This window comes from Ruegeria sp. ABM4_193, assembly GCF_056158705.1.
The window spans coordinates 642,501-698,730 of sequence record NZ_JBSWTT010000001.1; the positions used below are offsets into that span (position 1 = coordinate 642,501).

A 56,230-nucleotide genomic window follows, 5' to 3' on the forward strand; every position below is an offset into this window, starting at 1 on the left:
AGCTCAGCTGGGAGAGCGCCTGATTTGCATTCAGGAGGTCAGGAGTTCGATCCTCCTAGGCTCCACCATTTACCCGATCAGATCGTTAAGCACCGTTTTGGTTCTTAACCGTCCGATTGGACGTCGCTTCTTCGGAAGCCTTGACATCGTATAGAGAGAAATCAATCAACACTGTTTGATCGCGCCGAGTGAGGCGTTGATCTCAGTTGGTCCTCTTCGGAGGAGGTTCGATTTGGGATGTTTCCTCGTCCCTCTTTGGATATCCCGGCTGAAACGAACAGAGTTGTCCAAGTCAAGTACACTAACCCGCATAACTTAACGGTTATGCATTGTCTTCTATCCTCTGCGTGGGGCCGACCGACATCGGCAGCGCGGGTTCCAGGATGGAAGGCGGGAAAGTATGCTTTTGGTTCAGGAAAAGGGGTTGGTTGTTCCAGCTTCCGACCCATGGATTTGCTTTGCAAATCCAGTCTTTCTTTTTCTGGATCAAATCAAGCGCGAGAAGGGCGTTTGGTGAATGCCTTGGCAGCAAGAGGCGATGAAAGACGTGATACTCTGCGATAAGCCATGGGGAGCTGAGAATAAGCTTTGATCCATGGATTTCTGAATGGGGCAACCCACCTGAAAGCTTCATATTGTTATCTTTGATACTCAATATGGGGTTTAAACAGGTACTTAAGACCTGAATACATAGGGTTTTAAGAGCAAACCCGGGGAACTGAAACATCTAAGTACCCGGAGGAAAGGAAATCAATTGATACTCCCCTAGTAGCGGCGAGCGAACGGGGACCAGCCGAGCCAGATAAGTGACTAGAACATGTTGGGAAGCATGGCCATAGCGGGTGACAGCCCCGTATAGGAAGCTTTGACGGACGTATTAAGTAGGGCGGAACACGTGAAATTCTGTCTGAAGATCGGAGGACCACCTTCGAAGGCTAAGTACTCCTTGCTGACCGATAGCGAACCAGTACCGTGAGGGAAAGGTGAAAAGCACCCCGACGAGGGGAGTGAAACAGTACCTGAAACCGAACGCCTACAATCAGTCGGAGGATCCTCGAGATCTGACGGCGTACCTTTTGTATAATGGGTCATCGACTTGGTCTCACGAGCAAGCTTAAGCCGTTAGGTGTAGGCGTAGCGAAAGCGAGTCTTAATAGGGCGCATGAGTTCGTGGGATCAGACCCGAAACCGAGTGATCTAGGCATGGCCAGGTTGAAGGTAAGGTAACACTTACTGGAGGACCGAACCCACATCCGTTGAAAAGGATCGGGATGAGCTGTGCCTAGGGGTGAAAGGCCAATCAAACTCGGAGATAGCTGGTTCTCTGCGAAATCTATTTAGGTAGAGCGTCATCCGAATACCCCGGGGGGTAGAGCACTGGATGGGTAATGGGGCCCCACAGGCTTACTGATCCTAACCAAACTCCGAATACCCGGGAGTACTAGATGGCAGACACACTGCGGATGCTAACGTCCGTAGTGGAGAGGGAAACAACCCTGACCTACAGCTAAGGCCCCCAATTCATGGCTAAGTGGGAAAGCAGGTGGGACGACCAAAACAACCAGGAGGTTGGCTTAGAAGCAGCCATCCTTTAAAGATAGCGTAACAGCTCACTGGTCTAAATAAGTTGTCCTGCGGCGAAGATGTAACGGGGCTCAAGCCATGAGCCGAAGCTTAGGATGCCGTAAGGCATGGTAGCAGAGCGTAGTGTGACATAGAACTCATCCTGTATTGCCGCCGGTTATGTGGTGCGCGTAAGCGCGCTCAAGTAGCCGAATAGGCGGTAGCGCAGGATAGAGTTCTTTCGATGAAGCCGGCGCGTGAGCGATCCGGTGGAGAGATCACTAGTGAGAATGATGACATGAGTAGCGACAAAGAGTGTGAGAGACACTCTCGCCGAAAGTCCAAGGGTTCCTGCTTAAAGCTAATCTGAGCAGGGTAAGCCGGCCCCTAAGCCGAGGCCGAAAGGCGTAGGCGATGGGAACTAGGTTAATATTCCTAGGCCAGGAGGATGTGACGGATTGCAGGTGTAGTTCAACCTTATCGGATTGGTTGGGCTGCTGAGCAGTTCCTGGAAATAGCCCTCCATCAGACCGTACCCTAAACCGACACAGGTGGACTGGTAGAGCATACCAAGGCGCTTGAGAGAACGATGTTGAAGGAACTCGGCAAAATACCTCCGTAAGTTCGCGAGAAGGAGGCCCGGTTCCTAGGCAACTAGGGGCTGGGGGCACAAACCAGGGGGTGGCGACTGTTTATTAAAAACACAGGGCTCTGCGAAGTCGCAAGACGACGTATAGGGTCTGACGCCTGCCCGGTGCCTGAAGGTTAAAAGGAGAGGTGAGAGCCTTGAATTGAAGCCCAGGTAAACGGCGGCCGTAACTATAACGGTCCTAAGGTAGCGAAATTCCTTGTCGGGTAAGTTCCGACCTGCACGAATGGCGTAACGACTTCCCCGCTGTCTCCAACATCGACTCAGCGAAATTGAATTGCCTGTCAAGATGCAGGCTTCCCGCGGTTAGACGGAAAGACCCCGTGCACCTTTACTACAGCTTCGCACTGGCATCAGGATTGTGATGTGCAGGATAGGTGGTAGGCTTTGAAGCGGAAACGCAAGTATCCGTGGAGCCTCCCTTGAGATACCACCCTTCGCACTCTTGATGTCTAACCGCGGTCCGTTATCCGGATCCGGGACCCTGCGTGGCGGGTAGTTTGACTGGGGCGGTCGCCTCCTAAAGCGTAACGGAGGCGCGCGAAGGTTGGCTCAGAGCGGTCGGAAATCGCTCGTTGAGTGCAATGGCAGAAGCCAGCCTGACTGCAAGACTGACAAGTCGAGCAGAGTCGAAAGACGGCCATAGTGATCCGGTGGTCCCGAGTGGAAGGGCCATCGCTCAACGGATAAAAGGTACGCCGGGGATAACAGGCTGATACTGCCCAAGAGTCCATATCGACGGCAGTGTTTGGCACCTCGATGTCGGCTCATCTCATCCTGGGGCTGGAGCAGGTCCCAAGGGTACGGCTGTTCGCCGTTTAAAGAGGTACGTGAGCTGGGTTTAGAACGTCGTGAGACAGTTCGGTCCCTATCTGCCGTGGGTGTAGGAGACTTGAGAGGAGTTGCCCCTAGTACGAGAGGACCGGGGTGAACGATCCACTGGTGGACCAGTTGTCGTGCCAACGGCAGTGCTGGGTAGCTATGATCGGACAGGATAACCGCTGAAGGCATCTAAGCGGGAAGCCCCCCTCAAAACAAGGTCTCCCTGAGGGCCGTGGAAGACCACCACGTCAATAGGCCGGAGATGTAAGCGCAGTAATGCGTTCAGTTGACCGGTACTAATCGCCCGATAGGCTTGATTTGATCCAGTAACAGAAAGACAAGACCAACCGCCTCAAGGAGAGACGGTAGGCGATCAAACAAGACCAAAAGCATACACCAAACTTGACAAAGGACAGCGCGTGCCAACGCAAACGGCACTGTTGATTGAAAACACAACCGGGCAGGACCGCGCATCCGCTTCGCGAATACGCTGCCTCCTGCTCGTCGCTTTTTTGCTTCGCAAAAACAGCGACGTGGGCTTTTCCTCGGTTTGGTGGTCATAGCGCAAGTGAAACACCCGGTCCCATACCGAACCCGGAAGTTAAGCACTGCCGCGCCAATGGTACTTGGGCTTAAGCCCCGGGAGAGTAGGTCACCGCCAAACCTAGTAAAAGCCCAACAATCTCTCTAATACGATGAAAATAATACCTGGCCTCAAGTAGCCGAATAGGCGATAGGCCCACCAAAGCGTCGCGGGGTGGAGCAGTCCGGTAGCTCGTCAGGCTCATAACCTGAAGGTCAGAGGTTCAAATCCTCTCCCCGCAACCAAAATCCAAACAGCCCGTTCGATCTACAAACAGTCCACTGGACTGTTTGCTTAACGATCAAACCTCGTCAGGCTCATAACCTGAAGGTCAGAGGTTCAAATCCTACTCCCGCAACCAGCGTCGGAAAATCACAACACACACCCCTCGATCTACAAAAAGTCCAACAGACTGTGGGCTTAACGATCAAACTTCCGCAGGATCAAAACCAAAAGGTCAGAGGTTCAAATAGCGGAAACGTCAACTTTGACATATTTGACCGTCTAGTGATCGCTTTATCAAGATAATCCGAATTGCGTTAGCGCTCCGAAAGTTCGTCGATCCACAGCTTAAATGACCGTTTTTCCCTTTGGTGGTACTTTTGAACGTTTGACCATCGCATCTTCTTTTTCTTGCGTTCAGCGGCGGTCGGTTTCCGTTGCGGTTATTCCAATAGCCAATCTCACAAAGCGCTTGAATCGCGCATTTTTTCCTGCTCGCCTGGCGTGGGGGTGTGGTTGAAGCAATAGGCTGTCAGGCATGCTTCCTCTCCGCCCAGTTCGGCTATGCGCGCTTTCTGGTCCGCGAAGCACAATGTGTTGACGGTTTCCGGGTCGCAAATCTTTCTCAAACGATGTTCGCCTTCCGCTAATGCAGCTATTGTTTGCGGGTCATCTGCTTGTAGAGCCACAAGATCCCGAAGTTCATTGGGATCGTTTGTAAGGTCGAAAAGTTGCGGATCATGACCGACATAGTGAACGTATTTCCAACGCTGCCACCGTATCATGAATGTCCCGGTGGTTGACCCACCATCATGGTATTCGCTCAGGATCGTGCGGTCGGGATTGTCTTCTTCAAGGGCCAGTTCGCGCAGAGAAATACCTGGCAAATCTCGGCTTGTTTCGTCATGGGATACACCTGTGACGTCTACCGCAGTCGCGGCCAGGTCCACCAGTGAAGCTCCAGTGGTCACCTTGTGCCTTTTAGGAACGCCGGGCCCTGCGAGGATCATGGGCACACCGGCGGATTGTTCGTACATCACCTGTTTTGTCCAAAATCCCTGATCACCCATCATGTCCCCATGGTCCGAGACATAAACCACAACTGTGTCGTCTGCCTGACCACTTTTTTCCAGAGCGCTCAGAATGCGGCCGACGCAATCATCCATGAAACTCGTCAGGCCATAGTAGGCGGCTTTCGCTTCACGCATTTTTTGCTCATCAAAGTACTTCTCGTAATCGAAGAACTCAGCGACATTACGCAATTCGGTGTGCTCTGGCCGGAAGCGATCCTCATAGCCGACCGGCAAGTCGATTTGTGCCGGGTCATACATGGTAAAATACTCTTCCGGGCACGTGAGCGGGTAATGGGGGCTGACCAGTGACACGAACGCGGCCCAGGGTTGATCCGAGCCTGTTTGTTTCTGCAGCCACGCTTCGGCAGCTTTCGTGATCTCTCGGTCGTAGTCGGTATAAGTGCTGTTTCCAACACCAACGTCGGCGCCCAATTCGGCCGCCGCATCATAAGGTTGAGGGGTTTCGCGAAGGAGGCCGATGGGCCATCCGACGCCGCCCACGACGTGCATTGGCAGGATTTCTTCAGAGAAACCGTTGTCGTCCTCGGTCGACCGAAAGTGAAGCTTGCCGATGGATACAGTTTGAATTCCCTGATCGCGTAAATGACGCATCCAGCTTCGGATGCGTCCATCATAGGGCGATGCGCTGTCCCAGTGTCGGGTCTTGTGAACGTGATCACCGGTTGCAATTGCGGCGCGGGTTGGCACACACATGGGCGATGGCGTGTAGGCATTGGTAAAAAGCGTACCTCGAGCAGCCAATGCGTCCAGGTTTGGCGTTTTAACGATTGGGTGCCCCATGCATCCCATCGCGTCCTTGCGATGCTCGTCAGAGATGATGATCAGAACGTTTGATCTTTCGCGACGCTGTGTTTTGTCTGCCTCGTTGGGTTGATTGCTCATGGGGCTGCCTCTTCCTGCGACGTGTCACACCGGACGGTCGTTCAAAACGTCAATTCGGTCAAGGTTATCCCACTGCCGTTGGCAATGGTGTGGACGAGGGCGGCTCTGAGCGCTCTCAAAGAATGAACAGCGGAGTTTGCCAATGTTTCTGCGGTACTGGCCATTTCTCATATCTCGGCGCAATTGCTACACTGATGACCCAAGCCCACATAGTCGATATGGGCTTGGATTGTACGCTGGAACCCCGGAGTGGTTTAGGTCCGCTATTCCTGTTCTCCAACAAACTCGGCCAGTTGGGTATTGAATGCCTCCGCCCGTTCGATGTTGACCAAATGACCGGTTGCTGGAAAGCGATGCCATCTGACATCGGAAAGGATGTCGTACAGAAAAGCATTTGTTTCGCCGACCAGATAGTAGTCGTCATCACCGGTCACGAGCATAACGGGTTTGTCGAAAGCTTTTAGCCGGGCCACGTCGTCAAACAATGAGCGCCGGTTCCAATGCAGTGTGGACAGCACATGCACCGCCCCTTCGGAGGACTGATCGCGCAGGTTTGCGGCATATGTTGACCATCCTTCGGGGTCATCTTTCTGAAAACTCTGATAGGCGGGGTCATCCTCCAGTACAGCAACGGCTCCATCACCGCCCCGGTCTTCGCGCAGCTGGATTTCGTGCCCGACCCAGGTTTTCCGATAGTTTTCACGTTCGTCCGCGTCCCGGGGCCCCGAGCTGTTGCCTACCAGCGTCACGCTCAATACGCGATCGGGATGGTTCAGCGAAAAGTCCAGACTGGTAAAGCTGCCCATTGACGTTCCGACAAGATGCGCGGCTTTTATGTTAAGATGATCGAGCAGGGCCAACAGATCGCCGGTCGATTGCTCTTGCCCATATTGGGAACGGTTCGAAGGGATATCAGACGGAAGAAACCCGCGCGCCGAATAGGTGACGCAGCAAAATGACCGCGACAGTTCTGATGTCTGTCTATACCAGCTACGATAGTCGCCACCGAATTCGTGAACAAACACAACCGGGTCGCCTGTCCCGGTCGCCTCGTAATAAAGCGTTGTGCCGTCTGGCGTTTGAAGCACGGGCATTCGAATAGTCCTGTCTTGGTCCGAGGGTCTTAAGTTCAGCGTGTCAAAGCCGCGATGGCTGCTTCGTCATATCCCAGTTCTGACAGAACTTCGCTTGTATGTTGTCCCAGGCGGGGTGCGGGGTTTTCCTGAAGGCCGCGATCAGCAATGGGGTTGCGCGCAAATCGCATATCTTTCCCTTCAGAGCTTACAGTGGAAAAGGCGGCGTATTCTTCTGCGATAGGATTGTCTGCAATCGTTTGGATGTTCTCGACCACCGAGCACGGAATGCTGTTGTCGATCAAAATCTGTATCCAATGAGATGCAGTGTGCTGTTTCAGATGCGCGCCCAAGACCTGATCCAAGGCGTCGCGATTGGCCAGCCGGGCCTCATCCCCCTGAAAACGCGGGTCGTCCAGCAGGTCAAGATATCCGATGGCCTCGCAAAACCGGGGCCAGTCCTTGTCGCTCCCCAATCCTATGACGATATCCCGATCCGCTGTCGGATATGGCTCAAAAGGGGTCATCGACGGGTGGCGTGAGCCAATGGGTTTTGGAACGATTCCGGCATTGAGATAGCGGGCAAACGCGTTTTCCAGGCAAACCCACTGACAGGCCAGCATGGACACATCCAGATGGCTGGTGTCTTGAACCCCCTTTGCGTCGCGCTCGTACAGACGTTGCAGAATGCCGATGGTGGTGAACAACGCAGCCGAGATGTCGCCTATGGAAAAGCCGACGCGGGTGGGGTCGCCGTCCAACTCTCCGTTTATGCTCATCATGCCACTCATTGCTTGGACCACGATGTCATAGGCCGGGCGGTGCGAAAGGCTTCCGGTTTGCCCAAAGCCGCTGATCGAGGCCGAGATCAGGCGCGGGTTGATCCGTTTCAGATCGGCATCGCTGCATCCCAACCGGTCGCGCACACCGGGCCGCATGTTCTCGACAAACACATCTGCCGTGGACAGCAGCTTGTGTAGGGCTTCTTTGCCCTGTTCTGTCTTCAGGTCCAGAACGACCGAGCGCTTGTTGCGGTTCAGGGACGCAAAATAGAGGCTGATGTCATTCTCGAATGGCGGAGTTGTGCGGGCAAGGTCGCCAGCCGGGTTTTCCACCTTGATAACGTCCGCGCCCAGGCTGGCCATCAACCACGTGCAGAACGGCCCGGACAAGACGGATGTCATGTCAACTATTCGGATGCCTTTCATCATGAACTCCTTCCGAGCATGGATTTCAGGGCCTTCAGATGCCCGTCGGCAGAGGCTATGGCCGGGGCGCACAATGCTTGGCAGGTGTCTACCAAAACCTCTTGCGTCACCATTCGATCGACCAGACCCCACATGGCTGCATCCTCTGCGCTGACGGCGTCGCCCCCCAACAGGATCGCTGCGCTCCGACCCGGGCCAATTAGGGCGTGTAGCCTGTTTACATCGTATTGACCGGGCAAAACATTGTTCTTGAGCACCGGGTAGGAAAACCGTGCTTCGGTCACACTAACCCGGATGTCGCACGCAAGGGCCAGTGTCATACCCCCGCCGATGCAAGGCCCGTTAATGGCAGCCAGGGTCAGCGCCGGGATAGCTCTGAGCGCTTGGGCCATTTCGCCCCAGGGGTCTGGACCGTTCACGTCAGTAGAAAGTGTGTTGAGATCCGCGCCAGCGCAGAAAACGCGCCCGCCCGCGCCGGTAATGATCACGGCACGCAGCTCTGTGTCACGACTGGCTTCAAGAAAAATGTCACGCAGAGACACCAGCATCTGAGGTGTCAGTGAGTTGGCCTTTGCGGGCCTGTTGATTGCAACAGTCAGACAGGCACCGTCGCGTTGGGCCAGGATCAGGTCATTTTCACTCATGACCGGAACTCCGGCACGCTTCGATCCAGCATACGCATCAGTGCTGGCCACTGGACGCCCCCATGCGGCCCGTTTTGCGGCGCGCCCCAGTCGTGCAAAGCATCCATCGCCTCGTCGGTGATCGTGATCGGTTTGTCCGTCGCACTCAGAATATCGACCTGAATTTTGCAGGCCATCTCAAGGTAGTAGTGATAAATGAAGGCTTCCGCCGCCGTGCGTCCGACCACCAATAGCCCGTGGTTCTGTAACAACATGGCAAAGTTGTTGCCAAGGTCGCGCGCCAACAGGGCACCTTCGTCCTCAACCGCTGTAGAGTCCTGATAGGGGTGGCTCGACAGCGTACCTAAAACAAACCCTGCATGTTGGGACAAAGCCAACAACCCATTGGGCATGGTCGAAACGGCAACGCCAGCGCGCGTGTGGCTGTGGATCACGTAATTCACGTCAGGCCGGGCCGACAGAATCCCCGAGTGGATGATGTGCCCGGCCAGATTGACGATCTTCCCGCTGCCCGGCCCGTCATCCACGGCCCGCCCGTCGAACGACATACGGGTCAGGTTCGAAGCCGTGATTTCGTCGAACATCAAATCATGCGAGTTCAGCAGGTAATGGTCAGGGTCTTCTGGCAGACGCGCCGAGATATGGGTCGATGTCAGGTCGGTCCAGCCATAGTGATGAGCAAGGCGGTAAAGCGCGGCCAAGTCCTGACGGATCACGTCACTCATCACGTCTCTCCCAACGCTTCGCGGTACAAATTGTGGAAATGGCGCAGCCCGACCTCACTCATCGCGCCGCAGCCGTCACCGATAACGTAGGGCCCCGGCTCGAACGCGCGGCTTTGCATGCCTTTCTGGATTTTCGACACAACCACTTCGTCTTCGGCCCCGGTTGTTTCCTTGTGCTTGTGCATCAATGCGATCACATCCTCGTCCGCGATGTTGCCGCTCGAGAACCATCGATAGCGATAGATCGTCTTGTTCCAGGCCACAGGCAAAAACTGACGGATCGTAAAATACCCTCCGGGGTAACAGCACATCGATACATTGGGAAAGATCCAATAAGCGCCATAATCATCAGCGCGTGGGCTGGCGTTCAGATCGTAGTCATACTGCTTTTCGTTCTTCGTCTGTGCCTTGCCATCATGCCAGATTGTCTTGCCATGCGGGACTGTTGTGTACCCGTCCATCTCAAGCACGCCATGGGTCAGAGAGCTCGCGTGTACGGTCGGGCAATGGTAGCATTCGTTGTAGTTTTCGACCGTAAGCTTCCAGTTGCTATCGTGCGTGATCTCGGTTTCGCAAACGAATTTCAACTTTGTAGGGTCTGGGTGAAAGCTGAGGATGTTGTCGCGATAATCCCCAAGATCGGGACCCATCGGGCTGGCGTTTTCGTCCAGATTGACAAAGATAAATCCGCAGAACTCCTCGACCTGAATGGTACGCAGATTGATCTGGTCACAGGTCAATCCATCACTTTCAACCGAGCCGGGGGCGCGGCGCAGTCGGCCGTTGATTTCATACGTCCACGCATGATAGGGGCAGACCAACACCCTCTTGCCCTTGCCTGTCCCTTCGACCAGTGGGTGACCACGGTGGCGACAGATATTGTAGTACGCTTTGATACCACCATCCTGCGCGCGAATGACAAAGATGTCCTCATCCACAATGGTAAAGGTCTTGAAATCGCCCGGATCGGCAATTTCGGACACATGGCATACGCATTGCCAGCTTCGGAAGAAGATTTTTTCCTTATCAACCTCGAACCAGTCCGGCTGAGTGTAATATTTGGCCTGCAAAGGCAAATCTCGTGGCATCTGAGGTCTCTCCTGGCTGGCTTGCCCAAGTGGCGCCGCATCGCGGGGATGTTGTTCAGCGTTAGCCTGCATTGCACTGACCCCTTTGCACAGATATAGATTCTTTACACCTAGGATAACTTGAAGTTGGTCTTATGAAGCAAAGCGGCAGTGACGTTCCACCGCTCGGGGCGGTTCGTGTCTTTTGGATTGCCGCGCGGTATGGAAACTTCAAACGCGCAGCGACAGAGCTGGGCGTGACGCCCACAGCCGTGAGTTCGCAGATCAAATCGCTCGAGGCTCATTTGGGCTGTCCCCTGTTCGAACGCCACGCGCAGTCGGTTGTCTTGAACGAAGCAGGGCAGAAGTTTTCCGAAGCCTGCGAGGCGGTATTTGCGCGGCTTGACCGTGCTGTGCAGGACGTACGCCAGACCGCGAATAGATCGTCTATAACGGTTGGCGTCGGCGCGCTGATCGGGTCGCAATGGTTGTCCCGCCGCCTGTTCAGCTTTTGGCAACGTTTCCCCGAAACAGGTCTGCATCTTCAGTATTCCCCCGGCGGGGTGGAGTTTTCGGACGGTCAGACCGACATGATGCTGGCATGGGGGGACGGAGATTGGCCGGGATTGACCTCGGAACCGCTGCTGCGATTTCCAACGTCGCCCGTCATCAGCCCAACTCTGATCGCCGAGAGTGCGCGCCCTTTGAAGCCTGCGGATCTGCTGCGCCTACCTCTGTTGCATTGGAAGGATCAAGTCGACTGGCTGGAGTGGTTCGATGCACACGGGGTGGAAACCGGCGACCACCTTCCCGGCGTTATTATCGACGATTCGAGTGTTCTGCTTCGGGCGGTGTTGTCGGGTCAGGGTGTATCCCTTGGGTTATTGCCGTTGATTGAAGTCGAATTGCAATCTGGGCAGTTGATCCGACCGTTCGACAACGATTTTGCGCCTTCAAGATCCTACCATCTGGTTTACCCGTCTGACGCGATAAATCAGCCGCAACTTCGGGCTTTTCGGGATTGGGTTTTGCAGGAAGCTGAGCGGGGCGGCTTCTAACAGGGGCAGCAAAAGAATTGCAGCGCCTCAGGTCAGCTTGCTGGCAAGAATAAATGCGCTGCACGCATCTGCCAGGGCTTTGAACCGAGGTCTTTCCTTGACGTACAAATAGACCTGTCGCCTGTCGGGTAGATCGGACAACTTGCGAAAGGCCATGCTTTCAGGAATAATGCGAGCAACGGTTTGGGGAAGGATGGTGATCCACTTTCCAGTTGCCACCATTGCTATCAGGGACTGGGTGTTGTGAATCGTAACTTTGGTCCCTTCCAGCGCTTCAACATATTCCTGTGCCTCAATGAGATCACACAGGGCATTTCGAACAAATGTGGGTGTTACCACCTCATCCACGGTCGGCGGATCGGCCATTTTATTCAGCGGATGGTCAGCCGTACAGACCAGACCGAATTGATCTTCGAAAAAGGGATAGGCTTTGACGCCCTTGACTGGATGAAAGCCAGACGCAATTCCAATGTCGGCTTTCCCGTCTGCAAGCGCGTCCAGAACCTGTCGCGTATCAGCATCCCGAAGCTCAACTTTGACGCCAGGAAAACATTGCGTCATGTATTCAAGCACGGACGGGAAAATCAACGCGGCGACCGAGGGGACGGACGCTATTCGGATCAACCCATTGGCAGCGTGGGCAGCAGCTTCGATGGATTGTACTGTCTCATCAAACTGGCGCACCTGTTTGAGGGATAATTCAAACACCTGTTCACCCAAAGCGGACAGATGGTTTTTACGTTCGCCGACAAACAGCTTTTTCCCCAGGTGATCTTCAAATTGCTTAAGGGTCATCGAGACAGCGGATTGGGTACGTCCCAGCCGGTCGGCAGCCTCAGACAGATTGCCGGTTTGTGCGACAACGCAAAAGCAACGCAGCATTTCAATCTTGATTGTCAAATTTCAGTTTTCCTGAAGTTTGGTAAATTTATTTGAATTTGACTGATATGACCCCAAAAGTCCATTCTCGGGCAAACTTCCTTGAACTTGAGGCCCGTCGTGACCAACCTGAATCTCATCGCTGGCGAATGGCTTGCCGGTGAAAGTGAAATCGAAAACCGCAATCCGTCAGATCTGAGCGACCTGATCGGCCATTTCGCACAAGCCAGTGCGGATCAGCTTGAGGCGACACTGGATCAGGCGCGTGTCGCGCAAGCCGAATGGGCCGCTTATGGGCTGGAACGCAAGCAGGCCGTGTTGATGAACATTGGCAACGAGCTGATGGCCCGCGCCGAAGAGCTGGGCACTTTGCTCAGCCGCGAAGAAGGCAAACCCTTTGCGGAAGGGAAGGGCGAGGTCTATCGCGCCGGTCAGTTCTTTACCTATTATGCAGCCGAGTGTCTGCGTCAGATCGGCGAGAACGCGGATTCCGTGCGTCCTGATATCGAGATTGACGTGCGCCGCGAGGCGGTTGGCGTTGTCGCCGTTATCAGCCCGTGGAACTTCCCGACCGCGACGGCTTCGTGGAAGATCGCGCCGGCGCTCTGCTATGGAAATGCGGTAGTCTGGAAACCCGCTAACATCACGCCTGCCTCTGCCGTGGCCCTGGCCGAGATCATCAACCGTCAGGATATTCCCAAGGGCCTGTTTAGTCTTGTCATGGGCTCGGGTCGGTCCATTGGGCAACGGCTGGTGGAAAGCCCGAAAGTCAACGCCATCTCGTTCACCGGATCGGTGCCGGTGGGCAAGGGCATTGCAGCAGCGGCCATCCAGAACCTGACCAAGGTGCAGATGGAGATGGGTTCGAAAAATGCGCTGGCCGTGATGGACGACGCCGACCTCGACCTTGCCGTTTCCTTGGCATTGGGCGGCGCGTTTGGGGGAACCGGTCAGAAATGTACCGCCTCCTCGCGGCTGGTGGTTCATGCCGCTGTGCATGATACGTTTGTCGAGAAACTGGTATCGGGTGCTCAGGCGATGAAAGTCGGTCACGCGCTGGAAGAGGGGACTCAGATGGGCCCTGTCGTCAGCGCGCAGCAACTGGCCGAGAACCTGGCCTATGTCGATCTGGGAAAATCCGAAGGGGCTGAACTGGCTTGCGGTGGACAGCGTTTGGAGATGACGCATGATGGGTATTACATGAGCCCCGGCGTGTTCCTGAACACCACCAACGACATGCGCATCAACCGGGAAGAAATGTTCGCGCCGCTGACCTCGGTCATCAAGGTCGACAGCTATGATGAGGCCTTGGCCACGGTCAACGATACCAATTTCGGACTGACCTCGGGCATCGTCACGCAAAATCTGGCCCGCGCCACACATTTCCGGCGCAATGCACGCACCGGGGTTGTGACGGTAAACCTGCCCACAGCGGGCACGGATTATCATGTACCCTTTGGCGGGCGCGGTGACAGCTCTTATGGCCCACGTGAACAGGGCAAGGCTGCGGCCGAGTTCTACACAACGGTCAAAACCGCATATATCAGCGCCGGAAAGCCGATCTGATGCGGATCGATGGGCTGCAATACGCCAACTGGTCCGAAAAGATCTTTCGGCAATTGCGCGAAGGGGGCGTGGACGCGATCCACGTCACCATCGCCTATCACGAGAATTTCCGCGAGACGGTTCTGAACTTTGAGAAATGGAACCGCTGGTTCGAGCAACACCCGGACCTGATCATGAAGGGTCAATGGGCCAGCGACATTGATACAGCACGGGAAACCGGGCGCACAGCAGTGTTCTTTGGGTTTCAGAACCCATCGCCCATCGAAGATGACATCGGCTTGGTCGAAATCGTGCATACACTGGGCGCGCAATTCATGCAGCTGACCTACAACAACCAATCGCTGTTGGCGACGGGCTGCTACGAAGCCGAAGACACCGGGATCACCCGCATGGGGCGTCAGGTGATCAAGGAAATGAACCGGGTCGGGCTTGTCGTTGACATGAGCCATTCAGCCGACCGGTCCACGATCGAGGCAGCCGAGCTGTCCGAGCGTCCGATTGCGATCACCCACGCTAATCCGTTTGATTGGGCCCCGGCCCTGCGCAACAAGCGCGACGAAGTGATACGTGCGGTGACTGAAAACGGTGGGATGTTGGGGTTTTCGGTCTATCCTCATCACCTGAAGGACAAGTCGGACTGCACTCTTGAAAGCTTCTGCGAGATGATTGCGCGGACGGCTGAGAAATACGGAGCGGAACATCTCGGGATTGGTACGGATCTGTGTCAGGATCAGCCCGACAGCGTTGTCGAATGGATGCGGGTTGGCCGTTGGTCGAAGCAAATCGACTATGGCGAGGGGTCGGAAAGTAACCCCGGATTCCCCCCGATGCCGTCCTGGTTTCAGGACAATCGGGACTTTGGAAACATCGAATCCGGGTTGCGTGCGACCGGTCTGAACGATGAAGAAGTGGCCGGTATCATGGGTGAAAACTGGTACAGGTTCTTTGCCGAGAACTTCGGGCCTCAAGGGTAGATGAATGGAAAAACTGACGCAGACACAGATCGAAAGACGAGACCCGGCCACAGTTATGCGGCTGTCGCGGTTGGGTTCTTTGCATCAGTGTCGGCTGAGTTTCATGCGGCAATTGACCCGCCGAATGGCGCGGGAAAACTGGTCGTTCACACGGCCTGTCTTTGACATTGACGCCAATGGTGTTGGTCGGGCGGTCTATACCGCTCAAGGGCCGGATCGGACTTATTCGCTGGTGACCTTTGCTCATGACTTGCCACCGGAACAACGGTCGGATCGGGTGATTGCCGAAGCGTGGGATGCCACCTTTGCTTTGTTCGACGGCATCCCGACCGAGGCCGACATTGATCGCCTTTCCCAAAACGTACCCCTGCAAGAGGCCGGGCGGGTGAGCGAAAGCGAGCTGTCCTTGTCTCGTGCCAATCGCTCGGTCCGCCTTTGGGACCATGTTGTGAAATCCTTGGCCGCAGGCCGGCAGCCGGATTTGGAGCAGATCTATCAGGTTGGCTACCTGATGCGGACAACTGCCGTATATGGCTCGGGCAAATTTGGCGCGGCGGATCGGGAAAAAGTTGCCGACCGGCCCGAGACGCAGGCCCCGTTTCAGGTCGAGATGCTCTCGGTCTTTCTGACCCGAGCGTTTGTGCGGGATCTGGTGCAACACATGGCGAATGTCCAAGGCGGCGATCAGGCTGCAACTTTGGACCCCGAGATTGCCCGCTGGCTGGGGATTGGTAACTCCACCGGGCTTGGCATGGCGCCGTTTATCGTCAACCACCCGGTTCTGTTCAACAACTGGATCATGGTACGGGAAGAAGCGATTGCGCGGGTTCGGTCTGTGGAAGTTGCCAGCGAGGCCGAGATCGCGCGGTTCCGCGAAGTTTTCGAACGCAGCCGACTGTCGGTTTCGTGGTGGCGATCTGAACATCAGATACAGGTCAAAAAGCTCGAGGCGTTGAAGGCCGACCTGTTGTTGATCTCCGAGTATCTGAGCCAAGATGATTTGACCGCAGATCGACCGTGGAATCGACTGGTGGACTGGTCAGAAACCGCGCTGAGCGAGGAAGGTCAGGAGTTGCTGGCGTCGCTGATCCTGGAGCCTTATGGCGATTTGGTGGACGGGCTGGCCTCGTGCATGGCAGATACCCGCTCGCAGGCGTTTGTGATAGATGGAACCATGCCTATCGGGACAGTCCGTGACCTGATCCGGGAAACATATGCCTGGGCTTTGGATCTGGATTGGGACGTCCGCGAGAATTGCGCGCGGGCGTGGTATGTTTCCGAAGAAAAGCTGGAACCCCGCATGGGGGAACGGTTTGATGAACCCATTTCTGACTATGAACAACCTCTGGCCCCGGCGCGGGATGCAGCGGCTGCCTATGACGCGCTGGGCGGGTGGGAAAACACCAAGCCCGTGGCCGAATTTCTGTTGCGTCACCCGGAACATCGCCACACGATCCGGCGCGTTCAAATGACCCCATCCGCACCCTATGGCGAAATCCGGGATAACACGATTGGGTCAAAGGTGCTGCCCATCGACATGCTGCGGGCAAAGCTGTCATTCTTTGGAGCAACCCATTTTGACCCCCGTTCGGATCGATGGGTGCGAATCTGCATGTATTCCGGTGCGCCGTACCCAGAGGAACTGACTTCTAAAAACGCGGATCTTTGGGTCTACCCGCAGGAACCAACATGAATTTTTCGCTCAACGAGATGGAAGCAACCGCAAAACGGGCCACCCGCGGCGCGGGCTATTCCTGGGGCCAGGCCGAGGAGGCGTCAAAGGCGGCCCGCTGGCTGTGCGTGCAGGGGCTGGACGGGGCGGGGATTTTGTCCTCGTTGTTGGAGCAGGGGCTGGCTTCGGACCCGGCGGCGCATCGCCCTGGGCAGGTTGATCGTCTCTGGCAGGGCAAAGAGGCGTTGTGCCCCTTGTCTGCGGGGCCTTTGTTGTCTGATGCGGCCCACTTGCTGAAAACGGGTCCAATCGAGATGCGGAACGTCGCAGTGCCCGCCTTGATGCTGCCGTTTGCGCGCCACGCCGCGCGTATATTGAACGAAGCGCTGACGATTGAGATCGACACGGTTCAGGGTGTCGTGGGCGAGGATTGGCTAACGGCCCCTGACAGTCTGCCTGATGCGGCCCACACGGTCGTGGTTTCCCGAGGCGGTGCACCGACCGCAACACGTGAACAAGAGACGCGCGCCTATCCTGACCCACAGGATTGGGACACACTGAACCGCTTTGCCCACCGCACTTATGCCCCCGCAACCGAGGAATCCCGCCTGCTGGGTGCAGGGTCCGGGCTTTCTGACAATGATTGAAGAGACGCCAAAGTGACCGATACACAAACCCTGACCCTTCCTGAGATCGAAGACCTGTCTTTCCGTGCGCTCGTTGCGGCTGGGACATCCGAAGAAAATGCCCGACCATTGGCGCAGGCCACTGCGGCAACCGAAGCCGATGGCGTTGCAAGTCACGGGCTCGCCTATATCCCGATCTATTGCGAGCATGTGCAATGCGGCAAGGTCGATGGTTTAGCGGTTCCCGTTCTATCACGCCCCAAACCCGGTGTCGTGGCGGTTGACGCTGCAACCGGCTTTGCGCATTCGGCCATTGACACAGGGTTCGAGGCCCTGATCCCGGCGGCCCGAGAACAGGGCGTCGCGGTGTTGGCCATTAAAAACAGCTATAACTGTGGCGTTTTGGGCTACCACACCTATCGGCTGGCCCAGGCAGGGCTGGTGGGGCTGGGGTTCACCAACGCCCCCGCCTCGATCGCACCGTCCGGCGGGTCGAAGCCTGTGGTGGGCACCAATCCTTTTTCCATTGCCGCGCCCGGTCCAGATGGCGAACCCGCCCTGTTGATCGATCAGAGCGCCAGTACCATCGCCAAAAGCGAGGTCATGAAACATGCGCGTGAAGGCAAGCCAATCCCGGTGGGATGGGCCTTGGACGCAGACGGCAATCCAACAACCGATCCTGAGGTCGGATTGAAAGGATCCATGGCACCGTCGGGTGGATACAAAGGTGTTGGGGTGGCTCTGATGGTAGAGCTTATGGCGGCGGCTCTGACAGGTGCCAGTTTGGGCATCAACGCATCCCCGTTTTCAGGAACTGTGGGCGGCCCCCCGAAGACAGGTCAGTTCTTCATTGCTATTGATCCAAGCGCGACGACGTCGAGTGGGTTTGAGACTGGGGTTGCCGAATTGGTCGGCGCGATCCGTGTGCAAGAGGCTGCGCATTTACCCGGAGATGGCCGCAGTGCGAAGCGCCAGATCGCTCGTAAATCGGGCGTCGCAGTCAGCAAAGCTACACTCGACAAGATATCAAAATTTCTGTGACGTGCGGTCGAACGGCCCCTGTGGCGCGGCTTTCTTAAATCGGATGCGCCGCGTTTCAACCGCTTTTGATATAGCGCTGCAAATACCTCAACCTTTAAGTTGGGCCTAAGAGTTTCACTAAAGTTACCGCAGGTCCCTTATGGGAAAATGTTGCCGTATCGCCTTGTCTATGTCTTTGGGGATATGTGTAGGGCTTGGATTGGCAAGCAGTTCTTGGGTGCGCAGTCGGGCCCGTTCTAGGACATCTTTATCAGGTGCCTCAGACCACTCCTGCGGTGTTCTGCGGTCCGCCATCGCCGGGTAGAAATAGTCGCTTTCCATTCGGTTTATGGTCTGCGCGTGACCCAAAAAGTGCCCCGGTCCTCCGACGCAAACATCGCGGATGGTTTCAAGTGACAATGTGTCTTCCGATACTTCGAACCCGCGGGTCGCCCGCATCACTGAACCAATGAGGTCATTGTCCAATACGAAACTTTCGAGCGATGCGCCAAGAAGCGAACCGTACATTCCTGCCGCTTCGTAGACCAGATTTGCGCCAGCAAGTGAGGCCAGAAGTTCCGTGTATCCCTTTTCGTACCCAGCTTGAAAATCAGGGAGTTTGCTGTCGGTCATGCCAGCGCTGACAGCGCATGGGATATCATAGTGGCGCGCCATTTGTGCGCAGGCGGCCATCAGCAAACCTTGCTCGGCGGACCCTCCGGACATGGCCCCGGTCCGCAGATCACTGACAAATGGCAACGCTCCGAAAGTGGCTGGGTGACCGGGGTTCAGTAGGTTGACATAGACAATCCCGGCCAGGACCTCGGCGGTTTGTTGCGCCACGGCCCCGGCCAATGGGGCCGGGCTGGTCGCACCAGCCTGACCGGCCGAGACAAGCTTGAGCGGAATACCGTGCCGTGCCGCACATTCGATCACACCAAGTGCTTCTTCGGCGAATGTCAGCGGCGGGACGACAAAGCAGGTGGACACGCAAACCGGCGGTCGTGCACGCAAGGCATCGGGCCCGCCCATGAGAAGGGCAAGCATTCTGACAGCCTCTTCCATGACGTCCGGCGATCCAAAAGACGTACCTGTGGGTTTGCTTGTTCCTTTCAGACAGGCGTAGAGCGTATTGAGGTCCATTTCACGCGGGTCCGCAATGTCACGCGCGACAACAGTGCGTTGGAACATATGGATGTTCGGCAGTTGTTCAGCCAAACGCGCCATGTCGTATAGGTCGCGCAGAGTTGTGTCGCGTATTTTGCCTGTTTGACTGTCTATCATGTGGACGGCAGCACCCGATGTGCCGAAATGCGTGCGCGACGAAGAGGGGTCGATGTCATTTGCGGGATACAGACCGCAGAGTTTGAAGCCGCGGCCTGCAATCTGAAGGGTCTTTCGAACCATTGCCTCAGGAAACAACAAACGCCCGTCATCCGTCAGGGACCCACCTGCTGAACATAGTGTTTCGATGCATCGCGGCGTCGCGCCTTTCACGCCAATTTCCTCGAGAATACGCATGGCAGTATGATCGACCAATTCAATCTCAGCCTGGGTGAGGGGCGCATATTGCCCGCCCTCAATTCCAGGCCAGATCGCGCGTGTCGGCCCAGACCCGGCCCCATCGTTTCTCGCTTGGTGTCGCGCCGCACGGCCACCTGATCGTCTACGCTGGTTCATTTGAATATCCCTTAAAGAACGTGGCACTGTCCTGTGCATCAGGCCATGCAAGAAGGTCGCTGAATGCGCGTTCCGGTTGTCCTGTGAGCGCGGTGTATTTTGAGGCCAGTTGGGAGTTGGTCATCGGGTTCTGCGATGCGCCAAGCGGGAAAGCGCAGGCTTCCGAAACTGCGCTCCCGTCATTAAATTCTATGCGCAGCAAGTCGGGTTGATCGGGGTCATAGTTGAGGTTCGGGTTTCGTGCGGGTTCGGCTGTCACACGCGTTAGTTGGATCAACCTTGAAACAGCAGGTGATTTCCAGAACGCGTCTTCGCTGTCTGCAAGCGTAAGGTTGCCCGAGGCCAGAATTTGACCGACGCAAGCTGGGACTGAAAACAAGGCTTCCGCGCGTGACGTGGGGTGATTGAACGGCAATATCTCGGCGTGGAAATCGGGCAAGCGGGTATCAATCGCGGTGATGTCCCAAAGCCTTCCGTTAACCGCTGGGCGCAGGTTTGCCGCTGCGGTCATCAGCCGATGTGTATACCCGCAAGAGGGCCAGGGTTTAAGGACAAGGCCATATTCACCCAAAGCCCAAGGCGATCCCATTTTGTCCATCGCGGCGTTAAATACCGATGGATCGTAGTTTCCTTGAAGCCCGGCGAAGCCTCGCGCGTGATCCAGAACGTGCGGTTGCCCCGTGACGCCTTGCGCTGCCAACACAGCTGCTTCCAAGCCATTCCGTGCCGCCCATCCGGCTTGCAACGGTTTTGCATTTGACCCGAATTGCAGCGTGTAGCCTGACGCTGTCGAGGTTGCCAATGACAGGGCGTGCGCAGTCTGATCCGCCGATAGGGCCAGCAGGCGCGATACCGCCCCGGCAACGCCGATCGTGCCCAATGTAGCCGTGGAATGGAACCCACGCGCATAGTGATCCAAGCTCACGGCTTCGCCAAGGCGCATGATGATTTCGGCGCCGACTGCATAAGCCGCCAACAGCTCTGCCCCGGTGGTGCGGCGAAACGTACTGGCCGCGAGAAGGGCGGGCAGCAACACCACGGTAGGATGCGTGTTCCCCGGCTCCTCCCAATCATCCAGATCCCACGCATGACCAGCGATCGCATTGATCTGAGCGGCAAAGAGCGCGCTCAGGGTCTGGTTCGTGCCAAATAGCGGGCAGGGGCCTGCGCCAAACCTGCCCAGGGCCCGGGTCGCGCGCATGGCAACTTCGCTTGTCGACCCGGCGAGGATGCATCCAAAGCAGTCGGCGATTGCCGGGGCAATCACTTCGCGTAGATCAGGCGGGGGAACTGCATGCGCTGCAAACTGCCCCAGCCGGGAAATTGCGGTCATGAAACTGCACCCAGAGTAGCCTGAAACCTAGCCTTTTCCCCCGCACATATCCGCATGGTGAGCAGCGGCCCAAGAACCGCAGCGGCACGGATATGTTGTGTTAATCTGCTGCCGTCGCCGAAAGTGCCCTTCATGTCATTCTTCCTCTGCTGCGCAACACTGTCGTTCATGCAAACGGATCAGGCTGATGGGGATCTGTGGAGAGCCAGACAGATTTGGTTTGTAAGAAGCATCGCATCCCGTCCCAGCCGTTTTCGCGCCCATAGCCGGACTGTTTGTACCCCCCGACTGGAGATTGGGTCGCCGCATTAAAGTAGTTGTTGATGTACACAGTGCCGGCTTCGATCCGGTCGGCCATCCGCATCGCTTTGGCCACGTCGCGGGTCCAGATGCCCGCAGCAAGACCGTAGGGCGTATCGTTGGCGGTTCGGATCACATCTTTTTCGTTTTCCCAGCTCTCAGTGCTGACAACGGGTCCAAATACCTCGGACTGCGCAAGTTTTGCGTCGTTCGGTACGTCGGCAAAAATGGTTGGGCCGATGTAATAGCCTTCGGATCGACAGGCCGTTCTGCCGTCAAGCAACAGCTTGTGCCCGGCGATTTCAGCGTCTGCTATGTGCTGCAGGACGCGCTGGTAATGAGGTTTGTTGGCTATGGGGCCGATCTGTGTGGCTGGATCCAGCGGGTCGCCGACACGGGCTTTTGCGACCGTTTCAACTAGCTTTTCCGAGAACGCATCAATGATGTCCCGATGCACCAAAAGGCGCGACCCTGCTATGCAGCTTTGCCCAGCCGGTGGGAAAATCCCCGACGCCACTCCATTGACGGCCAGATCAAGATCGGCATCCGGCAACACGATCTGAGGTGACTTTCCTCCCAATTCCATTACCACGGGTTTTACGCCCTTGGCTGCGGCAACGGCGGCCGCGCGCCCGCCGGATGTGCCGCCTGTAAAGCTGACCATGCGCACGTCAGGATGTTCGATCATGGGTTGGGCCGTTGTCGCACCATATCCTGTGACAACATTCAACACGCCGGGCGGCAAATCCGCTTCCAGTAAAACCGCCATCAATTCCAGGGTCGAGCAACTGGATTGCTCGGATGGCTTCATCACCACCGTATTGCCTGCCGCCAGACACGGGGCGAGCTTCCAGAACAGAGTGCCCAGAGGCGAATTCCAGGGCAGCACCTGCGCCACGACGCCGAACGGTTCATATTTTACATAATTGTGGATGTTCGAAGCCTCGGCAGGGGTAACGCGACCCTCGAATTTGTCGCACATACCGGCGTAGTAATGGAAACTGTCCACCAGCCACGCACCCTTTCGTAAACCGGGCGTGATCATCGAAGGCAATTTGCCGTTGTCGCGGGTTTCGACCTGACCCAACCTGTCGGCATGGCGGGAAATCACGTCTCCCATTCTCCGTAAAACGCGACCCCGCTCTGCAGGTTGCATCCGCCCCCAAGGCCCATCGTAATAGGCCGATTTCGCGGCGGCGACTGCAAGCTCCACGTCCAACTGACGACAATCGGGTACTCTGGCCCAGACCTTACCAGTGGCCGGGTTTTCGCTGTCGATATAGCTGCCACTGAAAGGCTCACGCCATGTATTGCCAGCAAAGAATTTGAAGGTTCGGATGTCACTCATTGGTCGTGCTCCATCGGGTATTCGGCCGCAAGCGGGGGGCGGCCAAGGATCATGTCGGCAGCTTTCTCGGCCATCATAACGACCGTTGCATAAAGATTGCCTGTGATCTGGCGTGGCATGGCAGAGGCATCGCAAACACGCAGCCCCTCAATCCCGTGCACGCGGAGCTCATTATCTAAAACCTCGCCCATTCGGGATGTGCATGCAGGATGGTGGCCTGTGTAAGCGGTGTTTCGAATTGCCTGTTCGATCTCGGCATCGGTTCTGGCGTTTTTCCAAACGCCGAGCTCTTCTGTGACGAGTTTGGCAATCGGGTTATGCCCTATGATCTCGCGCATGACCTCAACGCCCCGCCGCAGGACGTCGATATCGTGGGGGTCGGAAAAATAGTTGGGGTCAATCAGCGGATGCTTCCGCGGATCTTTACAGGCCAATCGAACAGATCCTTCTGATCGCGGACGTTCGAGATTGATATCGATCTGAACGCCGGGCCGCGCCATCTTGCGCCCCCTTACCAACAACCTGCGCCCCAAGCGCTGTAGCAAGGGTACATCTTCCCGCGCGCCGTTTCCCAGGTTTTCCTCGACAACCATTGGCGTCATGAAAACCTCGAGCTCGGGTAACATCGGATCCTCAAAAGCGTGGAACAAAACCGTAGAGAAGAACGCACCACCTCCGGGGCCGCCGCCATTCAACAGCCAGTGGAGCATCAATTTCATAGCATGATCGAGGCGCTGATATCTGGCGTGGCTCAGGTCATGCCGCGTTGATCCCCATTGCATTGAAACATCCGGGTGGTCAGACAAATGCGCACCGACCGAAGGCAGGTCGGCCACCACCTTGATCCCATGAGAGCGCAAGTGATCTGCCGGACCGATCCCCGACAGCATCAAAAGCTGCGGTGTTCCAAAAGCACCCTGACAACAGATCACTTCGCGTTCGGCTTCGATTACTTCACCCGCAAGCGTTTCAATCCCTGTTGCCCTGCCGCCTCGTGTCACGATCCGCGCGATATGAGTTCCGGTTCGAATTGTCAGGTTTGGCGGCGTTTTTCGAAGGTAGGAAATTGCTGCAGATTGCCTGACGCCGTTGCTGACCGTGCTGTCATTCCGGGCTACACCAGTCCTTTCAGACCCGTTGAAGTCACTGGTTTTACGGTGCCCTGCGCAGATCGCTGCGTCGATAAAGGCTTGGTCCATTGGGCCAAAATTGCGCGCGGGTTCGGTCTTGAGAGGTCCGTCTGTGCCATGCCAGGCATCACGCCGGTCACGTGACCCTTCGGAGCGACGAAAATAAGGAAGAACCTCGGCGAAACTCCAACCGGGTTGTTGCCAAGCGTCATAATCGGCGGCAACACCACGCATATAGATCATGCCGTTGACAATCGACGACCCGCCAAGCGCTTTGCCGCGTGGATAGTAAATTGACCGACCGTTCAAACCCACCTGAGGGACCGACACATATCCCCAATCGAGTTTGGGATTGCCAAAGACAAACCCGTTTCCTGCGGGCATTTGAATAAAAAGATCACGTCCGCGACCGCCTGCCTCAACCAGACAGACCGACACGTCGCGCTCTTCGGCCAGTCGCGCAGCCAGCACGCACCCGGCCGAACCTCCCCCGGCGATCACATAGTCGAACGCGCTCATCCGGTGAGCCTTTCAAGGATCGCTCGCGTCACCTCAGACCCAGTGGCGGAACCGCCAATATCGGGCGTCCTGATGCCGTCTTTCAGGGTGGCGTCTGTTGCCGCTTCCACTTTGGTTTCGAACTCCGGAAGTCCAAAACTGTAGGTGAACATCATCGCGACAGACAAGATTGTCCCTATTGGGTTTGCGATGCCTTGGCCTGCTATATCTGGGGCTGATCCGGCGGTGCTTTCGTAAATTCCAAAGACCGGTCCTTGATCCGGGTTGGCCGACAGGCAGGCAGAAGGCAGCATACCCAACGAACCGGCATAAACCGCCGACAGGTCGCTGAGAATGTCGCCCAGTTGGTTGCAGCTCAGGATCACGTCGAAATCATGTGGCCGCATCATCAGCTGATAGGCGCAATTGTCCGCAAACATGTTCTCGAACACGACATCCGGATAGTCGCGGGACACTTCCGTCACGACCTCGCGCCAGAGTTTGTAGCTTTCCATGACGTTGGATTTGTCGCAGCTGACAAGTCTGCCGCGCCTTTGCCGGGCCAGCTGAAATCCCCCATGCGCGAAGCGCGCCACTTCGGCCTCGTCATAGGCGGTCAGGTCATAGCCTTGCCGCAGCCCCCCTACGTCGCGTCGTCCACGTTCGGTTGCAAACATGGCGCCGCCACACATTTCACGCAGGATCAGGACATCGGTCTGGTGTGCCAGATTTTCGCGAAACGGGGTTCTGCCCAGCAAAGGTGCCCGGGCACGTGCCGGGCGCAAACCCAGATAGGTTTGCAAATGATGACGCAAATACATCAGCCCGTCCTGGCATTCGGCGCCTCCGGGGACGCGGATGTTATCCCATTGGGGTCCGCCTACAGCGCCGATCAGAACAGCATCTGATATGCGTGCCTGCTGTAGAACGTCGTCGGTACAAAATGTCTGATGCGCTTCCCACGCCGCGCCGTGAAGCAGCCCGTGTGTGACCTCAACCTCGATCCCGGCAAGGGCTGCAAGCTGCTGAACGGTCTGCAACCCGTAGGTCAGGATTTCCGGGCCAATGCCATCTCCACCAAGCGCCAGAATACGTTTCTGCAAGACCTGTTCCCCTCGCGTTGTCCCCAGCATCATTTCGCGGTTGAAAATTTGAGGAAAGACGGAAACGATGAATGGAATACATTCACCTGAGGAATGATTGTGACGCGGCCGATCCCTCTTCACCAGATCAATGCATTCGATGCATCAGCGCGACATCTAAGTTTTTCGCGGGCCGCGCGGGAACTGAACGTCCAGCAGCCAGCGATCAGCCGTCAGATCGCCGCCCTTGAAGCAGAGCTGGGTACGCAGCTATTCCTTCGAAGTAAGCCGAAACTGACTTTAACCGAGGACGGAGCCCTTCTGGCCAAAGCCGTAGGCGCAGGTTTCGAGGCGATCCGAGACGGGTTTGAAGCGTTGCAGAGCCGTTACGCGGTTGACACCTTGAAGGTCAGTGCGAGTATCGGCTTCACTAGCCACTATCTGCTGCCAAGGCTGGCCGAGTTTCAGGCCACCTTTCCGGATGTCAAACTTCAGGTCATGACGCGAGATCAGAACGACGATTTCGATCCAAACGCCTGCGATGTCGTTATTCTGTTCGGGGAAGGGGGACTGGCGCAAACCGTAAGCGGTTTGATTTTCAAGGAAAGCATGATCGCCGTGTGCCATCCTGATCTGTTGGACAACCGTGCGCCCTTCGATTTGCAATCGCTGTCGGAACAGAAACTACTGCACCTCAACAGCGCGGATCATCGTGGCGACTGGAATCGTTTCTTCGCCGGAACTGGGCTTGTTATTTCGCAACCGCCACCTCATGACACGTATGTCAGTTACATGGTTTACCTGCGCGCGATTTTGAACGGGCTCGGCGTTGGAATCGGCTGGTCTCCCTTGATGCGTGAATACCTTGCAAGTGGATCGCTGGTACGCGCTTGCGATCATGAGCGCGAGACGTCACGAGGGTACTTTTGTTCGGTTACCCCATCGGGCTCTGGCAAGGCTGGCGCCGCACAGTTTTTGGACTGGATTGTGCAATCGGATCGCAACACAAGCTGACTTTTGCGCGGTTTGTGTTGCAGCAAAGACCGACAGCGATTGATTGCGCGCCTTTTTTGAACCGGGTGTTGACGTGATTGTTTGAGCGCCCGGGGTAACGCTGTCACCCAACTGAAATACTCGCAAAAAGCGTTACCCCGGGCTGCAAGCAGCCCGACCTTGGCCGGGCTGAAACGACAGATTCAGAGGCACTCGGCCAGGGATTTCGCCAGACTACGAATGACATTTGGATAAAGATCGACACCCGGTTCCAGATTGGATCCCAGCGGATCAATCACGCTGGTTTTTGCCTCGACGCCACCCATGACGCTTTCAACGATGCCCGGATTGAACTGAGGTTCCGTCAATACGCAGTCGATACCTTCATCGCGGATACGCCCTTGAACTTCCGCAATGCGCGCTGGGCTGGGGTCGGACGCATCACCGATCGAAATTGCGCCCGAGGCGGGGAAGTCGAAGGCGTCCTCAAAATACTGGTAGGCGTCGTGGAACACGATGAAGCTGCCGCCCCGCACAGGGTCCAAGGTTTCGGCCACTTCAGCAGACAGCGCAGCCATTTCTTCGCGCGCAGCTGCGGCGTTGGCAAAATAGGTGCCAGCATTTTCAGGGTCCGCCGCAGACAGCTGCGCCGCGATCACATTCAGCCAGGTTTCTGCATTTGCCGGTGACAGCCAGGCATGGGGGTCATGGTCGCCATGGGCGTGCCCTTCGTGGCCATGGTCGTCGTGATCATCATGGTCATCCTTGGCGTGATCGTCATGATCGTGCTCGTCATGATCCTCATGATCTTGCCCATCTTCTTCGGCATGATCTTCGTGGCCGTGATCGTCGTGATCATCATGCCCGTCGTGGTCCGCATGTTCTTCGTGATCATGGTCGTCATCTTTGGCATGATCGTCATGATCGTGCCCATCTTCTTTGGCGTGATCATCATGGTCGTGATCATCGCCGTGGTCGTGATCGTCGTGATCCTTGTCTTCGGCGTGGTCGTCGTGGTCATGATCGTCTTCGTCCCCGTGATCATGCGCCTCGAACAGAGCGTTTTCGCGGAAATCGAGAAGAACAGTACCGTCGGCCTCCAGCATGGATGTGACGGTTGCACCGTCGGCCAGCGTATTGATCGCATTCTCCATCCATGGCGTCAGATCTTCGCCCATCCAGAACACAAGATCGGCCTCTTGCAGCGCTGCGGCTTCAGACGGGCGAAGGTTGTATTCATGCGGCGAAGCACCTGGTGCAACGATCAGGTCCGGGGTTCCGACGCCGTCCATAACACGGGCGACCAGCGAATGGACCGGTGCAATATCAACCGCAACATTTGGTGCGTCCGCAAGGGCCGTTCCACCCATCAATGCAGCTGTGATCGACAATGGAAGAAGCTTTCTGGACATCAGACCCTCTGTGTGATTTTATAACGTTGCGAGTGGCAATACATGATATGAAATAACATGACAAGTGATGCACGCCCTGTACCGGCCAAAGACACGGCTCCGGTAGGGTTTCAAGAACATGACCATCAGACATGCGTCGAGACGGCCCTGGCCTCGGCAGAAGCGCGGTGTGCGGCTGAAGGGCTGCGCCTGACGCCAGTGCGCCGCAAGGTTCTTGAAATGCTGCTGCAAGAGCATCGCGCGATTGGCGCTTACGGAATTCTGGACCGACTTCGCGATGAAGGTTTTGGCTCACAGCCGCCCGTTGCGTATCGCGCGTTGGATTTTCTGGTGCAGAACGGATTTGTCCACAAGATCGAGCGGTTGAATGCGTTTGTGGCGTGCTCGCATCCGGGGCAGTCGCATTCTCCGGCGTTCATGATCTGTAGAAAGTGTGATGCCGTGGCCGAAGCGCAATCAGCCCCGGCTAAAGGTGTTCTGGGCGCCGCCGCACGCGCGGCGGGTTTCGAGATTGAACGTACGGTTGTGGAAGCCGAGGGTCTCTGCCCCGACTGCACCGAAAAGGCATAAAGATGGCCTTGATCACCGTTGAAAACCTCAGCGTGCGCTATGGGGCGCATACCGTGCTGAGTCGTGTGGACATGGCCGTCGAACCGGGTGAAATCGTCACCATCGTCGGTCCCAATGGTTCGGGAAAAACCAGCTTGCTGCGGGCCATTATCGGTGCGACGCGTCCGTCTTCTGGGCAAGTGTCCCTGAAGCCAGGCCTGAAGATTGGGTATGTACCTCAGAAGCTGCATGTCGACCCGACTTTGCCCATTTCCGTCGAACGGTTTATGCGCCTGACCGACCGTGTGTCGCACAAGCAGTGTGTTGCAGCGCTGGAAACTGCCGGTGTGCCGGATCTGTTGCACCGCCAGATGTCTCAGTTGTCCGGTGGACAGTTCCAAAGGGTACTGCTGGCGCGGGCGTTGATCAACCGGCCTGACATTCTGTTGCTGGACGAGGCGACCCAGGGGCTGGATCAACGTGGGTCAGCCAGCTTCTATCAACAGATTGAGTCGGTGCGCCGTGAAACCGGATGTGCCATCCTGATGATCAGCCACGAATTGCACGTGGTCATGAGCGCCTCGGACAGAGTGATTTGCCTCAATGGACATGTCTGTTGCGAAGGCTCTCCGGCGGTTGTGGCGTCGGCACCGGAATACAGGGCCCTGTTTGGCACGGGCACCGGTGGTGCGCTGGCGCTGTACCGGCACGAGCATGACCACAATCACGATCATGATCATGACCACCCACCCAAAGAAGCGGCAGAATAATGCTTGATGATTTCATGACTCGCGCGACGCTCGCCGGTGTCGGCGTGGCCTTTGCGGCAGCCCCTCTTGGGTGTTTCGTCGTGTGGCGGCGCATGGCGTATTTTGGGGATGCAACGGCGCATGCCGCGATTCTGGGCGTGGCGTTGTCGCTGACCTTTCAGATATCGATCTTCACCGGCGCACTGGCCGTTGCGTTGATCATGGCGCTGACCGTGACCCTGTTGGCCGGTCGCGGTTATGCGATGGATACCCTATTGGGCGTTCTGGCGCATTCTGCCCTGGCGTTTGGATTGGTGGCTGTGTCGTTCCTGTCCGGTGTACGCATCGATTTGATGGCGTATCTGTTCGGGGATATTCTGGCAGTCTCCCGTTCGGACCTCATCGTGATCTGGGGCGGTGCGGCGTTGGTTGTTGCGCTGATCACCTGGCGCTGGTCGCAGCTGTTGACGGCCACTCTGAACGAAGAACTGGCTTATGCCAGTGGCTTTGATCCTAAGCGAGAGCAGTTGATCCTGACACTGTCCCTGGCTGTCACCGTGGCAGTGGCGATCAAAGTTGTGGGCGTTCTGCTGATTGCGGCCATGCTAATCATTCCGGCCGCAGCGGCCCGCAACTTGGCGCGTTCACCCGAGTCCATGGCCCTGATTGCCGCCGGGATCGGCGCGTTTTCAGCCGTTGCAGGGCTAAGAGCGGCTTATGTTTTTGACACCCCTGCGGGACCATCGATTGTCTGTGTGGCGGCAGTTTTGTTTGCCTGCCTCAGCATCCTTGGATGGAAATCCCAAGGCAGGGTATAAAGACGCTCAACCTTAGGCGTTTGAGAAAATGTCCTTGTACTGATCGCGCAAGACGTTTTTCTGAACTTTGCCCATGGTATTGCGGGGCAGTTCATCCATCACGATCAATTTGCGCGGATGTTTGAACCGCGCCAGGCTTTCACACACTGAGGTTTGTATCTGGTCCAAATCGGGGCTTTCTCCGGGCTCGGCCACGATCACACCCAGGACGGTTTCGCCGAAGTCCGGGTGCGGCACACCGATCACCGCGCTTTCCAGCACACCGGGTTGGTCGTCCAGAACCAATTCGATCTCTTTGGGATAAATGTTGTAGCCGCCCGAGATGATCAGGTCTTTGTTGCGCCCGACGATATGGACATATCCGTCCTCATCTATGCGCCCCAGATCGCCGGTGATGAAGAACCCATCCGCGCGCAGTTCCGCAGCGGTCTTCTCGGGCATCTGCCAATAACCTTTGAAGACGTTGGGACCGCGCACCTCTAGGACACCGATTTCTCCTTGCGGGAGGGTGTTGCCGTCAGCGTCGCAAACCTTCAGCTCGACATCGGGCAGCGGGAAGCCGACTGTTCCGGCGCGGCGCTCTCCGTCATAGGGGTTTGACGTGTTCATATTTGTTTCGGTCATGCCGTAGCGTTCCAGGATACGGTGGCCGGTACGTTCTTCGAACTGCACATGGGTGTCGGCCAGCAAAGGGGCCGAGCCGGACACGAACAACCGCATATGGGCCGACAGGTCCTTGGTGAAACGCGCGTCGCCCAGAAGGCGGGTGTAGAAGGTTGGAACGCCCATCATTGACGTGGCGCGCGGCATCCAGTCGATGATCTGGTCCAGATCGAATTTGGGCAGCCAGATCATGCTGCCCCCGACTGCCAGCATGACGTTAGTCGCCACAAACAGCCCATGGGTGTGAAAGATCGGTAAGGCGTGCAGCAGCACGTCGTCAGAAGTAAAGCGCCATTCTTCGACCAATGTCTGCGCGTTGGACAGTAAGTTATTCTGCGATAGCATCGCGCCCTTCGACCGCCCCGTAGTTCCGGATGTATAGAGGAAGGCCGCCAAATCCTCTCCGTCCCGGTCAACGGTCTCGAAATGCACAGGCATACCTTTTACCTGTTCCGTCAAAGAGCCCGAGCCATCGGCGTTCAGGGTTTCAACCTGCGCATCAAGCCGGGCCGCTACCGGTCTTAGCTTTTCGAGAGCGGAGTGATCACAAACGACAAGAGACGCGCCGCTGTTCTCGATGAAATACGTCAGTTCATCGACGGTATAGGCGGTGTTGAGCGGCAGGAACACAAGGCCAGCCTGTGCGCAGGCGGCAAAAAGTGCCAGCGCCTCGGGCGATTTTTCGATCTGCGCGGCCACGCGATCCCCGGGTTTCAGACCCAGCTTTGCCGATACATGCGCGATCTGAGCTGCGGTGTTCAAAAACGCCTGATAGCTGAGGGTTTCACCATCAGGTAAATACAAAAAAGTTGTGTCTTTTCCTGCGTGAACGCCGAACAAACCATCGTAAAGTGGGTTGGCCATCAGGGATACCTTTCTTGTATGCCGCATAGCGTGTCAGATGCTATGCGGGATAGCCCAAGAACCACGGCTTGTCATCATCACTCAATGCGGTCAAAGCACAGGGTAGAGCGAGGCAATAAGCAGCGCTGCCATAGTCCAGTTGAAGGCCACCAGCCTGCGCGGATTTGTCAGCACGCGCGCCATCTGCTGACCAAGGACCGTCCAGGTGCTGACCGAAGGCAGATTGACCGCCCCAAAAACAAGGGCCACCAGCAGGATCGCGTACAGCGTTTGATTGGGGGCATATGCCGTCGTGGCCGTCAGGGCCATGGCCCACGCCTTGGGATTCACCCATTGAAAGGCGGCCGCTTGCAGGAAAGTCATGGGGACACCCGACGCCTCGGATCCTTGGGCTGGTGCGGCATGTGCAATCTTCCAAGCCAGATACAGCAGATAAACGACGGAAACGATTTTCAACGCTGTGTGGCTGATCGGGTACCTGTCGAACACCTGTACCAACCCTGCACCCACCAGCAGCACCATGACCGTGAACCCCAGGCCAATGCCCAACATATGCGGGATCGAGCGTCGAAAACCAAAATTCGCGCCTGATGCCATCAGCATCAGGTTGTTTGGCCCCGGGGTGATCGAGGTCACGAAGGCGAAGACGATCAGGGCCATCAGGATGTCATAGGTCATGGCGCGCAGTATTGCCGGGGTCTGAAAGAATGAAATTGCTTTTTCGTGCGTCTTTTCGGTAAGTTCGCAACTTATGATGAAGAATGATCAAATAAACCGCCAGATATTGCGTGAATTAACACGTGATGGGCGGATCAGTAACCTAGAATTGGCCGAACGGGTCGGTCTGTCGCCCTCGGCCTGTCTGCGCCGCGTGCAAGAGCTTGAAAAGGCTGGGGTTATCACTGGCTATCGCGCGGTTCTGGACCCAACCGCTATGGGGGTAGGCTTTGTTGCCTATATCGGTGTTGGCTTAGGTGAGCACACAAAAGCCGCGCAAGAGGGGTTTGAACGCGCCCTGCAACAAGCCCCCGAGGTTGTTGAATGCCACAACATCACTGGCACTATCGAATACTTACTTCGGGTCGAATGCGCCGACCTGCCGTCCTACAAGACTTTTCATACCGAGGTGTTGGGAACACTGCCCCATGTTACGTCGATCACGTCGTATGTGGTTATGGGATCGCCCAAGGACTTGCGCGCGTAACGTCTGAAATTGTGAAGCTTCACTCTCTTGCAGGGTAAAAATTCAGGGCCTAGTGTCACTGTAATGACGTTGCCAGGGGATAAGCCTAGCCAAAACGGCACGCAAACAGGGAGATAACGATGAAACTTGTTCAAACAATGGCAGCCGCAATTGCCGTGTCGGTGGTTGCCGGGGCTGCTTGGTCTGCACCGCTGAAACTGCAACCTGCCAGTCCGCAACCCAGCCCGAAGGCAGGGTTGAACGTAAAGTACTTTGGTACGGGCAACCAGCACAAGAAGATCCGGGATCTGAGTCAGGCGAAAAGCCTATTGTCTAAAGCAAAGCCCGGACAACCGCTGCGGGGGTTAGATTACAGGGACACAAGCAAGGGCGAAGACGTTATGACGTTCGACCAGGCTTATAATGTTGCCGCCGAGGTGACAGGCTATATGCGGTTCAACTCGCCGGGGGTTTACGAGCTGGAAACGTGGTCCAACGACGGGATCGAGGCCTATGTAGGAGGCCAACAGATTGGCCGTGTATCCGGCATTCAAGGCTGTGAAGCCAATCAGCGCACCGAAGTAGAAGTGCCCAAAGCGGGTTGGTATCCGTTGAAGATCGTTTACTTCCAGAAGCTGGGAACCTCTTGCCTGATGATGAAGTCAGGAAAGAAGGGTGAACGCTTTACGTGGACGCCCAATGAAGTATTTGGTCGTTGAAATATCCGCAAAAAAAGGGCGCTCGATTGAGCGCCCTTTTTTAACTTAGCTGCCTGCCGCAATCAGTTCAGCCTGAGCCACAATGACTTCGGCCTGCTTGATTGAGGCGATGTCGACCAAACGCCCTTTATAAACAGTCGCGCCTTCGCCATTTGCCTTGGCCTGTTCCATGGCGGCAAGAATTTCGCGCGCTTCGGACACGGCTTCGTCCGATGGGGTAAAGACCTGATTGGCCAGTGCGATTTGCTTGGGATGGATCGCCCATTTACCGACCATGCCCAAAGTCGCTGAACGTTTGGCCTGCGCGACATAGCCTTCGTCGTCGCTGAAATCACCGAACGGCCCATCCACCGGCAACACGCCATGAGTTCGGCAAGCAGCAACGATGGCGGCTTGCGCCCAGTGCCACGGATCAGACCAGTGTTTTTCGCCATCGCGCAGCATATAGTAGTTTTCCTGCGTGCCACCGATGCCAGTGGTCTGCATTCCCATCGAGGCTGCGAAATCCGCTGCCCCAAGGCTCATGGCCTGCAAGCGGGGGGAAGAGGCCGCGATTTCTTCGACATGCGCGATGCCGGCAGAAGATTCGATGATGACCTCAAAGCTGATTGGTTTTGTGCGGCCCTTGGCGCGTTCGATGGCAGTGACCAGCGCGTCCACCGCATAGACATCCGCCGCGCATCCGACTTTGGGGATCATGATCTGGTCCAGACGGTCGCCTGCCTGCTCAAGAACGTCGACAACATCGCGGTACCAGTAGGGCGTGTCCAGCCCGTTGATCCGGACCGACATGTATTTGTTGCCCCAATCAACGGTATTCAGCGCTTCAATGACATTGGTGCGTGCAACATCCTTGTCCGAAGGCGCAACCGAATCCTCGAGGTCAAGGTTGATCACATCCGCAGCCGAAGCGGCCATTTTGGGGAACAGCTTGGTGTTCGACCCGGGGCCAAAAAGCTGACAACGGTTTGGGCGTGCTGGTGCGGCAGGTTGGATGCGAAAACTCATCTGGACCTCGTGTGAGTAATGAAATTGCGATTTTCCTGCTCAATGAGGTATTAAATTGCGCAAGGCGGCGCAAGAGCGATTGTGCATCTGCGGCAATGCGGTTGCAGAAAACAGCAATGGAGCAAGTCGAAGAAGGTGATTAAAGTTTAGTCACTTTGAAAACTTCGAAGATTTTTGCGCTTCTTGGCAAATCTGCGCATGATAATCGCGCGCCGACCATTCTGGGCGGACAAAAACGCGAAACGCTCGTTTTGCCGCTTCTCTAGCTTAGGCCGGAATCAAAGGAGTGACCGCAATGATCGAGACACCGTACCTGCTGTTTTTGGGCGATGCGCCCGACCAATTGGCGGCCAAAGTGGCTGTGGGCATCAAAGATTGGCGTCCCGAAAACGCCGTCGGCCAGTACCGAATGGAAGGGTGCAAGGCTGACTTGGGTCTGACGGATATGACCCTGACCGAGGCAAAGGCAGCCGGTGCAAAGACTTTGGTTATTGGCGTGGCCAATCGTGGCGGTGTCATCAGCCAGGACTGGAAAAAGGTTCTGGTTATGGCGCTGGAGGAAGGATTCGACCTGGCCTCGGGCCTGCACAACCTTCTGCGCGACGAACCCGATCTGGTGGCCGTCGCCGAAGCAACCGGTCAAAAGTTGCACGATGTGCGTGTGCCTGAGGTGGATTACCCAATTGCCAACGGAATCAAGCGCAAAGGCAAGCGTTGCCTGGCTGTGGGCACCGATTGCTCGGTTGGCAAGATGTACACTGCGATGGCGATGGACGCGGAAATGCGCAAGCGTGGTATGAAGTCAACGTTCCGGGCGACCGGTCAGACCGGTATCCTGATCACCGGCGATGGTGTGCCGCTTGACGCAGTCATTGCGGATTTCATGGCGGGTTCGATCGAATGGCTGACGCCCGACAATGATGAGGACCACTGGGACCTGATTGAAGGGCAGGGTTCGCTGTTCCACGTGTCTTATTCCGGCGTGACGATGGCACTGATCCATGGGGGTCAGCCGGACGCCCTGATCTTGAGCCACGAACCCACCCGTGAACATATGCGTGGTCTGCCGACCTATCAGCAGCCATCGTTGGAAGCCCTGCGCGACACCGCGCTGGCGCTGGCCAAAGTGGCGAACCCGGATTGTCAGGTTGTCGGCGTTTCGGTGAACACGCAGCACATGTCTGAAGAGGATGCGACGGCTTATCTGGCCAAAATCGAAGCCGACATGGGTCTGCCTGCAACCGACCCGTTCCGCTTTGGATCCGGCAAGTTGGTGGACGCGCTGGCGGCGATGTGATCTGAGACACGTGCCGGTGGCGGGTTCTTCCGCCTCCGGCGGGAGTATTTGGAAAAAGATGAAGGAGCGGTTGCGTGCAGATAGAGGTCTCTCGCGATGTGTTTCGGCTGGCGCAGGTTTTTACCATCTCGCGTGGGTCGCGAACCGAAGCAAAAGTGCTGACGGTTCGGGTTTCGGATAGGACGCATCAGGGCTGGGGCGAGTGCGTTCCTTACGCGCGCTATGATGAAACGCTCGAGTCGGTTGAGGCCGAGATTGCCGGTCTGCCTGTGGACTTTAGCCGACAGTCGCTGATGGACCTGCTGCCTGCGGGTGCTGCCCGGAACGCCGTGGATTGCGCGTTGTGGGATCTGGAATGCAAACGCGCTGGCAAACGTGCTTGGGATCTTGCTGGCCTGCCGGTACCCGGCCCCGAGATCACGGCCTACACATTGTCGCTGGACGCACCGGAGGCGATGCAGGCTCAGGCGGCTGAGAATGCACATCGTCCTCTGTTGAAGATCAAACTGGGTACACCTGATGATATGCCTCGGCTTGAGGCCGTGCGGGCTGGTGCGCCTGAATCCAAGATCATTGTGGACGCGAACGAAGGCTGGTCGGCTGCGGTTTACGCCGACCTCGCCCCGCATCTGGTACGGTTGGGCGTGGCACTGGTTGAGCAACCTTTGCCTGCGGGGGACGACGATGCGTTGATTGGGATGGATCGTCCTGTGCCGGTTTGTGCAGACGAATCCTGCCATGACCGCGCCAGCCTGCCCAAGCTGAAGGGCAAATATGATGTCATTAACATCAAGCTCGACAAAACCGGCGGTCTGACCGAGGCGCTGGAGCTGCGCAAGGCCGCAATTGCCGAAGGCTATGACATCATGGTGGGTTGTATGGTTGGCAGTTCACTTGCCATGGCCCCTGCGACACTTCTGGCGCAGGGTGCGATGGTGACAGACCTTGACGGCCCGCTTCTGTTGGCCGAAGACCGCGACACCCCGCTGATTTTTGACGACGCCGGAGTGCACCCGCCGGTGTCCGCGCTCTGGGGCTGAGGAGACAAACATGACCCGAACCGTATACGTAAATGGCGAATACCTGCCCGAGGCCGAAGCCAAGGTATCAATCTTTGACCGTGGCTTCCTGTTTGCAGACGCGGTTTACGAAGTCACCAGCGTTTTGGATGGCAAGCTGATCGATTTCGAAGGTCACGCGGTTCGCCTGAAACGATCGCTGGACGAGTTGGAGATGGCCGAACCCTGCACCAAGGACGAGTTACTTGAGATTCACCGCAAGCTGGTTGAGCTGAACGAAATCGAAGAAGGTCTGGTTTACCTGCAGGTTTCACGCGGCAGCGATGGCGACCGGGATTTTGTTTTCCCATCCGCAGATACCAAACCCAGCCTTGTTCTGTTTACGCAGAACAAGCCCGGGCTGGCTGATAGTCCGGCTGCACAGAAAGGCGCCAAAATCATCTCGATTGAAGATATCCGCTGGGGCCGCCGCGATATCAAAACCGTCCAGCTGCTCTATCCGTCGATGGGCAAGATGATGGCCAAAAAAGCAGGCTGCGACGATGCCTGGATGGTCGAAGACGGTTATGTGACCGAAGGCACCAGCAACAACGCTTATTTCGTCAAAAACGGCAAAATCGTCACCCGCCCGCTGTCCAACGATATTTTGCACGGAATCACGCGTAAGGCTGTATTGCGCATGGCAGCCGAAGCGCAGATGGAAATCGAAGAGCGTTTGTTTACAATCGACGAGGCCAAAGAAGCGGATGAAGCCTTCACAACCTCGGCCAGTGCTTTTGTCATGCCGGTGGTCGAGATCGACGGGGTTGCGCTGGGCGACGGCACACCGGGGCCGATTGCCAAACGGCTGCGCGAAATTTATCTGGACGAAAGCCGCAAGGCAGCGATCTAAAGAAAAGGCCCGCCGATTTGGCGGGCTTTTTATTTGGGCTCAGCCCTTTTTCGTTACATTTTCTTCGAAAGCAACTTTGAAGGCTGCCTGTTTCTCGGGGCTGGCGTCGGTCTGATAGTTGGCTTTCCATTCATCCATGGTCATGCCGTAAAACACCTCGCGGGCCTCGTCCTTGCCCATCTCGATGCCTTTTTCATTGGCGGCTTCCTGATACCAGCGCGACAGGCAATTGCGGCAGAATCCGGCCAGATTCATCATGTCGATGTTCTGAACGTCGGTGCGGTCTTCCATCAGGTGTTTTTGCAGCCGACGAAACGCGGCGGCCTGAAGTTCGATTTCGGTTTGCTTGTCCATAAGGCTGCTCCGGGTGGCTTTGTGTGCTGTGCTTGACCTAACAACCCCGCAGCCTTGTTACAATAAGCCGGCTGGCCCACCTACATCAGTTTCAAAGCCAGCCAGGGCACAATGCAAAAGACAAGGGTTAGAATCTTGTAATTGGCAAGATATCTGAAATACGCACGTTTCACGTCTGGCTGCTCCATTTGGAACAGCTTGCCATGAATGCCCGCAATCCAATCCTGCAACAGCAGGACCATGACAGTGGTGAACAGAAGAACCGCGATATTGAGGGCGGCCATCCAGCCGAAAAAAGTTGTCAGAAACTCATGTGTCACGACGATCCCCTTTCCCCTACTATATGGGGATCAAGCTGTGCGCTCACAACAGCGTGAAGTACGGATCGCAAACAGCGACCTGCGTCTTCAAAGGTCACTGGAATCCAGTGCGTCTTGCAAGACAACTGCCAAACGTTCGGCCCATTCTCGCTGCCCCTCGTGGTCGCCGATCAGGTCATTGCGCAGCTCGATCAAAGCGTTAGGGCGGCCAAAAGCGGTGCAATGCTTGTCAATCGCGTCACCCGGCAACACGCCAGTGTAAGGTTCGTTGACGCCAACACACAGATCATCTTCGGCCTGAAGGCGTTCGATCAGGGGGCGCGAAAAACGTTCGTCCGGAGTGTGCAAGACGCCGATGTGCCAGGGGCGAGGATCACGTCCGCGAAGCTGGCGGGTGAAGGAGTGCATTGAAACGACCACCGCGTGGGGCAGGGCGGCCATTTGCGCCAGCGCCTCGTGATAGGGGCGATAGCACATGTTCAGCCGCCATTCGCGCTCGGCGGCGTCCGCGTGGCGGTTGCCGGGGATGATCGAACCGTCATAGAGCTTCATCAACAGGGTCGGGTCGTCCTCGCCACGGTTGGGGTCGATTACAAGACGCGAGAAATTGGCGGCAATCACTGGTGCATCCAAAATCTCACCCAGATGTTTGGAGACTTCATATGCCCCGACATCATAGGCAATGTGACGTTCCATATCTTCACGCGGCAAGCCAAGGTCGCCTCCGTTCACTTCTGGCGGCACGGTATTGGTCGCGTGATCACATGTAATCAACCAGCGCGACGGGCGATCCGCGCCATGGACGAAAAATGGGGTGTATGTCATGAGCCTGTCATCTAGTTTGTCGCAGGTGTAGGGCAGTTGCTTTGAAAAGGGAATTGCGCAATAAGCACTCAGCCGATGTTTGCGGTAACATTTTGCTGTACCCTAATCAGCAATTAAGACGACGTAAGGAGATCAAGACCAATGCGACGCCTGAGAAATGTAAAAATCGTGGCGACGCTGGGACCGGCGTCGAGTGACTATGACACCATTCGTGCTTTGCACGAAGCCGGGGCCGATGTGTTTCGACTGAACATGAGCCACGGCAGCCACGATGAGATCCGCGAGCGGCACAAGATTATTCGGCAGGTCGAAAAGGATCTGGACAGCCCGATTGCCATTCTGGCTGACCTTCAGGGGCCAAAGCTGCGCGTTGGCGTCTTTGCCAATGAGGCGGAAGAGTTGGAGGAAGGCGCGGCCTTCCGCCTTGATCTTGATCCCGCCGCCGGAGACATAAACAGGGTATGCCTGCCGCACCCCGAGATTTTTGCGGCGCTTGAGCCGGGTGCGCGCCTGTTGGTGAATGATGGCAAGATCCGCCTGACGGTTCAGGACTGCGGTCAGGACTTCGCCAACTGCACGGTCGAGGTTGGCGGCACCATCTCAAACCGCAAGGGCGTGAATGTCCCGGATGTTGTGCTGCCGCTGGCGGCGTTGTCGGCCAAGGACCGCGACGATCTGGAGTTTGTCTGTCAGCTGGGTGTCGACTGGCTGGCGCTGAGCTTCGTACAGCGTGCCAAGGATGTGTTCGAGGCCCGGTCTTTGGCTGACGGTCGTGCTGCGATCCTTTCAAAGATTGAAAAGCCCGCTGCGGTTGAGGCGTTTGACGATATTCTCGATGCGTCAGATGGGATCATGGTGGCGCGGGGTGATCTGGGCGTGGAACTGCCGGTCTCTGCTGTGCCGCCAATCCAGAAACGTCTGGTCCGTAGGTGCCGTGGCGCTGCCAAACCGGTCATTGTGGCGACCCAGATGTTGGAAAGCATGATCGAAAGCCCGATGCCCACCCGCGCCGAGGTATCGGATGTGGCGACGGCGATCTATGAAGGGACGGACGCCATCATGCTCAGCGCGGAATCGGCCGCTGGAGCCTATCCGGTTGAGGCTGTGCAGACCATGAACAAGGTCGCCATCGAGGTTGAGGCCGACCCGACTTATACCCAGATCATCTCCGCCTCGCGCACTGCCAAGGGTACCACTGTTGCCGACGGCATCGTAGCGGCAGCCCGTGAGATTGCAGAAAAGACCGACATCAAGGCCATCTGTTGTTTCACCCAAAGCGGCACAACGGCCTCTCTGACTGCGCGCGAACGTCCAGGGGTGCCGATCATTGCCATGACCTCGCAACGCGGCACGGCGCGTCGGTTGTGTCTGAGCTGGGGCTGTAACTGCGTGATGACGCCTGAACTGCAACGATTCAAGGGTGCAGTGGTCAACGCGGCCCGTGCTGCACGTGCTGGGGGATTTGCGTCCGAGGCGGATCAGATTGTGGTCACGGCGGGCGTACCTTTCAATGTTCCGGGTACCACCAACATCCTGCGCGTGGCCCCCTGCGACGAACGCCTGATCTACAGCACCGATCCTGAATAGGCTTTTTCCCGGATAGTCCCGGAATTTAATTAGCGGCCGCTGGCAAAGCGGCCGTTTCCTTTTTTGTACGCGAAAAACTTGATTTATAAGCGAAATTTGACCCGTACGGGCGAATTTGACACAATGGGCTTCATTCGTGGGTAGAATTTCCAGATAAATGACCTAAGGGCAGTCTTAGCCAACGTTCCAAGTTCCGGCTGCCCTGCCGGGGGCACGGGCCCCGGACTGAACAACAATAATGGAGGAACAAGATGACAACAAAGATTGTCATAGGACTCGACGGGACAGAGACCGGCGAACGCGCGATTGCCTTTGCCAAAGATCTGGCAAAGCTGATCGGAACATGCGAATTGCTGGTCGCCTATGTGATAGAATGGTCCCCTTACACATTTCAAACACCGGAAGAAAACGCCCTGCGTCACAAACGGCGCGAGGAAGAGGTCGCTTTGGCGTCGTCACGTATTGTGACGCCCGCTGTTGATGCCCTCAAGGCAGCTGGTTTCGAAGCACACGGCGTCGTTCGACATGGCGATGTGGCGGAAACTCTGAATGCCATCACGGTCGAAAACGGCGGCTCACAAATCGTTGTGGGTCGGGCTTCGGCGGATGGGATCAAGAAACGTATCTTCGGCAGCTCAACACAAAACCTTGTGATGCATGCCGACGTCCCGGTCACAGTAGTAAATTGAGGTGGGCAGGAAAATGAAAACGCTACAACACCTGTATCTTGCGGCGATTGCCGCTTGCATGGCCACCGCGGCTTCGGCGCAAGAGGCTCCGGGTCTGGATGACAAGATCAATCAGGCCTTTGCCGATGCAACCGGGCCCTTTGTCAGCTTTATCTTCGCACCGTTTCCGGGAACTGGTTTTCCGTGGATCGTGGGTTGGCTGGTCGTCGCGGCCACGGTTTTCACGCTGTATTTCGCTTTCGTGCAGTTCCGCTTCTTCGGGCACTCGATCAGCCTTGTCAAAGGCGACTATTCCGATCCAAACGACGCCGGTGAGGTCAGCCACTTTCAGGCTCTGGCCACGGCGCTGTCTGGTACTGTTGGTCTTGGTAACATTGCCGGTGTGGCGGTTGCCATCGGGATCGGTGGGCCGGGGGCCACGTTCTGGATGATCGTCGCGGGCCTGTTGGGCATGGCGTCGAAATTCACTGAATGTACACTGGGCGTGAAATACCGCAATGAATATGACGATGGCACCGTCTCGGGCGGCCCGATGTATTATATGTCCAAGGGCTTTGCCGAGCTTGGGTTGCCTGGCGGTAAGATCCTCGCGGTTCTTTTCTCGATCTTCTGTATCCTTGGTGCGCTGGGCGGGGGCAACATGTTCCAGGCCAATCAGGCGCACCAGCAGATCGCAGGAATTGTCGGGGATTACCCCGGTTGGATCACTGGTCTGGTCTTTGCGGCCATTGTCTTTGCGGTAATCGTAGGTGGTCTGAAGTCGATCGCGCGTGTGACTGAAAAGGTCGTACCGTTCATGGGCGTGATGTATGTGCTGGCAGCGCTGGTCATCATCATTATGCACGCTGATCAGATCGGCTGGGCCTTTGGCCAGATCTTCGCGGGTGCCTTCACGGGTCTCGGTGTTGCGGGCGGCATGGTCGGTGCGCTGATCCAGGGCTTCCGCCGAGCGGCGTTTTCGAACGAAGCGGGTGTGGGCTCGGCCGCCATTGCACACTCGGCTGTTCGGACCAAGGAACCGATCACCGAAGGCTTTGTATCGTTGCTTGAACCGTTCATCGACACCGTTGTGATTTGTACCATGACAGCGCTGGTAATCATTATCACGCAGCAGCTGATCGTCGATCCGGCGACGGGCAACTACATGCTGAACGAGGCGGGTAACGCCATTGCCACCGTTGATGGCAACTCCGGCGTCAGCCTGACCTCCGCCGCCTTCGGCAGCGCGTTCAGCTGGTTCCCCTTCATCCTGGCGATTGCCGTGGTTCTGTTTGCCTTCTCGACCATGATCAGCTGGTCCTATTACGGCCTCAAAGCCTGGACTTACCTGTTCGGCGAAGGTCACACCAAAGAGCTGGTGTTCAAGATCATCTTCTGCATCTTCGTTGTCATCGGTGCGGCGGCCAATCTGGGCCCTGTCATCGACTTCTCGGATGCGGCGATCTTTGCGATGGCTGTGGTGAACGTCTTTGCGCTCTACTTCCTGATGAAAGTGGTGCGTCAGGAACTGGCATCTTATGCAGAACGGCTGAAAAGCGGTGAAATCCGCAAGTTCGGCCATTAACACAAACCACCGGGGCGGCAACCGTCGCCCCGTTGTCAGGCCAACCGCGCACAAAGCGCAGATTCTGGTCGAATCCCCCTTGCCAGTATGACGGAACTTGCGTAAATGGCGCTCCTGATCGCGTGACCGGCCGAGATGGCATGCCGAGTCGCGTTTTGAACCGAACCCGAAAAAGGAGACGGAAATGCCTAAGATGAAGACCAAGTCGAGCGCCAAAAAGCGCTTCAAGGTGACTGCAACCGGTAAGGTCATGGCAGGCCAGGCCGGCAAGCGGCACGGCATGATCAAGCGGACCAAGAAGTTCATCCGCGACGCCCGTGGCACCACCACCCTGTCCGCCCCCGACGCCAAGATCGTCAAGGGCTACATGCCCTACGACCGCTAAGAGGAGATTAAGAGATGTCCCGCGTTAAAGGTGGAACCGTAACTCACGCCCGTCACAAGAAGGTCATCAAGGCTGCCAAAGGTTACTATGGCCGCCGCAAGAGCACCTTCAAGGTTGCCCGTCAGGCCGTCGACAAGGCCAACCAGTATGCAACCCGCGACCGTAAGAACCGCAAGCGCAACTTCCGCGCGCTGTGGATCCAGCGTATCAACGCTGCTGTCCGTTCGCATGACGAAGCACTGACATATTCCCGCTTCATCAACGGCCTGAACCTGGCCGGTATCGAAGTGGACCGCAAAGTTCTGGCCGACCTGGCCGTGCACGAACCGGAAGCGTTCGGCGCGATTGTCGCCAAAGCTCAGGCCGCTCTGACAGCCTGATCCTCTGAAAAGAGACAGTGAAAGAAAGGCCGTCCCAGTTGGGGCGGCTTTTTTGTATCATGGGTTGAAAAGCTCCAAGCGCGCATTCGGTACGGTATGTTTCAATTTTCATTGGCGCCGACGCAAACCAAAGCCGAAACAGGCTTGGCAGGTCATATTTTTCCACTAACGATTGCTTAGTCATTTCGTGGGAGGCGACGATGGGAATCGACCAAAGGGTACGAACTTGGGCGAACGCTTACAATCGGGACGGTTATGTAGGTGGTGTTCCGATCCTGACTGAATCCGAAGCGCAAGAACACCGTGCCGCAATGGAATGGGCCGAAAACCAACTAGGTGCGTCCATGCATTATAAGTCCAAATCGCACACAATTCTAACTTCGCCGTACAAGCTTGCTACGCACCCCCTGATGCTCGATCTCATCGAAGCGCTGATCGGGCCCGACATTCTGTTGTACAATGTTACCTACATCATCAAAGAACCTGGCTCGACCTCGCATGTCAGTTGGCATCAGGATCTGACGTATTGGGGCCTGAGTCATGACGACCAGGTATCCGCTTGGCTCGCCTTGTCGCCAGCGGACGAGGAAAGCGGTTGCATGCGAATGCTCCCGGGAAGTCACGCGAATGGTGTGATGAGCCATGAAACAACGGAAGATGACGATAACGTTCTTTTGCAGGGGCAGACTGTTCTTGGAGTTGATGAGAGCAAGGCTAAGCTTTGTCCGCTGCGTCCGGGCGAGGCGAGTTTTCACCATGGTTGGACGCTTCATGCCTCGATGCCGAACAAAAGTAAGGATCGCCGAATTGGGCTGAATATCCAGTATCTTGCGGCGCATGTACGTCAGACCAAACATGATCTCGATACGGCAATGCTGGTGCGCGGAGAAGACAATTTCGGCCATTTTGGAATCGACACTCCCGCTGAAAGCGATCTTGATCCTGTGGCGGTGCATAGGCAAATCGAGCTGGAACAGCGTCATGTTGAAATAGCAGGAACAGCCTGAAGCATTGACGAAACGCTTTGGGCAAAACGCAAAGCAGAGAGTGGCCCAAACGCTGGCCGCTCTGACTGCCTGATCCTCTTTCGAGAGATTTCGAGTTCAAGGCCGTCCCGATTGGAGCGGCCTTTTTTGAACGTAGAGAATGTCGGCTCTGAGCCCAAATTTAGCTCCAGTCGCAGTGGCAAAGAACCAGTCACTGTTGCTTAGGTATTAGCTTAATGGTCGAGCTGGTCACATAGAAGCAAAGTAGTGGTCGGTGTTACGGTTCTTGTGACAACACCTGACCTCGGCTTGTAAACGAGATCCCTTGAGTGCCGCTTCCACCGACCATGATTGCTTCTACGATAGGGGGTGACACCGGAACTTCTGCCGACCATGTGACTACGAAATTCGCGCCAATGCCGTCTCCGACGCTACCAATAGGTACAAGCGCATTCATTGACCCAAATGGCATCAGTTGAACGGGCTCATTTATGAGGGTTTCGAGAAGCTGCCCCGCTCTGTCGTAATATTCGACGCGCTCAACTTTGATCTCTGATTGAAGACTAATGTTGTGCACAACGAGGGTAGACGCGAGCGGTTCGCTGCGCCCCTCCTGCGTGAATACTCGCGAGTAGGAGGGAACATAGATGACTTGAGATGTTACACTCTCCGAAACTTGTGCGAATGAAGGGCTTGGTACAGTCGTCAACGAAACCAAAGCCATTGAGAGTGACCAGAAATATCTGCGGGAGAAAAACTTCATTTAGGAGAATGCTCCGTTTGTTCAGTCGTGAATATGAGCATACGGATGACAAGATTCGGCGCAAGAAAATGACCGCTTTGTCCGCACTTCGACTATTCACAAAAAAAACCGACACTCGATGTGCCGGTTTTTCTTTTTTTGATATTCGGTCAGCTTACCCGAAAACACGCCCCAGCGCGCCATCGACCGCGTCGGTGATCTGGTCGATGTCGTCCGCCGTTGCGATCAGTGCGGGCGAGAAGCACAGCGTGTTGTTACGGCTGGGGATCGAGCGGTTGGTGGCACCGATGATGACGCCCTGCGCCATACAATCGGCGACAACGGCTTGAACCCGCTTTTCGTCCATCGGGTCTTTGGTCGCACGGTCAGTGACCAGTTCGGCCCCCAGGAACAGGCCCTTGCCGCGTACGTCACCAATGACTTTGTGCTTTTCCATCAACGCTTGCAGGTTGCCCATCATGCGGTCGCCCATGTCGGTGCAATTGCCCAGCAGGTTCTCATCTTCGATGATGCGCATGTTCTCAATCGCTGCCGCCGGACCGGCCGTGCAGCCGCCAAAGGTCGAGATGTCACGGAAATAGTTCAGCGGATCCGACGCGTCGTCCTTGAACATGTCAAAGACTTCTTCGGTGGTGACCATGCAGGCAATCGCCGCATAGCCCGAGGCCACGCCCTTGGCCATGGTCACGAAGTCAGGTTTAATGCCGTATTGCTGGTATCCGAACCATGTGCCGGTCCGGCCAACACCGCAGACAACCTCGTCGATATGCAGCAGCACGTCGTATTTCTTGCAGATCTCCTGCACGCGCTGCCAATACCCTTCGGGCGCTTCGATTACGCCGCCGCCAGCCGTTACCGGTTCAAGGCACAGGGCACCAACTGTGTCGGGGCCTTCGCGCAGGATGACCTCTTCGATCTGATCCGCCGCCCATTCGCCGAAATTCTCTTCCGGTGCGCCGTCCAGTTCGTGCTTGCGGTATTCCATGCAGTGCGGCACGCGTACGAAGTCAGGCGCGAAAGGTCCGTATTGCGCAGTCCGTTCATCCTGACCGCCGGCCGACATGGTTGCCAACGTCGAGCCGTGATAGTCGCGGTCGCGGTACAGAATCTTGGTCTTCTTACCGCCGTAGCGCTTGTGCGCGATCTGACGGACCATCTTGAAGGCTTTCTCGTTCGCTTCAGAACCGGAGTTTGTGTAGTAGACGCGGCTCATGCCGGGCATCTTGTCGATCAGCTGTTCGGCAAAGATTGCGCCGGGGATCGAGCCTGCCGAGTTGGCGAAATAGCACAGTTTCATCAACTGATCATAGACGGCCTTGCAGATCGATTCGCGGCCATAGCCAACGTTCACGGTCCACACTCCACCGGAAACAGCGTCCAGGTGTTCTTTGCCCTTCTGGTCCCAGACGCGCATGCCTTTGCCTTCGACAATGATGCGCGGGTCATTGGTTTCAAAGGGTTTATGCTGAATCAGGTGGTGCCAGATATGAGCGCGGTCGGCCTCGACCACGCGGGAAAGATCGTTTTCGTTGAACGTGCCGTCCATGACAAGTCCTTTCACTGAGATGCGCTTGAGGGGCTATTGGTCAGGCCATACCCCCGCCTGTGTTTAAGATGCTTCAGATCACCGCGAAAGGCCTGGTGTAAGTAGGGCCAGATCGCGCCATCCCATATTGCCAGAAGTTGGGCCTATCGTATTACTACGGATTTGTCAGAGCACCAAGATTATGCTCAAGTCGCGCGAACTGTGATTTGGGAGGATCAGCAGATGACAGCCACAAACATCTACGAGCGTCATTTGGACAAAAGCCGGGCCAACTACACGCCTTTGTCGCCGCTGACGTTCCTTGAGCGAACGGCGCAGGTCTATCGGGATTACCCCTCGGTGGTGTATGGAGACCGCCGGTATTGCTGGGCTGAAACCTATGCCCGGTGCCGACAACTGGCGGGTGCTCTGACCGCGCGCGGAATTGGTAAGGGTGACACCGTTTCAATCATCGCAGCGAATATTCCCGAGATGTATGAGGCTCATTTTGGCGTGCCGATGGCAGGCGCTGTTCTGAACGCCATCAACACGCGCCTGGATGCACCAATCGTCGCTTTCATTCTAAATCACGCCGAAGCCAAGGTGCTACTGGTTGACCCGGAGTTTTCAGGTGTTGTGAAAGAGGCGCTGAAGCAGGTCGAGCGTGACATTTTGATTATCGATATCGAAGACCCGAGCTTCGAGGGCGGTGAGACACTGGGCAGTCTGACATATGATGCTTTGCTGAGCGAAGGTGACCCGGAATTCAATTGGTCCCTGCCAGACGATGAGTGGGACGCAATCACGCTGAACTATACCTCTGGCACAACGGGCAATCCGAAAGGGGTTGTTTATCATCACCGGGGCGCAACCCTGAACGCGCAGTCGGACTTGCTGGATTGGGATATGCCCAAACATTCCGTCTACTTGTGGACACTGCCGATGTTTCACTGCAATGGTTGGTGTTTCCCTTGGGCCACGGCGGCAAATGCGGGTGTGTCTGTCTGTCTGCGCGCCGTCCGGGCCGAGCCGATCTATGCGGCGTTCCGCGATGAGAAAGTCACCCATTTCTGCGGTGCGCCCATCGTTTTGAACATGCTGGCCCATGCACCGGATGAGCTGAAAGACTTTGATCACCAGATCAAGGTAATGACCGCAGGTGCCCCACCGCCTGCGGCAGTGATCGAAGCGATGGAGGCGATGGGCGTCGAGGTCACCCATGTCTACGGCCTGACCGAGACTTACGGGCCCTCGGTCGTGTGTGCCTGGAAAGACGAGTGGAATGAGAAAGGGCCAGAAGATCGCGCTGCTTTGAAGGTGCGCCAAGGCGTTCGGTATACGGCGCTGTCTGGCCTGATGGTGGCCGATCCCGAAACGATGGAACCCGTGCCTTCTGATGGCGAAACCATGGGTGAGATTTTCATGCAGGGCAACGTGGTGATGAAAGGGTATCTTAAGAACCCGGACGCCACGGATGGGGCCTTTAAAGGCGGCTGGTTTGCATCCGGCGATCTGGGTGTCATGCACCCAGACGGCTATATCGCGCTCAAGGATCGATCCAAGGACATCATCATTTCAGGCGGCGAGAATATCTCGTCCGTTGAGGTCGAGGGTATCCTTTATAAACACCCAGCTGTGATGGAGGCGGCCGTGGTTGCGCGTCCAGACGAAAAATGGGGCGAAACGCCTTGTGCCTTTGTCGAGCTGAAACCCGAAGCAACCGCGACCGAAGCAGAGCTGATTGCCTTCTGCCGGGACAATATGGCCCATTTCAAAGCACCTAAGACCGTCGTGTTTGGCACCCTGCCGAAGACATCTACGGGCAAGGTGCAAAAATTTGTCCTGCGGGATCAGGCGCGGTCGCTGGACTAAAGCTTGGCGAAGATCGAAAGGTTCAGATCCAACATCTCACCCATCCAGATTGCCCGATCGCGGTGATCTTCCAGATGCTCACCGGTTTCGGGATGGGTGAACACGGTCAGGCCCTGCCGGTTCAGCATCAGCCATGGCATGACCTGATCAAAAGCATCGGCGGCAAAGCCCAACTGGCAACTCCAGCGCGGATGAGGACCGACGTTGCGGGCATGCATACGCCCCATCTGAACCGGGAACAGCCTTGCGGCCTCTTCACAGACCTGTTGCGCCGTATCCTGCGTGTCGGCATCGAAATAGACATGGGCGTGGTAGCCGGTGATCTCGGGCATGGGGGACCTCATTTCTTTGATTTATCAAAGCTAAGGTCAAACGGGGCAAACGCCTAGGCGCACAGGCACACAGGGCCTGTGCAGGGTTATTGGGGTGCATGCGCGTCGGGGTGCGCTGCAACAAAGGCCGGATGACTAGCACAGGCGGCTTCAACCCCCCGAACACGTGGCATGTCCGACAGGTCCACCTGCCAGCGGCGTGCGTTGTAGAGTTGGGGGATCAAGCAGATGTCGGCGAGGCCGGGCTCCGAACCGACACAATATGGTGTCTGTTCAAAGGTGCCCAACATGCTCTCAAAAGCTTGCAAGCCTGGCCGGATGAAGTACCGCATCCAATCTCCGGGCATGTCGGTTGCTTCTTTGCTTAACGACGTCGCATGACGTGCGACAGACAGGTTGCAGACCGGGTGAATATCCACCGCAATCGCATATGCAAGTGCCTGTACACGCGCGCGCTCGACCGCGTCGTCGGGTAGTAAATTAAGTTGGCGCGTTCGGTCCAGATAGTCGAGGATGACCAAAGACTGTGTCAGGCGGTGCCCGTCGACCTCCAGTACCGGCACATACCCTTGCGGATTTCGTGCCAAATGCTCAGCGCTTTTGTGTTCGCCGCTTACCAGATCGACAACAACCGCGTGATAGTCGATAGCGGCTAAATTCAGGGCGATCCGCACACGATAGCTGGCTGAGGATCGCCAATAGTCGAAGAGAACGGGTTTATTCACGTTAAAACCCGTCAGTTTTCGGTCAAAGCGGCTGCGCGAATGGCGTCGGACAACACCGTTCCGTCGCCGATGTGATTGGCAAGAACCAACACCAGTCGGGCGTTCAGCGCGTCGCTGTCGGCTTTTTCAAGCCCTTCATGCGCCGCCAAAAGGGTGGCGTAAAAGTCGTCGGCGTTGTCGAAATTGGGGGTTAGGATCAAGTCTGACATTGCGCTTACTCCTTACCGCAAGCTCTGCGGATCGCATGACGGAAACTGTTTTCTTCAAAGCTGTCCCGCCGAGCGGCTACGTGCTGATCCGGGCGGATCAGATACACAGCGCTGGTTGCATTACCCAAGTAACGACGTTTGAGAGCCAGCGTCAGGTCGTCTTTGACCGACAACGCCAGCCGAGTGACCTCAATCCCATCCTCTTCCAGAGTGTCTGGGGCATCGGCATCAATGGTCAGCAAGGTAAATTTGCCCGCCAGCTTCGGCAGCAGGAATTCATCGCCCAGTGGGGCATCCGGGCAGGCCGACCCCGGGCGTGTGCAGGCTGGGCCGTTCAGCGCATCGGCCGAGTTCAACGAAGACCCGTCATACGTGCAGGGTTGGCTCAAGCGCCCGGAGTTCACCAATGGTCGGGCAAATTCATACTGTTCGCTTAGATCCAGAACCGCATCGCGCAGAACCCGCGACATCTCGGATTTTGGCGTGATGAAATCGGTCGACCGGCTGGATTTCTGGATATTTTCGTCGGCCCCCTGCACGCGTTCCGCGTTGTAGGTGTCCAACAGGCTTTCAGGGGCTTTGCCCTCGAGCACCAGCTTCAGTTTCCAGCACAGATTGTCGGTATCTTGCAAACCCGAGTTTGCCCCGCGTGCGCCAAAGGGGCTGACCTGATGCGCACTGTCGCCCGCAAACAGAACACGCCCCTTGCGGAAGCTTTCCATGCGGCGACACTGGAAGGTATAGATCGAGACCCATTCCAGCTGGAACTCGACGTCTTCGCCCAGCATCGCCTTGAGGCGTGGGATGACATTCTCGGGGCGCTTTTCACGCTCCTTGTCGATGTCCCAGCCTAATTGCAGGTCGATGCGCCAGACGTTGTCAGGCTGCTTGTGCAACAGCGCAGATTGTCCCCGATTGAATGGCGGATCGAACCAGAACCAGCGTTCTGATGGGAAATCGGCATCCATGATCACATCCGCGATCAGGAAGTTGTCTTCGAACACACGCCCTTCGAAATCAATGCCCAGCATCCGGCGGGTGGGAGAGGTGGCTCCGTCGCAAGCGATCAGCCATTCAGCCTCAAGCGTGTAGGGGCCTTCGGGGGTTTCGACCTCCATCCGAACGTGATCCTCGTGCGTGCCAATGGCCTCGACCTTGTTGCGCCCACGAATTTCAATCGGTGCGCCTTCTGCCTGAAGCTCGCGAACCCGTTGAACGAAGTAATCTTCGAAATGGTATTGCTGCAGGTTGATGAAAGCCGGATTGGCATATCCTTCATCCGGTTGCAGGTTGAAGTCATAGACCTGGCGATCATCGAAAAAGACCTTGCCGCGATCCCACAACACGCCTTTGTCGACCAAGCGGTGTCCACATCCCAGACGGTCGGCAATTTCCAAAGTGCGCTGAGAAAAACAAATAGCGCGGCTGCCGAAACTGACCTTGTCGTTCTCGTCCAGAACCACAACTTCGATCCCTTGTTGGGCCAGATCGATGGCGGCGGCCAAACCAACCGGACCGGCACCAATCACGATGACCTTGCGCCTGACGGGCGTGGGACTGTCCTGATCAGGGCTGCGTTCATAGCCATAAAGCGGCGTTTCAAAGATCTTGTTCATGGGCTCCCCCCAAGCAGATGCACCAAAGTGCTGCATATCCTGTCCCCCGGCGACAGGCGCCGGAGGCCTTGGCTTATGGTTTCATCGAATCCCGCCGCGTAAAACGATCTGGATCAAACCGGGTCGTTTTGTCATCCTTGCAGGGCTTCCCACATCTCAAGGTCGCGCTGGGCGGTCCAGATACGCGGCGTGTCGATGCCACGTGCCTCGTCATAGGCGCGCGCCACGTTGAACGGCAGGCAGTGTTCGTAGATTGCGTAGTCAGCGAATTTCGGATCACACTCGGCGCGCACGGCGTCCCAGGCTTCCTTCAGGCTGCCGCCGCGTGCAGCCACCTTGGCGGTCGGGCGGTAGGTGCTGCTGACGAAATCGCGGGTGTTCTCGATTGCGGCGTTCACCATTTCTTTGCCAACCAGCGCGTCACCCCGACCCGGAGCGATGGCATCGACATCGAACCATTTGATCGCATCCAGCGTGTCACCCCAGTCGCTGAAGTGCCCATCGCCGCAATAGCAGGCCGAATGGTATTCGACGATGTCACCGGTAAACATCACGTTCTGATCTGGCACATGAATTACGATATCACCGGCAGTGTGCGCACGGCCCAGATGCATCAGATCCACGCGACGGTTGCCCAGATAGACGGTCATCGTGTCGCTGAACGTGGTGGTGGGCCAGGTCAGGCCGGGGATGCTTTCGTGCCCTTCGAACAGGCGAGGAAACCGTTGGAACTCGCTGTCCCAATCCTCCTGCCCGCGTTCTACGACCATGGCGCGGGCCATGTCTGACATCAGTATTTGCTGAGCGCCAAACGCGCTTGCGCCCAGAACGCGAACGGCGTGGTAGTGGGTCAGGGCCACATGCGTGATCGGCTTGTCTGTAACTGATCGAACGCATTCGATCACCTTGTTGGCCAGACGCGGTGTCGCCTGCGCCTCGACAATCATCACGCTGTCATCGCCGATGATGACGCCCGAGTTCGGGTCGCCTTCAGCCGTAAAGGCATAGAGTCCTTCGCCCACCTCGGTGAAGCTGATCTTTTTCTCAGACATGTCCCCCTGGGACGCGAATGCTTTGGCCATCTTGGTATTGTCCTTTTGCGCTTGCGCGGAAGGCTGCGGTTGGAAGCCTCCGGCGGGAGTATTTGGAAAAAGATGAAGTCAGTGCGTCATCGTTCGAAAGGGGAAGTAAGGGCAGGCAGAACGGTGCCAACACAGTCACCGAAGCCGATTGTATAGCCGTCGCCTTTGGCCGCGCCGGTCAGGGTGAGTGTGTCGCCGTCCTCGATGAAGCTGCGGGTTTCACCGCTGTCCAGCGTCAGAGGTTCCTTGCCGCCCCAGCTGAGTTCCAGCAACGAACCGCGTTCGGGTTTGGTTGGTCCGGAAATGGTGCCCGACCCCAGCAAATCACCTGCATTCATCGGACAGCCGGACGTCGTGTGGTGGGCCAGTTGCTGCGCGGCGGAATAGTACATCTGGTTGTAGTTGGTCTGCGCAATTGTCGTAGCAGGCTGCCCAGCAGGTGCCATGGTGATCGACAGGTCGATATCATAGAGCATCGGGCCGCAGTCTTTCAGGTGATCCAGCAACTCGAACTCACGGGCCGGCGTGTCACAGCGGAAAGGCTCCAGCGCTGCCTTGGTGACAATCCAGGGGCTGATTGAAGTTGCGGTGGCTTTGGCCTGAAACGGACCGAGTGGCTGGTATTCCCAAGCCTGGATGTCGCGCGCAGACCAGTCGTTCAGCAGGACGTAGCCAAAGATATTGTCGTCCGCCTCTTGCACCGAGATTGGGCCATCCGAAGGGGTGCCGACAATCGCGCCCATCTCAAGCTCGATGTCAAAACGGCGGCTGGGCAGGAAGGCGGGTATATCTTGGTCTGGCGCTTTTAGCTGCCCCCACGGGCGGCGAATATCCGTGCCCGATACCACGACCGAAGACGCGCGCCCGTTGTACCCAATGGGAATATGCAGCCAGTTTGGCGGCAATGCGTTTTCCGGCCCCCGGAACATCGTGCCCACGTTGAATGCATGGTTCCGGCCTGCGTAGAAATCGGTGTATTCACTGACCGCGAAAGGCAGGTGCATCTCGGCGTCGTCTTGTTTGACAAGCAATGGTTCAACCTTGCTTTGCTCGTCCGAGCCCTCGGTCAGAAGGCTGATCAGACGTTCCCGCAGGGCGGCCCAGACAGCGGGGCCTTCTTCCATCAACGGGTTCCAGAACGGCATGTCGAACAGAGGCTCATCGCTTAGGGTGATCAATCCTTCGGCTTCGGCGGCTGTGACGTCGAGGATCATGTCCCCAATGGCCACACCGCAGCGCGGATCGTCGCCCTCGGTCGAGAAGACGCCATAAGGCAGGTTGTTCAGTGGGAACGGATGTGTCGCGTCATTGGCCGACGTCACCCAGGATGTCATTAGAGGCATACGATGTCCCTGTTTTGTTGGTTAAGTTGAGGGGCGAAGGGATTTCAGCCCCAACAAGATAGCAGCCAGGATCATGAAGCTGCCGCCAATGCGGTCAAGCCACAGCTTTGCAGGACCTTGCAAACGGCGGGCCAGCCAGCTTGCGCTGCCGCCATATGCGGTCAGGAACATCCCGTCCATGACCAGATAGGTGGCCGAAAGAATGGCGAATTGCGGCCAGAAAGGCAGTGCTCCGTCAATGAACAGTGGGAACAGCGCTGCAAAAAAGACCACGGCTTTGGGATTCGCGGCAGAGGTAATAAACCCCTGCATCCAAAGCGATTTGCGACTTGCCTTGGGCGCGGTTTGCGCATCAGACACGCGCGCTTTGAGGATCTGTTTGACCCCAAGGTAAACCAGATAAGCCACACCCAGCCATTTGATGACTGTCAGCGCGGTGGCGGATGTGGCAATCAGCGCGGCCAGGCCCAGCCCCGCCGCCAACATCTGCAGAAAGTTCGCCGTCAGATCTCCGGCAGCGGTGAATAGCCCGCGCCGAAGCCCGTTGGTGGCTGAGTTTGACAACATCAACAACTGGCTGGGTCCCGGTGTGCTCATCAGCAGCAGGACCGTTGCCATATAGGTGAACCAGATATCCAAGCTCATTTCTTACCCGGTGTTCCGTCGAACTTCTTCTCCAGCGATGTCCAGCAGTCGATATAATCATCCTGCAAAGGCGCTTCGGTGGCGGCAAACGGTGTCAGATGCTGCGGGAAGCGGGTTTCGAACATGAACGACATTGTCTTGTCTAGCTTGTCCGGTCCCAGGTTGGAATATGAAGCCTTGTCAAAGGCTTCCCTGTCGGGGCCGTGCGGGATCATCATGTTGTGCAGGCTTGTGCCACCGGGCACGAAGCCCTGTGGTTTTGCATCATACTGGCCGTAAATGTTGCCCATGAGCTCGGACATGATGTTTTTGTGGTACCACGGCGGGCGGAACGTGTCCTCCATCACCATCCAGCGTTCGCGGAAAAGAACAAAGTCGATATTGGCCGTGCCAGGCTGGCCAGACGGTGCCGTCAGAACCGTAAAGATTGACGGGTCAGGATGGTCGAACAGGATCGCGCCGACCGGGCAATAATTGCGCAAGTCATATTTGTAGGGCGCATAGTTGCCGTGCCACGCAACCACATCGAGCGGACTGTGCCCGATCTTGGTGGTGTGGAACTGGCCGCACCATTTGATCGTCACGGTCGACGGGGTTTCGCGATCTTCAAACGCAGCTACGGGCGCTTTGAAGTCGCGCGGGTTGGCCATGCAGTTTGCGCCAATCGGACCACGGCCCGGCAGTTCAAATTTTTGCCCGTAGTTTTCGCAGACAAAACCGCGCGCGGGGCCTTCCAAAACCTCGACCCGGTACAGCAGACCACGCGGAATAATTGCGATCTCTTTGGGTTCCAGATCGATGATGCCCAGCTCGGTCGCAAAACGCAGGCGTCCTTCCTGCGGAACAACCAACAGCTCGGAATCGGCCGAGAAGAAGTAGTCATCCACCATGGATTCGGTGACCAGATAGATGTGGCTGGCCATGCCCACTTGCGTGTTCACATCCCCCGCCGTGGTCATGGTCCGCATCCCGGTCATCCAGTTCAGACCTTCATCAGAATGTGGGACGGGATCCCAGCGATACTGACCCAGGCTGATCACATCCGGGTCGATGCACGGTGCCGATTTCCAATAGGGGAGGTCGATTTTTTCGTAGCGGTGTGAATGTTTTACCGATGGTCGAATGCGATAACACCAAGTGCGTTCGGGCGGGTTCGCAGTGAAG

General features: G+C 56.6%; 51 protein-coding genes, 2 tRNA genes and 2 rRNA genes (2 of these 55 only partly in view). 26 read left to right on the forward strand and 29 right to left on the reverse strand.

What is annotated here, in order from left to right; genetic code table 11:
• From ACXADZ_RS03150 to ACXADZ_RS03165, 4 genes are all read left to right on the forward strand, one after another.
• Positions 1-68 (forward strand) — tRNA-Ala (locus ACXADZ_RS03150); it begins 8 nt to the left of the window's first position.
• Positions 69-489: 421 nt separating this feature from the next.
• Positions 490-3,355 (forward strand): 23S ribosomal RNA (locus tag ACXADZ_RS03155).
• 228 nt (positions 3,356-3,583) lie between these two features.
• Positions 3,584-3,698 (forward strand): 5S ribosomal RNA (gene rrf / locus ACXADZ_RS03160).
• Between the two features lie 87 nt (positions 3,699-3,785).
• Positions 3,786-3,862: transfer RNA gene (locus ACXADZ_RS03165), tRNA-Met, on the forward strand.
• Between the two features lie 438 nt (positions 3,863-4,300).
• Here ACXADZ_RS03165 and ACXADZ_RS03170 read toward each other — a convergent pair.
• From ACXADZ_RS03170 to ACXADZ_RS03195, 6 genes are all read right to left on the reverse strand, one after another.
• Complete coding sequence (locus ACXADZ_RS03170; RefSeq protein WP_475192615.1) at positions 4,301-5,815, reverse strand: sulfatase family protein; 1,515 nt, start codon at positions 5,813-5,815, stop codon at positions 4,301-4,303.
• A 263-nt stretch (positions 5,816-6,078) separates the two neighbouring features.
• The gene (locus tag ACXADZ_RS03175; protein WP_475192617.1) at positions 6,079-6,909 is read right to left on the reverse strand and encodes an alpha/beta fold hydrolase; all 831 of its coding nucleotides are present in this window, start codon (positions 6,907-6,909) and stop codon (positions 6,079-6,081) included.
• A 35-nt stretch (positions 6,910-6,944) separates the two neighbouring features.
• A complete protein-coding gene (locus ACXADZ_RS03180) occupies positions 6,945-8,096 on the reverse strand; it encodes a CaiB/BaiF CoA transferase family protein (protein WP_475192618.1) in 1,152 nt (383 codons plus the stop codon).
• Positions 8,096-8,740, reverse strand: a complete 645-nt coding sequence (locus ACXADZ_RS03185) for an enoyl-CoA hydratase/isomerase family protein (protein ID WP_475192620.1) — start codon at positions 8,738-8,740, stop codon at positions 8,096-8,098. Before ACXADZ_RS03185 ends, ACXADZ_RS03180 begins: the two co-directional genes overlap by 1 nt.
• Positions 8,737-9,465 (reverse strand): class II aldolase/adducin family protein, encoded by a 729-nt coding sequence (locus ACXADZ_RS03190; protein ID WP_475192622.1) that lies wholly within the window; start codon positions 9,463-9,465, stop codon positions 8,737-8,739. The genes ACXADZ_RS03185 and ACXADZ_RS03190 overlap by 4 nt, the downstream gene beginning before the upstream one ends.
• Complete coding sequence (locus ACXADZ_RS03195; RefSeq protein WP_475192623.1) at positions 9,465-10,553, reverse strand: aromatic ring-hydroxylating oxygenase subunit alpha; 1,089 nt, start codon at positions 10,551-10,553, stop codon at positions 9,465-9,467. The genes ACXADZ_RS03190 and ACXADZ_RS03195 overlap by 1 nt, the downstream gene beginning before the upstream one ends.
• Positions 10,554-10,687: 134 nt before the next feature.
• Between ACXADZ_RS03195 and ACXADZ_RS03200 the strand changes: the two genes are divergently transcribed.
• On the forward strand, positions 10,688-11,590 hold the full coding sequence (locus tag ACXADZ_RS03200; RefSeq protein WP_475192625.1) for a LysR substrate-binding domain-containing protein: 903 nt from the start codon (positions 10,688-10,690) through the stop codon (positions 11,588-11,590).
• 27 nt (positions 11,591-11,617) lie between these two features.
• On the opposite strand, the gene ACXADZ_RS03205 is transcribed toward ACXADZ_RS03200, so the two are convergent.
• On the reverse strand, positions 11,618-12,490 hold the full coding sequence (locus tag ACXADZ_RS03205; RefSeq protein ID WP_475192626.1) for a LysR family transcriptional regulator: 873 nt from the start codon (positions 12,488-12,490) through the stop codon (positions 11,618-11,620).
• 99 nt (positions 12,491-12,589) lie between these two features.
• Between ACXADZ_RS03205 and ACXADZ_RS03210 the strand changes: the two genes are divergently transcribed.
• From ACXADZ_RS03210 to ACXADZ_RS03230, 5 genes are read left to right on the forward strand one after another with little or no spacing between them, the layout of a single operon-like run.
• Complete coding sequence (locus ACXADZ_RS03210) at positions 12,590-14,035, forward strand: aldehyde dehydrogenase family protein (RefSeq protein ID WP_475192628.1); 1,446 nt, start codon at positions 12,590-12,592, stop codon at positions 14,033-14,035.
• A complete protein-coding gene (locus ACXADZ_RS03215; RefSeq protein ID WP_475192629.1) occupies positions 14,035-15,009 on the forward strand; it encodes a membrane dipeptidase in 975 nt (324 codons plus the stop codon). The genes ACXADZ_RS03210 and ACXADZ_RS03215 overlap by 1 nt, the downstream gene beginning before the upstream one ends.
• A gap of 4 nt (positions 15,010-15,013) precedes the next feature.
• The gene (locus ACXADZ_RS03220) at positions 15,014-16,702 is read left to right on the forward strand and encodes a hypothetical protein (RefSeq protein WP_475192630.1); all 1,689 of its coding nucleotides are present in this window, start codon (positions 15,014-15,016) and stop codon (positions 16,700-16,702) included.
• Positions 16,699-17,328: a DUF3726 domain-containing protein gene (locus ACXADZ_RS03225; RefSeq protein WP_475192632.1), complete on the forward strand. Its 630-nt coding sequence runs from the start codon at positions 16,699-16,701 to the stop codon at positions 17,326-17,328. The genes ACXADZ_RS03220 and ACXADZ_RS03225 overlap by 4 nt, the downstream gene beginning before the upstream one ends.
• A gap of 12 nt (positions 17,329-17,340) precedes the next feature.
• The gene (locus ACXADZ_RS03230) at positions 17,341-18,348 is read left to right on the forward strand and encodes an Ldh family oxidoreductase (RefSeq protein ID WP_475192634.1); all 1,008 of its coding nucleotides are present in this window, start codon (positions 17,341-17,343) and stop codon (positions 18,346-18,348) included.
• A 123-nt stretch (positions 18,349-18,471) separates the two neighbouring features.
• Here the strand turns inward: ACXADZ_RS03230 and ACXADZ_RS03235 are convergent, their stop codons facing one another.
• From ACXADZ_RS03235 to leuB, 5 genes are all read right to left on the reverse strand, one after another.
• Positions 18,472-20,007: a trimethylamine methyltransferase family protein gene (locus tag ACXADZ_RS03235; RefSeq protein WP_475192635.1), complete on the reverse strand. Its 1,536-nt coding sequence runs from the start codon at positions 20,005-20,007 to the stop codon at positions 18,472-18,474.
• Positions 19,994-21,340 carry an MmgE/PrpD family protein gene (locus ACXADZ_RS03240; RefSeq protein ID WP_475192636.1) on the reverse strand — a complete coding sequence of 449 codons (1,347 nt, stop codon included), beginning with the start codon at positions 21,338-21,340 and terminating at the stop codon, positions 19,994-19,996. The genes ACXADZ_RS03235 and ACXADZ_RS03240 overlap by 14 nt, the downstream gene beginning before the upstream one ends.
• A gap of 166 nt (positions 21,341-21,506) precedes the next feature.
• Complete coding sequence (locus tag ACXADZ_RS03245; RefSeq protein WP_475192638.1) at positions 21,507-22,988, reverse strand: aldehyde dehydrogenase; 1,482 nt, start codon at positions 22,986-22,988, stop codon at positions 21,507-21,509.
• Entirely contained in the window at positions 22,985-24,637 is a 1,653-nt protein-coding gene (locus tag ACXADZ_RS03250; RefSeq protein ID WP_475192641.1) for a GMC family oxidoreductase, read from the reverse strand. The genes ACXADZ_RS03245 and ACXADZ_RS03250 overlap by 4 nt, the downstream gene beginning before the upstream one ends.
• Complete coding sequence (gene leuB / locus ACXADZ_RS03255) at positions 24,634-25,719, reverse strand: 3-isopropylmalate dehydrogenase (RefSeq protein ID WP_475192642.1); 1,086 nt, start codon at positions 25,717-25,719, stop codon at positions 24,634-24,636. Before leuB ends, ACXADZ_RS03250 begins: the two co-directional genes overlap by 4 nt.
• 99 nt (positions 25,720-25,818) lie before the next feature.
• Here leuB and ACXADZ_RS03260 point away from each other — a divergent pair, with 99 nt between their 5' ends.
• A complete protein-coding gene (locus ACXADZ_RS03260; protein ID WP_475192644.1) occupies positions 25,819-26,712 on the forward strand; it encodes a LysR substrate-binding domain-containing protein in 894 nt (297 codons plus the stop codon).
• Between the two features lie 182 nt (positions 26,713-26,894).
• On the opposite strand, the gene ACXADZ_RS03265 is transcribed toward ACXADZ_RS03260, so the two are convergent.
• Positions 26,895-28,103 (reverse strand): zinc ABC transporter substrate-binding protein, encoded by a 1,209-nt coding sequence (locus tag ACXADZ_RS03265; RefSeq protein ID WP_475192645.1) that lies wholly within the window; start codon positions 28,101-28,103, stop codon positions 26,895-26,897.
• A 57-nt stretch (positions 28,104-28,160) separates the two neighbouring features.
• Here ACXADZ_RS03265 and ACXADZ_RS03270 point away from each other — a divergent pair, with 57 nt between their 5' ends.
• The 3 genes from ACXADZ_RS03270 to ACXADZ_RS03280 are packed head-to-tail and all read left to right on the forward strand — an operon-like array spanning position 28,161 to position 30,219.
• Positions 28,161-28,673: a transcriptional repressor gene (locus tag ACXADZ_RS03270; RefSeq protein WP_171648513.1), complete on the forward strand. Its 513-nt coding sequence runs from the start codon at positions 28,161-28,163 to the stop codon at positions 28,671-28,673.
• Positions 28,674-28,675: 2 nt separating this feature from the next.
• On the forward strand, positions 28,676-29,422 hold the full coding sequence (locus tag ACXADZ_RS03275; protein ID WP_475192646.1) for a metal ABC transporter ATP-binding protein: 747 nt from the start codon (positions 28,676-28,678) through the stop codon (positions 29,420-29,422).
• Positions 29,422-30,219: a metal ABC transporter permease gene (locus ACXADZ_RS03280; RefSeq protein WP_475192648.1), complete on the forward strand. Its 798-nt coding sequence runs from the start codon at positions 29,422-29,424 to the stop codon at positions 30,217-30,219. Before ACXADZ_RS03275 ends, ACXADZ_RS03280 begins: the two co-directional genes overlap by 1 nt.
• A gap of 12 nt (positions 30,220-30,231) precedes the next feature.
• Here the strand turns inward: ACXADZ_RS03280 and ACXADZ_RS03285 are convergent, their stop codons facing one another.
• Together ACXADZ_RS03285 and ACXADZ_RS03290 are read right to left on the reverse strand one after the other, a co-directional pair.
• On the reverse strand, positions 30,232-31,746 hold the full coding sequence (locus tag ACXADZ_RS03285; protein ID WP_475192649.1) for a malonate--CoA ligase: 1,515 nt from the start codon (positions 31,744-31,746) through the stop codon (positions 30,232-30,234).
• A gap of 90 nt (positions 31,747-31,836) precedes the next feature.
• Entirely contained in the window at positions 31,837-32,424 is a 588-nt protein-coding gene (locus tag ACXADZ_RS03290; RefSeq protein ID WP_475192651.1) for a LysE family translocator, read from the reverse strand.
• 73 nt (positions 32,425-32,497) lie between these two features.
• Here ACXADZ_RS03290 and ACXADZ_RS03295 point away from each other — a divergent pair, with 73 nt between their 5' ends.
• Entirely contained in the window at positions 32,498-32,950 is a 453-nt protein-coding gene (locus ACXADZ_RS03295; RefSeq protein WP_171671893.1) for an Lrp/AsnC family transcriptional regulator, read from the forward strand.
• Between the two features lie 119 nt (positions 32,951-33,069).
• On the forward strand, positions 33,070-33,648 hold the full coding sequence (locus ACXADZ_RS03300) for a PA14 domain-containing protein (RefSeq protein ID WP_475192652.1): 579 nt from the start codon (positions 33,070-33,072) through the stop codon (positions 33,646-33,648).
• 45 nt (positions 33,649-33,693) lie between these two features.
• Here ACXADZ_RS03300 and ACXADZ_RS03305 read toward each other — a convergent pair whose 3' ends face one another.
• Positions 33,694-34,656 (reverse strand): L-malyl-CoA/beta-methylmalyl-CoA lyase, encoded by a 963-nt coding sequence (locus ACXADZ_RS03305; protein ID WP_475192654.1) that lies wholly within the window; start codon positions 34,654-34,656, stop codon positions 33,694-33,696.
• A gap of 295 nt (positions 34,657-34,951) precedes the next feature.
• Here ACXADZ_RS03305 and dgcN point away from each other — a divergent pair, with 295 nt between their 5' ends.
• From dgcN to ACXADZ_RS03320, 3 genes are all read left to right on the forward strand, one after another.
• Positions 34,952-35,953, forward strand: a complete 1,002-nt coding sequence (dgcN, locus tag ACXADZ_RS03310) for an N-acetyltransferase DgcN (protein WP_475192655.1) — start codon at positions 34,952-34,954, stop codon at positions 35,951-35,953.
• Between the two features lie 74 nt (positions 35,954-36,027).
• Positions 36,028-36,993, forward strand: coding sequence for an N-acetyl-D-Glu racemase DgcA (dgcA, locus tag ACXADZ_RS03315; RefSeq protein WP_475192656.1), 966 nt, complete (start codon positions 36,028-36,030; stop codon positions 36,991-36,993).
• A gap of 10 nt (positions 36,994-37,003) precedes the next feature.
• Positions 37,004-37,864, forward strand: coding sequence for a D-amino-acid transaminase (locus ACXADZ_RS03320; RefSeq protein ID WP_475192658.1), 861 nt, complete (start codon positions 37,004-37,006; stop codon positions 37,862-37,864).
• Between the two features lie 39 nt (positions 37,865-37,903).
• On the opposite strand, the gene ACXADZ_RS03325 is transcribed toward ACXADZ_RS03320, so the two are convergent.
• The 3 genes from ACXADZ_RS03325 to ACXADZ_RS03335 all read right to left on the reverse strand — a co-directional run bounded on the left by ACXADZ_RS03325 (position 37,904) and on the right by ACXADZ_RS03335 (position 39,363).
• The gene (locus tag ACXADZ_RS03325) at positions 37,904-38,218 is read right to left on the reverse strand and encodes a DUF1244 domain-containing protein (RefSeq protein WP_170469595.1); all 315 of its coding nucleotides are present in this window, start codon (positions 38,216-38,218) and stop codon (positions 37,904-37,906) included.
• A gap of 80 nt (positions 38,219-38,298) precedes the next feature.
• Positions 38,299-38,538 (reverse strand): DUF6868 family protein, encoded by a 240-nt coding sequence (locus ACXADZ_RS03330; RefSeq protein WP_171648503.1) that lies wholly within the window; start codon positions 38,536-38,538, stop codon positions 38,299-38,301.
• 87 nt (positions 38,539-38,625) lie between these two features.
• Positions 38,626-39,363: an N-formylglutamate amidohydrolase gene (locus ACXADZ_RS03335; RefSeq protein ID WP_475192661.1), complete on the reverse strand. Its 738-nt coding sequence runs from the start codon at positions 39,361-39,363 to the stop codon at positions 38,626-38,628.
• Between the two features lie 141 nt (positions 39,364-39,504).
• Between ACXADZ_RS03335 and pyk the strand changes: the two genes are divergently transcribed.
• The 6 genes from pyk to ACXADZ_RS03365 all read left to right on the forward strand — a co-directional run bounded on the left by pyk (position 39,505) and on the right by ACXADZ_RS03365 (position 44,975).
• A complete protein-coding gene (gene pyk, locus ACXADZ_RS03340; protein WP_171096255.1) occupies positions 39,505-40,950 on the forward strand; it encodes a pyruvate kinase in 1,446 nt (481 codons plus the stop codon).
• A gap of 251 nt (positions 40,951-41,201) precedes the next feature.
• Positions 41,202-41,639 (forward strand): universal stress protein, encoded by a 438-nt coding sequence (locus tag ACXADZ_RS03345; protein ID WP_171096253.1) that lies wholly within the window; start codon positions 41,202-41,204, stop codon positions 41,637-41,639.
• 13 nt (positions 41,640-41,652) lie between these two features.
• Positions 41,653-43,203: an alanine/glycine:cation symporter family protein gene (locus ACXADZ_RS03350; protein ID WP_171671875.1), complete on the forward strand. Its 1,551-nt coding sequence runs from the start codon at positions 41,653-41,655 to the stop codon at positions 43,201-43,203.
• Positions 43,204-43,387: 184 nt separating this feature from the next.
• Positions 43,388-43,588, forward strand: a complete 201-nt coding sequence (rpmI, locus tag ACXADZ_RS03355; RefSeq protein WP_005981143.1) for a 50S ribosomal protein L35 — start codon at positions 43,388-43,390, stop codon at positions 43,586-43,588.
• A 14-nt stretch (positions 43,589-43,602) separates the two neighbouring features.
• Positions 43,603-43,968, forward strand: coding sequence for a 50S ribosomal protein L20 (gene rplT / locus ACXADZ_RS03360; RefSeq protein ID WP_152457001.1), 366 nt, complete (start codon positions 43,603-43,605; stop codon positions 43,966-43,968).
• 200 nt (positions 43,969-44,168) lie between these two features.
• The gene (locus ACXADZ_RS03365) at positions 44,169-44,975 is read left to right on the forward strand and encodes a phytanoyl-CoA dioxygenase family protein (RefSeq protein WP_475192663.1); all 807 of its coding nucleotides are present in this window, start codon (positions 44,169-44,171) and stop codon (positions 44,973-44,975) included.
• 256 nt (positions 44,976-45,231) lie between these two features.
• Here ACXADZ_RS03365 and ACXADZ_RS03370 read toward each other — a convergent pair whose 3' ends face one another.
• A complete protein-coding gene (locus ACXADZ_RS03370; protein ID WP_171180915.1) occupies positions 45,232-45,717 on the reverse strand; it encodes a DUF3124 domain-containing protein in 486 nt (161 codons plus the stop codon).
• Positions 45,718-45,871: 154 nt separating this feature from the next.
• Positions 45,872-47,263 carry an aminotransferase family protein gene (locus ACXADZ_RS03375; protein ID WP_171096246.1) on the reverse strand — a complete coding sequence of 464 codons (1,392 nt, stop codon included), beginning with the start codon at positions 47,261-47,263 and terminating at the stop codon, positions 45,872-45,874.
• A 222-nt stretch (positions 47,264-47,485) separates the two neighbouring features.
• On the opposite strand from ACXADZ_RS03375, the gene ACXADZ_RS03380 reads away from it, so the two are divergent.
• Positions 47,486-49,114: an acyl-CoA synthetase gene (locus tag ACXADZ_RS03380; RefSeq protein ID WP_475192665.1), complete on the forward strand. Its 1,629-nt coding sequence runs from the start codon at positions 47,486-47,488 to the stop codon at positions 49,112-49,114.
• Here ACXADZ_RS03380 and ACXADZ_RS03385 read toward each other — a convergent pair.
• The 8 genes from ACXADZ_RS03385 to hmgA all read right to left on the reverse strand — a co-directional run.
• Entirely contained in the window at positions 49,111-49,446 is a 336-nt protein-coding gene (locus tag ACXADZ_RS03385; RefSeq protein ID WP_475192666.1) for a DOPA 4,5-dioxygenase family protein, read from the reverse strand. The two genes, ACXADZ_RS03380 and ACXADZ_RS03385, sit on opposite strands and share 4 nt — an antisense overlap.
• Positions 49,447-49,532: 86 nt before the next feature.
• Positions 49,533-50,171: a maleylacetoacetate isomerase gene (gene maiA / locus ACXADZ_RS03390; protein ID WP_475192667.1), complete on the reverse strand. Its 639-nt coding sequence runs from the start codon at positions 50,169-50,171 to the stop codon at positions 49,533-49,535.
• 11 nt (positions 50,172-50,182) lie between these two features.
• A complete protein-coding gene (locus ACXADZ_RS03395) occupies positions 50,183-50,380 on the reverse strand; it encodes a DUF2783 domain-containing protein (protein WP_171105539.1) in 198 nt (65 codons plus the stop codon).
• A gap of 5 nt (positions 50,381-50,385) precedes the next feature.
• Complete coding sequence (locus ACXADZ_RS03400; protein ID WP_475192669.1) at positions 50,386-51,996, reverse strand: FAD-dependent oxidoreductase; 1,611 nt, start codon at positions 51,994-51,996, stop codon at positions 50,386-50,388.
• A gap of 131 nt (positions 51,997-52,127) precedes the next feature.
• Positions 52,128-53,078: an MBL fold metallo-hydrolase gene (locus ACXADZ_RS03405; RefSeq protein ID WP_475192670.1), complete on the reverse strand. Its 951-nt coding sequence runs from the start codon at positions 53,076-53,078 to the stop codon at positions 52,128-52,130.
• Between the two features lie 86 nt (positions 53,079-53,164).
• Positions 53,165-54,421 (reverse strand): fumarylacetoacetase, encoded by a 1,257-nt coding sequence (fahA, locus tag ACXADZ_RS03410; protein WP_475192672.1) that lies wholly within the window; start codon positions 54,419-54,421, stop codon positions 53,165-53,167.
• 21 nt (positions 54,422-54,442) lie between these two features.
• The gene (locus ACXADZ_RS03415; protein WP_171671859.1) at positions 54,443-55,066 is read right to left on the reverse strand and encodes a LysE family translocator; all 624 of its coding nucleotides are present in this window, start codon (positions 55,064-55,066) and stop codon (positions 54,443-54,445) included.
• Positions 55,063-56,230, reverse strand: partial view of a homogentisate 1,2-dioxygenase gene (hmgA, locus tag ACXADZ_RS03420; protein WP_475192675.1) — the 3' portion only. The gene runs 188 nt beyond the window's last position; the window shows 1,168 of its 1,356 coding nt (coding positions 189-1,356); the start codon falls outside the window, past its right edge; the stop codon is at positions 55,063-55,065. The genes ACXADZ_RS03415 and hmgA overlap by 4 nt, the downstream gene beginning before the upstream one ends.

Excerpts from the sequence above, each read along its gene's own strand:
- ACXADZ_RS03170 (WP_475192615.1), bottom strand. The coding sequence starts at position 5,815 with ATGAGCAATCAACCCAACGAGGCAGACAAAACACAGCGTCGCGAAAGA.
- ACXADZ_RS03175 (WP_475192617.1), bottom strand. The coding sequence starts at position 6,909 with ATGCCCGTGCTTCAAACGCCAGACGGCACAACGCTTTATTACGAGGCG.
- ACXADZ_RS03180 (WP_475192618.1), bottom strand. The coding sequence starts at position 8,096 with ATGAAAGGCATCCGAATAGTTGACATGACATCCGTCTTGTCCGGGCCG.
- ACXADZ_RS03185 (WP_475192620.1), bottom strand. The coding sequence starts at position 8,740 with ATGAGTGAAAATGACCTGATCCTGGCCCAACGCGACGGTGCCTGTCTG.
- ACXADZ_RS03190 (WP_475192622.1), bottom strand. The coding sequence starts at position 9,465 with ATGAGTGACGTGATCCGTCAGGACTTGGCCGCGCTTTACCGCCTTGCT.
- ACXADZ_RS03195 (WP_475192623.1), bottom strand. The coding sequence starts at position 10,553 with ATGCCACGAGATTTGCCTTTGCAGGCCAAATATTACACTCAGCCGGAC.
- ACXADZ_RS03200 (WP_475192625.1), top strand. The coding sequence starts at position 10,688 with ATGAAGCAAAGCGGCAGTGACGTTCCACCGCTCGGGGCGGTTCGTGTC.
- ACXADZ_RS03215 (WP_475192629.1), top strand. The coding sequence starts at position 14,035 with ATGCGGATCGATGGGCTGCAATACGCCAACTGGTCCGAAAAGATCTTT.
- ACXADZ_RS03220 (WP_475192630.1), top strand. The coding sequence starts at position 15,014 with ATGGAAAAACTGACGCAGACACAGATCGAAAGACGAGACCCGGCCACA.
- ACXADZ_RS03225 (WP_475192632.1), top strand. The coding sequence starts at position 16,699 with ATGAATTTTTCGCTCAACGAGATGGAAGCAACCGCAAAACGGGCCACC.
- ACXADZ_RS03235 (WP_475192635.1), bottom strand. The coding sequence starts at position 20,007 with ATGAACCAGCGTAGACGATCAGGTGGCCGTGCGGCGCGACACCAAGCG.
- ACXADZ_RS03240 (WP_475192636.1), bottom strand. The coding sequence starts at position 21,340 with ATGACCGCAATTTCCCGGCTGGGGCAGTTTGCAGCGCATGCAGTTCCC.
- ACXADZ_RS03245 (WP_475192638.1), bottom strand. The coding sequence starts at position 22,988 with ATGAGTGACATCCGAACCTTCAAATTCTTTGCTGGCAATACATGGCGT.
- ACXADZ_RS03250 (WP_475192641.1), bottom strand. The coding sequence starts at position 24,637 with ATGAGCGCGTTCGACTATGTGATCGCCGGGGGAGGTTCGGCCGGGTGC.
- ACXADZ_RS03265 (WP_475192645.1), bottom strand. The coding sequence starts at position 28,103 with ATGTCCAGAAAGCTTCTTCCATTGTCGATCACAGCTGCATTGATGGGT.
- ACXADZ_RS03270 (WP_171648513.1), top strand. The coding sequence starts at position 28,161 with ATGACAAGTGATGCACGCCCTGTACCGGCCAAAGACACGGCTCCGGTA.
- ACXADZ_RS03275 (WP_475192646.1), top strand. The coding sequence starts at position 28,676 with ATGGCCTTGATCACCGTTGAAAACCTCAGCGTGCGCTATGGGGCGCAT.
- ACXADZ_RS03280 (WP_475192648.1), top strand. The coding sequence starts at position 29,422 with ATGCTTGATGATTTCATGACTCGCGCGACGCTCGCCGGTGTCGGCGTG.
- ACXADZ_RS03285 (WP_475192649.1), bottom strand. The coding sequence starts at position 31,746 with ATGGCCAACCCACTTTACGATGGTTTGTTCGGCGTTCACGCAGGAAAA.
- ACXADZ_RS03290 (WP_475192651.1), bottom strand. The coding sequence starts at position 32,424 with ATGACCTATGACATCCTGATGGCCCTGATCGTCTTCGCCTTCGTGACC.
- ACXADZ_RS03295 (WP_171671893.1), top strand. The coding sequence starts at position 32,498 with ATGATGAAGAATGATCAAATAAACCGCCAGATATTGCGTGAATTAACA.
- ACXADZ_RS03300 (WP_475192652.1), top strand. The coding sequence starts at position 33,070 with ATGAAACTTGTTCAAACAATGGCAGCCGCAATTGCCGTGTCGGTGGTT.
- ACXADZ_RS03305 (WP_475192654.1), bottom strand. The coding sequence starts at position 34,656 with ATGAGTTTTCGCATCCAACCTGCCGCACCAGCACGCCCAAACCGTTGT.
- dgcN (WP_475192655.1), top strand. The coding sequence starts at position 34,952 with ATGATCGAGACACCGTACCTGCTGTTTTTGGGCGATGCGCCCGACCAA.
- ACXADZ_RS03320 (WP_475192658.1), top strand. The coding sequence starts at position 37,004 with ATGACCCGAACCGTATACGTAAATGGCGAATACCTGCCCGAGGCCGAA.
- ACXADZ_RS03325 (WP_170469595.1), bottom strand. The coding sequence starts at position 38,218 with ATGGACAAGCAAACCGAAATCGAACTTCAGGCCGCCGCGTTTCGTCGG.
- ACXADZ_RS03335 (WP_475192661.1), bottom strand. The coding sequence starts at position 39,363 with ATGACATACACCCCATTTTTCGTCCATGGCGCGGATCGCCCGTCGCGC.
- pyk (WP_171096255.1), top strand. The coding sequence starts at position 39,505 with ATGCGACGCCTGAGAAATGTAAAAATCGTGGCGACGCTGGGACCGGCG.
- ACXADZ_RS03345 (WP_171096253.1), top strand. The coding sequence starts at position 41,202 with ATGACAACAAAGATTGTCATAGGACTCGACGGGACAGAGACCGGCGAA.
- ACXADZ_RS03350 (WP_171671875.1), top strand. The coding sequence starts at position 41,653 with ATGAAAACGCTACAACACCTGTATCTTGCGGCGATTGCCGCTTGCATG.
- rpmI (WP_005981143.1), top strand. The coding sequence starts at position 43,388 with ATGCCTAAGATGAAGACCAAGTCGAGCGCCAAAAAGCGCTTCAAGGTG.
- rplT (WP_152457001.1), top strand. The coding sequence starts at position 43,603 with ATGTCCCGCGTTAAAGGTGGAACCGTAACTCACGCCCGTCACAAGAAG.
- ACXADZ_RS03365 (WP_475192663.1), top strand. The coding sequence starts at position 44,169 with ATGGGAATCGACCAAAGGGTACGAACTTGGGCGAACGCTTACAATCGG.
- ACXADZ_RS03370 (WP_171180915.1), bottom strand. The coding sequence starts at position 45,717 with ATGAAGTTTTTCTCCCGCAGATATTTCTGGTCACTCTCAATGGCTTTG.
- ACXADZ_RS03375 (WP_171096246.1), bottom strand. The coding sequence starts at position 47,263 with ATGGACGGCACGTTCAACGAAAACGATCTTTCCCGCGTGGTCGAGGCC.
- ACXADZ_RS03380 (WP_475192665.1), top strand. The coding sequence starts at position 47,486 with ATGACAGCCACAAACATCTACGAGCGTCATTTGGACAAAAGCCGGGCC.
- ACXADZ_RS03385 (WP_475192666.1), bottom strand. The coding sequence starts at position 49,446 with ATGCCCGAGATCACCGGCTACCACGCCCATGTCTATTTCGATGCCGAC.
- ACXADZ_RS03395 (WP_171105539.1), bottom strand. The coding sequence starts at position 50,380 with ATGTCAGACTTGATCCTAACCCCCAATTTCGACAACGCCGACGACTTT.
- ACXADZ_RS03400 (WP_475192669.1), bottom strand. The coding sequence starts at position 51,996 with ATGAACAAGATCTTTGAAACGCCGCTTTATGGCTATGAACGCAGCCCT.
- ACXADZ_RS03405 (WP_475192670.1), bottom strand. The coding sequence starts at position 53,078 with ATGGCCAAAGCATTCGCGTCCCAGGGGGACATGTCTGAGAAAAAGATC.
- fahA (WP_475192672.1), bottom strand. The coding sequence starts at position 54,421 with ATGCCTCTAATGACATCCTGGGTGACGTCGGCCAATGACGCGACACAT.
- ACXADZ_RS03415 (WP_171671859.1), bottom strand. The coding sequence starts at position 55,066 with ATGAGCTTGGATATCTGGTTCACCTATATGGCAACGGTCCTGCTGCTG.